Genomic DNA, 55,487 nt, shown 5'->3' with positions numbered 1-55,487 from the left:
GTGGATTCCGCCGGTGATCGCCGACAGCGGGGTGCACTACTACACCAGTGATGACGTGATGCGGATGGCCGAGTTGCCCGAGCACCTGGTGATCATCGGCGGTGGTTTCATCGCCGCCGAATTCGCGCACGTCTTCTCCGCCTTGGGTGTCCGGGTCACGGTGGTGATCCGCGGCTCGACGTTGCTGCGGCACTGCGATGAGACCGTCGCCGAGCGGTTCACCCGGATGGCCGCGGGCAAGTGGGAGGTGCGCTCGCAGCGCAACGTGGTCGCCGCCCGGCAGCAAACACCCGCCCACACCGGCGTCATTCTGGAACTCGATGACGGGTCGATCCTGCGGGCCGATGCGTTGCTGGTGGCCACCGGCCGGGTTCCCAACGGCGATCTGTTGGAGGCCGGGCAGGCCGGCATCGACATTGCCGGCGGCCGGGTGGTGGTTGACAAGTACCAACGAACCACGGCGCGCGGTGTTTTCGCGCTCGGCGATGTCTCCTCCCCGTATGAGCTCAAACACGTCGCCAACCACGAGGCCCGGGTGGTACAGCACAACCTGCTGTGCGACTGGGACGACGTCGACGCGATGCGGATCACTGATCATCGTTACGTGCCGTTCGCGGTGTTCACCGACCCGCAGATCGCCGCCGTCGGATTGACCGAGAGCCAAGCGCGGGCAAAGGGACTCGACATCTCGGTGAAGATCCAGGACTACGGCGACGTCGCCTACGGCTGGGCCATGGAGGACACCACCGGGTTCGTCAAACTGATCGCCGAACGCGGCACCGGGCGGCTACTCGGTGCGCACATCATGGGCCATCAGGCGTCGTCGATCGTCCAGCCGTTGATCCAGGCCATGAGCTTCGGGCTGACCGCGGCAGATATGGCCCGCGGCCAATACTGGATCCACCCGGCACTGCCGGAGGTCGTCGAGAACGCGCTGCTCGGCCTGGAATGAGGCCGGCGTGCCGATAGGAGAGAGCGATGAAGTCCACCCTGCTGTCCCGCCCCGACCTGGATTTTCTGCTCTTCGACTGGCTGCGGATCGAGGAACTGACCCGCCGTGGCCGGTTCGCCGAGCACTCCCGAGAGACCTTCTCCGACACGCTGGATCTGTGCCAACAGTTGGCAACACGCTATTTCGCCCCGCACAACAAGAAGAGCGACGCCCACGAACCCACCTTCGACGGGACGAAAGTCACCATCATCGGGGAGGTCAAGGAGGCACTGGCCGCCTGCGCCGACGCTGAGCTGATCGGCATGGCCATGGATTATGACCTCGGTGGTGCGCAACTGCCGGCGACGGTGGCCCAGGCCGGGTTCGCCTGGTTGTTCGCCGCCAACGTCAGCACCGCGGGCTACCCGATGCTGACCATGGCGAACGCAAACCTGCTCGCCAAGTTCGGCAGCGAAGAACAGCTCGCCGCCTTCGTCAAACCCATGCTCGCCGGCCGCTTTTTCGGGACCATGTGCTTGTCGGAGACCCAGGCCGGGTCGTCGCTGGCCGATATCACCACCCGCGCGGAACCGCGCGCCGACGGCACATTTCGGCTGTTCGGGTCGAAGATGTGGATCTCCGGTGGGGAGCACGAACTGACCGAAAACATCGTCCACCTGGTGTTGGCCAAGATTCCCGGCGGTCCGGCGGGCACCAAGGGGATCTCGCTGTTCATCGTGCCGAAGTATCTGGTGAATCCCGACGGCACGCTGGGTGAGCGCAACGATGTGGTGCTGGCCGGGCTCAACCACAAGATGGGCTATCGCGGAATCACCAACACCGTGCTCAACTTCGGCGAGGGCGGCCACCGGCCCGGCGGCGAATCGGGCGCGGTCGGCTACCTCGTCGGTGAGCAGCACCGCGGCCTGACCTACATGTTCCACATGATGAACGAAGCCCGCCTGGGTGTGGGCATGGGTGCGATCGCGCTCGGCTACACCGGCTACCTCAAGTCGCTCGACTACGCCCGGGACCGGCCGCAGGGCCGCCCGGTGACGGCGAAAGACCCGGCGGCGCCGCAGATTCCGATCGTCGAGCATGCCGACGTCAAACGGATGCTGCTGGCGCAGAAGTCCTATGTCGAGGGCGCGTTGGCGTTGGCGCTGTACTGCGCGCGGCTGGTCGACATCTCCCACACCGCAGAATCCGATCAGGAACTCGAGCAGGCCACCGCGCTGCTGGACATCCTCACCCCGATCGCCAAGAGCTGGCCGTCGCAGTGGTGTCTGGCCGCCAACGACCTGGCCATCCAGGTGCACGGCGGCTACGGCTACACCCGCGAGTACGACGTCGAACAGCACTACCGGGACAACCGGCTCAACCCGATCCACGAGGGCACCCACGGTATCCAGAGCCTGGACCTGTTGGGACGCAAGGTGGTTCAACGCGATGGAGCCAGTCTGGCCGCCCTGCACCGGGCCATGACCGACACCATCAGCGCCGCCCGCCGGGCCGGCGCCGAATCGGCTGACCTCGCGGATCGACTCGATGCGGCTATCCAGCGGCTGGTCGATGTCACCGCCGGCATGTTCGCCGCCGGCGACATCGACGCCGCGATGGCCAACAGTGCGATCTATCTGGAGGTGTTCGGCCATGTGGTGATCGCCTGGATGTGGCTGGAACAACTGCTGGCCGTCGCCGATCGCAGCGGGGACTTCTACGACGGCAAGCGCCAGGCCGCCCGGTACTTCTTCCGCTATGAACTACCGCGAACCGGACCGCAGCTCGACCTGCTGGAAAGCCTGGACCGCACCACGATTCAGATGCGTCCGGAGTGGTTCTGACGGGCGCGCCGCGGGGCTCCTACAGCGGAGTGACGTAGGCCGAGCTGATGCCGCCGTCGACCAGGAAGGTCGAACCGGTGATGAACGAGGCGTCGTCGCTGGCCAGGAACGCCACCGCGGCGGCGATCTCCTCCGGCTCGGCGAACCGGCCCACCGGAACGTGCACCAGCCGGCGCGCCGCGCGCTCCGGGTCGGCAGCGAACAACTCCTGCAGCAGTGGAGTGTTCACCGGTCCGGGGCACAGTGCGTTGACCCGGATGCCCTGGCGGGCGTACTGCACGCCGAGCTCCCGCGACATGGCCAGCACGCCGCCCTTGGAAGCCGTGTAGGAAATCTGCGAGGTCGCCGAACCCATCACCGCCACGAACGATGCGGTATTGATGATCGAGCCGCGCCTGGCCGGCGCCATGTGCCGCAGCGCAGCCCGGCAGCACAGGTAGACCGATTTCAGGTTCACGTCCTGAACACGTTGCCAGGCCGGCAATTCAGTGGTTTCGATCAGGTCGTCGTCCGGCGGCGAGATGCCGGCGTTGTTGAAGGCGATGTCGACCGCGCCGAAGGTCTGCGCCGCAGTGTCGAACAGCGCGTCGACCTGCTCCTGATCGGAGACGTCGACCGGGATGAACAGACCGTCCAGTTCTTCGGCGACCGCGGCACCCGCCGAGGGGTCGAGGTCACCGACCACGATGCGGGCACCCTCGGAGCGCATGCGCCGGGCGGCCGCCAGGCCGATTCCGCCGCCGGCACCGGTCACCACGGCGACGCGCCCAGCCAGGCGTTGGGTCAGGTCGGTCACTCACATCTCCTTCACTGCGATGAACACATTCTTGGTGTCGGTGAAGGCCAGCGGGGCATCCGGCCCCAGCTCCCGGCCCAATCCCGATTGTTTGAAACCCCCGAACGGGGTGTTGAACCGCACCGACGAGTGCGAATTCACCGACAGATTGCCGGCTTCCACCGCGCGCGACATCCGCAGCGCCCTCGACAGGTCGTCGGTCCAGATCGAACCCGACAGCCCGTAGACGGTGTCGTTGGCCAGCGCCACCGCGTCGGCCTCATCCTCGAACGGCAGTACCGTCACCACTGGGCCGAAGATCTCCTCGGTGACGCAGCGGTCATCACGTGCGGGGGTCAGCACCGTCGGCGGGAACCAGAATCCCGGGCCGTCGGGCGCCCGGCCGCGGAAGGCGACCGGCGCGTCGTCGGGAACGTAGGAGGCCACCTTCTCCCAGTGCGGTCGTGAGACCAGCGGGCCCATCTCGGTGTCACGCGAGGCGGGGTCGCCCACCACGACCCCGGCGACCGCGGGCTCGAGCAGCTCCATGAAACGGTCATAAACACTTGCCTGCACCAGGATCCGGCTGCGGGCGCAGCAGTCCTGCCCGGCGTTGTCGAACACCCCGTAGGGCGCGGTGGCCGCCGCCTGCTCCAGGTCGCAGTCGGCGAACACGATGTTGGCGCTCTTGCCGCCCAACTCCAGCGTGACCCGTTTGACGGCGGGCGCCGCAGCCGCCAGCACCCGGGTGCCGGTGATGGTCGAACCGGTGAACACGATCTTGGCCACACCCGGGTGGGTGACCAGCCGCTCCCCCACCTCGGCGCCGGGTCCGGGTAACACCTGCAGCAGATCAGGGTCCAAGCCGGCGTGAACGGCCAACTCCGCCAACCTCATCGTGGTCAGCGGGGTCCACTCGGCGGGCTTGATCAGCACCGCGTTGCCGGCCGCCAGCGCCGGGGCGAACCCCCACGCGGCGATCGGCATGGGGAAGTTCCAGGGGGTGATGATGCCGACCACGCCGAGCGGCTCGTGGAAGGTGACGTCCAGTCCGCCGGCCACCGGTATCTGCTGACCGGACAACCGTTCCGGGCTGGCCGCGTAGAACTGCAGCACGTCGCGGACATGCCCGGCCTCCCATTCGGCAGCCGACACCGGATGACCGGCGTTGCTCACCTCGAGGGCGGCCAGCTCGTCGACGTGGGCGTCGACTGCCGCGGCGAAGGCGCGCAGCGCTGCCGCGCGGTCGGCCGGCGCCAGTCGCGCCCACCGCCGCTGCGCTGCCTGCGCCCGGCGCACCGCCTCGTCGACGGCCGCGGCATCGACATGCTCGACGGTCGTGAACACCGCCCCGGTGGCCGGGTTGATGAGGTCGTGTGTCGTCATCGCCCCACCCGCGCCGCCGCATAGTTGCGCGCGGCGTCCACGATCGCGGTGAACAGCCGCAGATCGTCCAGCGACGCTTCCGGATGCCACTGGACCGCGAGCACGAAGTCCGCCCCGGGAAGCTCGATCGCCTCGATGACACCGTCGTCATCGCGGGCGCTGACCACCAGGTTGTCCCCCAGCTCGGCGATCGCCTGGTGGTGGTAGCACTGCACCTGGCAGGACTCGCCCAGCAAATCGGCCAGTCGGGTGCCCGTCACGGTGCGCGCCGGCATCGGGGTGAACACCCCGTTGCCGGCCCGGTGCCCGTTGTTGCCGAGCACGTCGGGCAGATGCTGGTGCAGCGTGCCGCCGAGCGCGACATTGAGCACCTGGGCGCCGCGGCAGATACCCAGCACCGGCAGCCCGCGCCGCAGCGCCTCGTCCAGCAGCGCAAACTCCCAGGCGTCCCGCATGGAGTCGGGCCGATCGGTCTCGGCGTGGGGCGGCTGGCCGTAACCGGCGGGGTCGAGATCCCTGCCGCCGGTGATCACCAGGCCGGAAAGACCGTCGAGCACCCGTGCGGCGATCTCGGGCGTCACCGGCTGCGGCGGCAGCAGCACCGCGATACCGCCGGCGGCGGTGATGCCCTCGAGGTAGTCGGCGGGCAGCAGCCCCGCCCGCACATCCCACACCCCGAACTGCGCCCGGTCGAGGTAGCTGGTCAGGCCGACCACCGGGCCGGCTGGTTCAGGCGGTTCAGAACCTCTCAAAGCCCCGAACCCTTTCCCAGTCGGTCACCGCGGTGCGGAAGGCGTCCAACTCCACCCGGGCGCCGTGCAGGTAATGCTCGACCACGTCGTCACCAAAGGCCTTGCGCGCCACTGCCGATTTGGCGAACCCCTCGGCGGCCTCGGCCAGCGTCGACGGCAGGTGCGGTAACCCGGCGTGGTAGGCGTCACCGTCGACCGGGTCGGGCAATTCCAGGTCGTTGTCGATCCCGTGCAGGCCGCCCGCGATCAGCGCCGCCACCGCCAGGTAGGGGTTCACGTCGCCGCCGGGGACCCGGCACTCCATCCGCAGCGAGTCGCCGCGGCCGATCACCCGCAATGCGCAGGTGCGGTTGTCCAGACCCCAGCCGATCACCGTGGGAGCGAAGCTGCCGCCGACGAATCGTTTGTAGGAGTTGATGTTCGGCGCGTAGCACAACGTCAGCTCGGACAAGGTGGCCAGCACACCGGCCAGGAAGCTGCCGAACAACCCCGACATGCCGTGCGGTGACGTCGGATCGGCGAACACCGCCTCGCCGTCGGCGCTGCGCAGCGACAGGTGCACATGGCAGCTGTTGCCTTCGCGTTCGTCGAATTTGGCCATGAACGTCAGGCTCTTGCCGTGCTGGTCGGCGATCTCCTTGGCGCCGCTCTTGTAGACGCTGTGGTTGTCGCAGGCGACCAGCGCCTCCTCGTATCGGAAAGTGATCTCCTGCTGGCCGGTGTGGCACTCTCCCTTGACGCCCTCGCAGCGCATTCCGGCGCCGGCCATGCCCAACCGGATGTCACGCAGCAGCGGTTCCAGCCGGGCACCGGCGACCAGGCCGTAGTCCGCGTTGTAGTCGGTCGCCGCTGTCAGGCCGCGATAGCCGGCGGCCCATGCCTGCCGGTAGCTGTCGTCGAAGACCAGGAACTCCAGTTCCGTTGCGGCGTAGGCGACCAGCTCGCGTTCGGCCAACCGGGCGAGCTGAGCGGCCAGGATCTGGCGGGGCGACACCGCGACCTGGCTGCCATCGGGCCAGTAGGCATCGGCGAGCACGTGGGCGGTGCCGGGCAGCCACGGGATGCGCCGCAGCGTCGCGAAGTCCGGTCGCAGCACCAGATCGCCGTAGCCGGTGCCCCAGTCGGCGATCGGGTAGCCGGGAACGGTGTTCATCTCGACGTCGACCGCCAGCAGGTAGCTGCAGCACTCCACGCCGTGGCCGGCGACCTCGTCGAGAAAGTGCTGCGCCGCGACCCGCTTGCCGACCAGCCGGCCCTGCATGTCGGTGAACGCCACCACAACGGTGTCGATGTCGCCGGACCCGACCAGTTGCTGCAGCTCGATCTGGGACAGCATCGCTGGCCGGGTCATAGTGCTCCTTCGCCGACGACGATCCCCCTGACAGTTGAGTGCTGTCAGGCTACCCGCCCACCGTCAGCCGATGGCCTCCAGCCGACGGAATTGCTGGGACCGGTAGCAGTCGGCACAGGTCGATCGGCGGATCTTGCCGCTGGTGGTGATCGGTAACGAGCCGGGTGCCACCAGCACCAGATCGGCCACCCGCACCCCGTGCAATCGCGACACTTCCGCCGCCACTTGCCGTTTCAAGGTCTGCATCCGCTGAGATTCCTCGCCGGGATTTCCCCGGCTTTTGATTTCGGCGATGACGACCAGCTGCTCGCGGCCGTCCCGGCTGACCGGGACGGCAGCCACCCGGCCGCCGGTGAGCTCCTGCACCGTCGCCTCGATGTCGTCGGGATAGTGGTTGCGGCCGTCGACGATCAACATGTCCTTGATGCGGCCGACGACCAGCAGTTCGTCCTCGTGAATGACGCCGAGGTCGCCGGTGCGCAACCAGGGTCCCGTCGGGGTGCCCGGGGTCGGAACGTCGAGCCGCCCCCCGAAGGTACGTTCGGTCGCCTCCGGGTTGTGCCAGTAGCCGCTGGCGACGTTGGGCCCGTGGATCCAGATCTCGCCCACCTTGCCCGCGGGGTTCTCGGTACGGGTGTCGGGGTCGACGATCCGCACCGTGCAGGCGCGTGGGGCACCGATGCTGACCAGGTCGGCGCCGGCGGGGCTGACTTGGGCGGTGCCGGCCACCAGTTTCTCGTAGTCGAGCCGGACCGTCACCGGCCGATTCGTGCGCGGCGCCGATGCCACGTAGACCATCGCCTCGGCCAGCCCGTAGGAGGGTGCCAGGGCGTTGGGCGGCAGGTTGAAGCGGGCGAATCGCTCGGTGAAGCGACGGATCGTCGCCGCGTGGATACGCTCGCTGCCGGACAGGATGGTGTGCACCCCGCCGAGGTCGAGTCCGGCCATGTCGTCGTCGGTCGTGCGTCGCGCGGCCAACTCGAACGCGAAGTTCGGCCCGGCGGTGAACGAACAGGGGTTGCCGGCGAGCTGCTGCATCCACCGGGCCGGCTTCTGCAGGAAGGCGATCGGGCTCATGATCACCGAGGGACGGCCCAACGTGACGGCGCCCATGACGCCGAGCAACAAGCCCATGTCGTGGTAGAACGGCAGCCACGAGACCAGGGTGGTGTCGAGCGGCGGGGCCCCGCCGTCGTCGCCGAAGTAGTCGGCCATCACCTGCTCGATGTTGGCGAACACGTTGCGGTGCGAGACCACCACGCCGCGCGGTGAGCCGGTCGAACCGGAGGTGTACTGCAGCAGCGCAGTCTTGGTGGTCAGCGCGCCGGCACCGTTCCAGCCGGCCGGCGAGTCGAGGTCGAGCAGATCCACCTCGATGATCGCCGGCGGGTTGCCCCCGACGGCGCTCACGCAGGTGTTGATGTCACCGGCCACGGCCGATGTGGTCAGCACCGCGGCCGGGGCGCAGTCCTTCAGCGCCGCGGTGACGCGTTCGTCGCGGCTGCCGAACGCCGGCACCGGTAGCGGGACCACGATGCAGCCGGCCTCCATCGCGCCGAAGAAGGCGGCGATGTATTCCAGGCCCTGCGGTGCCAGCAACGCGACGCGGTCGCCCGGCGAGGCCACCGCGGCCACCTCGACGGCGACCGACTCGGTGCGCTGCAGGATCTGCGGCCACGTCAGGGTCTCTGCGTAGCCCGCTTGATCGACGTCGTAGTCGATGTAGGTGAACGCCGACCGGTCCGGCCATTGCTGAGCCCGTTCGCGCAGCAGTGCCGGTATCGAATGCCCCCACGACAACACTTCTTACCCCCCGATTTGTGCTATTCGATTTTTCTGAACGCGGCGGCCCGCTATGCCGCACGGCGATGCCGAACTTACTCTTGTCGCCAGCCCCTACCAGGTACTGGCCCGCAACACGATCTCCATCGCGAGTTGCGCGGTGAACTCTTGGGCGCTGCGGCGCCCGGGAAGCATCACCAGCCGGTGTTCGCCGTAGACGAACCGCTGGCTGGCTTCGGCCACCGAAGCGGCGGCGCGGGAACTGACCAGCACGGTGGTGTTGATCTCGACCGGCGGGCAGCGTTCGTCGCGGATCGACCCGCCCAGATCAGGTGCCCGCGGATGTCCCCGGTCGAGTACCACCAAGCCGGTGAACCGGTCCGGGCGGGTGGCCGCGAGCTCCCAGGCGTTGTCACCGCCACTGCGGTCGCCCACCAGCACCCCGCATTGGACTCCCAGCGAATCCAGGATGCCCACCACGGCCTTGGGTGTCAGTCGCGAGTCGGCGCCGATCACGATGGTGCGCAACGACGCGGTATGCAGCCGTTGACAGACCGCCTCGTAGGCGGTCAGCGGGTGTTGGGCGGCCGCGAGCATGACCACGACCGGCCCGTTGTGCGGGCCGGCGACATCGATCGGGATCGGAAACCCGTCGATGGTCATCATCGTGCCCGGCATTTTCGCAACGCTACCGCCAGCGGGGCCACATGGGGCGATTTTGACAGGCCTTCAGCAGCTCAACAGAAACGGCGGTGACGTCACGGAAGTGTCAGGATCTCGGCCCCGTCATCGGTGACCACCAAGGTGTGCTCGAACTGCGCGGTCCACTGCCCGTCGCTGGTGACCACCGTCCAGTCGTCATCCCAGATCTCGTAGTCCAACGTCCCGAGATTGATCATCGGTTCGATGGTGAACGTCATGCCCGGTTCGATGACCGTGTCCACCTCGGGCTGGTCGTAATGCAGCACCACCAGTCCGTTGTGGAAGGTGGTTCCGATCCCATGACCGGTGAAGTCGCGGACCACGTTGTAACCGAACCGATTCGCGTACGCCTCGATGACCCGGCCGATCACCGACAACGCCCGGCCCGGTTTGACCGCCTTGATCGCGCGCATCGTGGCCTCCCGGGTGCGCTCGACCAGCAGGCGGTGCTCCTCGGAGACCTCCCCGGCCAGAAAGGTGGCGTTGGTGTCGCCGTGCACACCGTCGATGTAGGCGGTGACGTCGATGTTGACGATGTCCCCGTCGGCGATCACCGTCGAGTCCGGGATGCCGTGGCAGATGACCTCGTTGAGCGAGGTGCAACACGACTTGGGAAAGCCCTTGTAGCCCAGCGTGGAGGGGTAGGCGCCGTGGTCGATCATGAAGTCGTGGGCGATGCGGTCCAGCGCGTCGGTGGTCACTCCGGGGGCGACGGCGCTGCCGGCCGCGGCCAGCGCGCCCGCGGCGATGCGACCCGCGACCCGCATCTTCTCGATCACCTCGGGTGTCTGCACCCACGGCTCGCTGCCCTCGGCGACGGTGGATCTGCCGACGTATTCCGGCCGCGGGATCGACTTGGGCACCGGCAGCGTCGGGGACACCACACCGGGGGAAAGCGGGGTACGGACGGCCATCACGCCAGCTTAACGGAGCTGTTCAGCGCCGCCAGCGCAGCTTGCGCTGGGGGCCCTTGATGTCCACGGAGCCGCACACCACGCGTCCGGCCAGCACCACATGCGGCGTGCCCTCGGCGGGGGCGTCCCTGCGATGGTCCTTGGCGCTGCCGAAGTAGACCTCGACGTCGTCGATGGAGGCGCTCGCGCCGTCGGGCAGCCGGATCGCGACCGAACCGAACCGCATGTCGAGTTCGATGACGACCACCGGCCCGGCGAACCGCGCCCTGGTGAGATCGAGGTCCACCGAGCCCAGGCGGCGCACCAGGGCCAGCCGGGTCGGCACGATCCACTCCCCGTGCCGCTTGAGCGAGCCGGCCCAGCCACGCAGTTCGACCCGGTCGGCCGCCGAGCTGACTATCGCCCGCGGTCCCGGCAGGTCTCCGATCAGCGTGTCGAGTTCTGAGCGCATCCGCGCCTGCGACACCTGGGCGGCACGCTCCTCGAATTCGCCGATGTCGATCAGCCCGAGCGAGACGGCGTTGTGCAGGCGACGCAGCGTGCCGTTGCGGTCCGCATCGGAAATACGCAGGGCCACGTCATCGAGACCGGTCATGGCTTCTCAATTTACCGCCGCCGGCCGGCGCGTGCCCCAGAGTGCGGTCAGAGCAGGAAGTTGTCCGGCAGCGAGTCGAACATCACCTTGGTCATCCGCACCGCGTACTCCGAGCTCCCACCGCCGACGATCAGCGCCGCGAAAGCCATGTCGCCGCGGTAGCCGGCGAACCAGGAATGCGACCCGCCGGCGAACTCGGCCTCGCCGGTCTTACCGAATACCGGTCCGCATCCGGCCAGTGCCCGGGCGGTGCCGTCGGTGACCACCAGCCGCATCATCTGACGCAGGCCGTCGAGCATCTCGTCGCTCACCGGCGGGCCCACCGGGCCGTTGACGGTGGTCGGCCGGCCCTCGATCAGCCGGGGCACCGGCGTCTTGCCGGCGGCCACCGTCGCGGCGGCCAGCGCGACGCCGAACGGGCTGGCCAGCACCTTGCCTTGGCCGAATCCGTCCTCGGTCAGTTCGGCCAGATCCACCGTCGGCGGCACCGAACCGGTGACGGTGGTGATGCCGTCCACCAGGTAGTCGACCCCGATCCCGTACCGGCTGGCCGCCTGGGAGAGCGCCCGCGGCGGCATCCGGCTGGCCAGCTCGGCGAACGTGGTGTTGCACGAGTTGGCGAAGGCCCGCGACATAGACACCATGCCCAGGTCGAACCCGCCGTAGTTGGGGATGGTGCGCTGGCCGATGTCAAGGCTGCCGGGACAGCCCACCATCGAATTCGGCGAGACCATGTCCCGTTCGATCGCCGCGCCGGCGGTGACCATCTTGAACGTCGAGCCGGGCGGGTACAGACCGGTGGTCGCGACCAGGCCGTCGGCGTCGGCGGCGGCGTTCTGCGCGACCGCCAGCAGCTCGCCGGTCGACGGTTTGATCACCACCATCATCGCCTGGTTGCCGCGGGTGTTGACCGCGTTCTGGGCGGCACGCTGAACCGATCGGTCCAGGCTGATCGTCAGCGACGGTGCCGGTAACGGGTCGACTTCGTGCAGCACCGCCACGTCGACACCGTTCTGGTTGACGCTCACGACGCGCCAGCCCGCCTCGCCGTCGAGTCGGTTCGCAACGGCTTTCTTCACCTCACCGACGAGCACCGGCGCGAACCGGTCGTCGGTGGGCAGCAGCTCCGGACGCGGGGTGATCACCACCCCGGGCAGCGCGCCGATCGCCGCCTCGACGCGATCGTGGTCGTTCTTGCGCAGCGTGATCAGGCCCAGCGGAGTGACCGACGAACTGGCCTGCTCGGCGAGCCGTTGCGGGTCGCCCAGGGTGTCGTCGAACGGCCGCAGCGCCTCGATCACCGCACCCGCGGTGCGCATCAGGTTCCGCCCGGCCCGGCCGGCGTCGAGTTCGTAGTGGTAGACGTAGCCGGGCACCAACACGTCGGTACCGCCGGCCTCGTTGACCGAGGCGCGGCGCGGCGGATCGGCCCGCAGCGCGAAGGTCTGGTGTTCCCCGAGCTTGGGATGCAGGCCGGTCGCCGTCCAGCGGACCGCCCAGTGCCCTTCGTTGCGCACCATCTTGAGCTGGCCGTCATAGGACCAGGCGCGGTTCTTCGGCAGCTGCCAGGTGTAGCGGTAGGACACCGTGCCGGTGTCGTCGTTGTAGCGCGTACCGATGACCTGGGCGTCGAGGTGCTCGGCCTGCAATCCTGCCCAGGCCGCGTTGAGGGCGCTGCGGGCGGTGGCCGGGTCGTCGCTGAGCTCGGCGGCGGTCGCGGTGTCACCGGTGGCCAGCGCGGCGAAGAACCGCTCGGCGGTGGGCCCCGGGCCGTCCGGGCGGGGCGTGCACGCCGACAGGCCGGCCACGGTGAGCAGCACCGCGAACAGGCCTGTGACTCGTGTGGCTAGTGAGTTTGCAGTTGTCATTGAGGCAGATGTTACGAAATGGAAACGGTTGAGGCGCGGAGGCGCACCGAGGCTGTAGCTAGCGTGTCCGCTACTCGAACTTGTCCGCGCCAACTACAGCTTCGGCGAGAAGGTCGCGAGCTTCGGCGAGAAGTTCGCGGCAGCGCGCATCCGCTCAGTCCAGCAACACGGTCGCAAAGGTGCCGGCCTGGGTGAATCCGACCCGCTCGTAGGTGGCCCGAGCCACCTCGTTGAAATCGTTGACGTACAAGCTGGCGACGCGGCCGGTGCCGACGATCACCGCGGCCAGCATCGCGGTGCCCCCGGAGCCCAGCCCTTGGCCCCGTCGTTCGGGGTGCACCCAGACGCCCTGGATCTGCCCCACTGCCGGTGACTGCGAGCCCACCTCGGCCTTGAACACCACCTCGCCACGTTCGAACCGAGCCCACGCCCGGCCGGCCGCGATCAGGTTGGCCACCCGGCGGCGGTAGGCGCGGCCACCGTCACCGAGCCGCGGATCCACCCCGACCTCGCCGATGAACATGTCGACGGCCGCCACCAGGTAGGCGTCGAGTTCGTCCGGGCGCACCTGACGAACCTCCGGGTCCATCGGGCACTCGGGCATGGTGCGCAATGCCATCAGTGGCTGGCTCTCGCGCACGTCGCGGGCCGGACCCCAGACATCTACCAGGCGCTGCCACATCGGCAACACCAACTCGGCACGGCCGACCAGCGATGAACAGCGCCGGATGGCGCTCACCGCCTTGTCGGCGAAGGCGGTCAGGTCGGCCGGCGTCCCGCGCAGCGGTATCAGGTTCGCCCCGGCGTAGCACAGCGATTCGTCCACGCCGCCGCGCGTCCACAGTTCCCCGCCGATGGACCGGGGATCGACACCGTGGTCGGCGACGCGGGCCGCAACCATGCAGGAGCCGACCGGATCCGCGTCGAGCACTCGCCACACCGCGGCGACGTCGCGCGCGACGGACACCCGTCGCTGATCGAGGCGGAAATCCGGCGGAGCCGACATAGTGACTCTTTCTTGCGAACTGACGTGCCGCGCGCGGTCGGCGGATCGGCTCAGTTCAGCTTACGGTGACGGTGGGCGCGCCGCCGGGAGTTCCGTCCCCGGCGTCGGCTCCCATAGCGCCCATCTCCGAAGCCAGGCGCAACGCCTCCTCGATCAGGGTCTCGACGATCTGCGCCTCGGGGACGGTCTTGATCACCTGGCCCTTGACGAAGATCTGGCCCTTGCCGTTGCCGGAGGCCACGCCCAGATCCGCCTCGCGCGCCTCACCGGGTCCGTTGACCACGCATCCCATCACCGCGACCCGCAGCGGGATGTCGAGCCCCTCCAGCCCGGCGGTGACCTCGTTGGCCAGCTTGTAGACGTCGACCTGCGCGCGACCGCAGGACGGGCACGAGACGATCTCCAGGCCCCGCGGACGCAGGTTGAGCGATTCCAGGATCTGGTTGCCGACCTTGACCTCTTCGACCGGCGGCGCGGACAGCGACACCCGGATGGTGTCGCCGATGCCGCGGGACAGCAGCGCGCCGAACGCCACGGCCGACTTGATGGTGCCCTGGAACGCCGGTCCGGCCTCGGTGACGCCCAGGTGCAGCGGGTAGTCGCACTGCTCGGCCAGTTGCTCGTAGGCGGCCACCATCACGACCGGGTCATTGTGCTTGACGCTGATTTTGAGGTCGCCGAAGCCGTGCTCCTCGAACAGCGACGCCTCCCACAGCGCCGACTCGACCAGCGCCTCGGGGGTGGCCTTGCCGTACTTGGTCAAAAACCGCTTGTCCAGCGAGCCGGCGTTGACACCGATCCGGATCGGCACACCGGCCGCGCCGGCGGCCTTGGCGACGTCGGCCACCCGACCGTCGAACTCCTTGATGTTGCCAGGGTTCACCCGCACCGCGGCACAGCCGGCGTCGATCGCGGCGAAGATGTACTTCGGTTGGAAGTGGATGTCGGCGATCACCGGGATCTTGCTCTTCTTCGCGATGGTCGCCAGCGCGTCGGCGTCCTCCTGGCGCGGGCAGGCCACCCGCACGATGTTGCAGCCGGCCGTGGTCAGCGCGGCGATCTGCTGCAGCGTCGCGTCGACGTCGTGGGTCTTGGTGGTGCACATCGACTGCACCGAAATCGGGTGGTCGCTGCCCACCCCGACGCCGCCGACCATCAACTGGCGGGTCTTACGGCGTGGCGCCAGTGTCGGCGCCGGCAGCGCCGGCATACCTAGGCCGACGGACATGCGGGGTCTCCTGTCAAAACAGCCTGATCGGGTTGACCAAGTCGGCGGTCACGGTGAGCAGCATGTAACCGACCACCACCATCAACACTACGTACGTGGCCGGCATCAGCTTGAGATAGTTCACCGGCGCGGCCGCGACCTTCCCGCGTGCCGAGCGAACCATGTTGCGGAGCTTTTCGTACAACGCGATCGCGATGTGCCCGCCGTCGAACGGCAGCAGCGGCACCAGGTTGAGCACGCCCAGGATGAAGTTCAGCTGCGCCAGGAAGAACCAGAACGCCACCCACAGCCCGTGGTCGACGGTGTCGCCGCCGATGATCGAGGCACCCACCACGCTGATCGGGGTCTCCGGGTCACGCTCCCCGTTCGGGTTGCCGATGGCGTGCATCAGCGCGCCGACTTTCGACGGGATGTTGGCCAGCGACTTGCCCAGCAGCACCGCCAGGTCACCGCTGAAGGTGAACGTGGCCGGCACCGCGGTGATCGGGTTGTACTGGGTGGGCCCGAACTGGGCGGCCCCCACCCCGATGGCGCCCACGGTGCTGGGAACCGCCTCGCTGTCACGCCCGTCGGCGATCCAACGCTGCGTGGGCGTCACATCGACGTACTTGGTCAACTCGTGGCCGTCACGTTCGACGACGATGCCGACGGTGCCGTGCTGTTTGCGCACGGCGGCGGCCATCTCCTCGAAGGTCGCCACGGGCGTGTCACCGACTTTGACCACCACGTCGCCGGGCTGGATGCCGGCGCGTGCGGCCGGGCCGGGACCCGAGCAGCTCCCCAGTTCCCCCTTGACGACTTCCGGTGCCACGCAAGCTGTTTCGCCGATGACCGCGGTTGTGGGCGCGTGCAGGTTCGGCAGGCCCCAGATGGTGGCGATGGCATACACCAGCACCAGGCCGATGACGAAGTTCATGCCGGGGCCGGCGAACAGCACCGCCACCCGCTTCCAGGTCTGCTGCTTGTACATGGCGCGGTCGACCTCATCGGGCGCCAGTTCCTCCACCGCCGTCATGCCGGCGATGTCGCAGAAACCGCCGGCCGGGATCGCCTTGAGGCCGTATTCGGTGTCGCCACGGCGCGTCGACCACAACGTGGTGCCGAAGCCGACGAAGTAGCGGCGCACCTTCATCCCGGTGGCCCGGGCCACCCACATGTGGCCGCATTCGTGCAGGGCCACCGATACCAGGATGGCCAGCGCGAACAGCGCTATGCCGACCGCGAACATCATCGGGTGCTTCCGACCTTTCTCATAGCTACCGCCTCGACGGCGCGAGCCGCCCGTTGGCGGGCCCAGCGTTGCGCATCGAGTACCTCATCCACGGTAGCGGGTTGCGCGGCCCACTGGTCGGCGGCGCCCAGCACCTCGGCGATGGTGCCGACGATCGCGGGGAAACCGATCCGGCCCGCCAGGAACGCTTCGGCTGCCTCTTCGTTGGCGGCGTTGTAGACCGCGGTCATGCAGCCACCGGTCTGACCGGCGTGCCGCGCCAGCTGCACCGCCGGGAAAACCGCGTCGTCCAGCGGCTCGAACTCCCAGCTGGAGGCGCTGGTGAAGTCGCATGCCGCGGCCGCGCCGGGCACCCGGGCGGGCCAGCCCAGCGCCAACGCGATCGGCAGGCGCATGTCCGGCGGGCTGGCCTGGGCGATCGTCGAGCCGTCGGTGAAGGTGACCATGGAGTGCACGATCGACTGCGGGTGCACCACCACGTCGATGTGCTCGTAGGCGATGCCGAACAGCAGGTGGGTCTCGATCAGCTCGAGCCCCTTGTTCACCAGCGATGCCGAGTTCAGCGTGTTCATCGGGCCCATCGACCAGGTCGGATGCGCGCCCGCCTGCTCGGGTGTGACGTGCGCCAGCTCGGCGGCGCTGTAGCCGCGGAACGGCCCGCCCGAGGCGGTGAGCACGATCCTGGCGACCTCGTCGGCGGTGCCGGAGCGCAGACACTGAGCGATCGCCGAATGCTCGGAATCCACCGGCACGATCTGGCCGGGCGCGGCGGCTTGCAGCACCAGCGGCCCGCCGGCGATCAGTGATTCCTTGTTGGCCAGTGCCAGCCGGGCCCCGGTTTGCAGCGCGGCCAGCGTGGGTCGCAGCCCCAATGCGCCGACCAGGGCGTTGAGCACCACATCGGCCTCGGTTTCCTCGACCAGCCGGGTGACGCCGTCGGGCCCGCGGTAGGGGGCGTCCAGCGCCTCACCGACCTGCGCGTCGGCCACGGCGATATTGCTGACGCCGGTCTGGGCGCGCTGAGCGGCCAGCAGCTTCGGGTTGCCGCCGCCGGCCGCCAGCCCGACCACCTCGAAGCGGTCCGGGTTGGCGGCGATAACCTGCAGCGCCTGGGTCCCGATCGAGCCGGTCGAGCCCAGCAGCAGAACTCTGGTCCGGCTCGCCGCAGACACACTCACCTGCTCATTGTGCCCGAGATCAGTCGCGTGGTTCCCCGGTGTAGTCGCCGAAGCTCCACAGGTTGCCCTCCGGGTCGCGGACGACGAACTCGCGGGCGCCGTAGTCGGTGCCGGCCAGCGGACGCACCACATCGGCATTGCGGCTCACGACGCGCTGGTAGAGACCGTCGGGATCGGCGGTGACGACGTAGGCACCGGCCGTGCCGGGCTCGCGGCACCATTCGTTGCCGGGCTTGTGGCTGCCCAGCATGATGCCGCCGCAGCCTTCCGGCCAGATCAGTTCGGCGTGGGCGACGGTGTCGCCGTCCACGCCGTGGCGGGCTGTCTCGACGAAGCCGAAGGTGTCGACGTAATAGTCGATGAGTTTGATCGGGTCATGCGCTTGCAGGGTCACCCAGACGGTCGGATTGGAAGTGGTCTTGGAAGTGGTCATAGCACCACTGTGACCTGATGCCGTGGCCGCCGTCTTGAATGTTTTGGAACTCTTCGGCCAGCCAGACTCCCGGCGGGACACCGGCGAACCGGACGAAGTCGCGGGTCAGGTGCGCCTGATCGGCGTATCCGGCTGCGGCGGCGATGGCGGCCAGATCGACGCGGTGGTACCGGCGCGCAGCGTCGGCGATCAAGGCGGTCGCGTACTCGAACCGCATCAGCATGGCCACCGTTTTGGGTGTTCGGCCCACTTCGCGGCGAAAAAGCGTGATCAGGTGCCGCGTGCTCACCCCGACCTGCTCGGCGAGCGCGCCAACCGGCGCTGTACCGCGGCTGCGCTCCAGCTGGTGCCAGGCGTACGCCACTTCAGGGCGCACGGTGACGCCGTCACGGCGACGGTGCGCATCCAGCAGGTGATGCGCCACCAGCGCGAAGGCGTCGGGCCACCCGCGCGCTTCGGCGGCCCGTTCGTGAAGTTCGGCCGCTGCACGCCCCAGCACCGGTGCCGCATCGAAGTCGGTCACGCTGAGTTCAGCGGCGGGCACCCCGAACAGGGCGCGGGACGCCAGCGGGTGCACGGCCAACTGCACTCCGGCCTGCCCGCGACGCTGCCGTACCTGGCTGGCCTGCGTGTGCAGTCCGCCCAAGATGATCGGACTCGGTCTTGCGGCCGGCAACGCCTCGGCGGTGGCGGCTGCCTGCACCCCGTCGTCGAGGCTGACGATGAATACCAACGCCGACGACGGCATCCCCCGATGAACGGTGCCGGGGTCCTCCCGCACGCGGTAGCCCACCATCGACGTCACACCGGGCGCGCTGTGTGGCGGCGCCACGGCGAACTCTGAGAGCGGCTGGTCAGCCATGACGTCCACGGTAATGCCGGTAGCCGGCCCGTGACCGCGCATCGCCGGGGTCCGACGATCGAGATCGGCGGCTAAATCCCGGTATGCCAGAATGTTGCGCAGGTGACCGAACTGAAGGAGTCGAAGTGGCCAGTACCGAGGTGGAGCGCCGAAGTGTCGACACCGCCGAGGTGCCGTCGGCGGAGTGGGGTTGGAGCGCGATCAACTACCGCACCTGGCACATCTTCGGCCTGGTAATCGTCGGGTTCCTGCTGCTGATGCTGCACGGCAACCACATCGGTCACGTCGAGGACTACTTCCTGCTGGGGTTCGCGGCGCTGGCATTGTTCGTCGTGCTGCGCGACATCATCGGCCGTAAGCGCGGCTCGCTGCGCTAACTACTCGCTGTCCGCGGCCAGTTGCCCGCACGCGGCGGCGATCTCACGACCGCGGGTGTCCCGCACCGTGCATTCCACGCCCTGGGCCCGGACCCGGCGGACGAACTCCCGCTCCACCGGCTTCGGGCTGGCATCCCAGTCGCTGCCCGGCGTCGGGTTGAGCGGAATCACGTTGACGTGCACCAATTGTCCCAACGCCCGGTGCAGCTTGCGGCCCAGCAGATCGGCCCGCCACGGCTGGTCATTGACGTCGCGGATCAACGCGTACTCGATCGACACCCGGCGGCCGGTCACGTCGGCGTAGTAGCGCGCGGCATCGAGCGCCTCGTCGACCTTCCAGCGGTTGTTGACCGGGACCAGCGTGTCGCGTAGTTCGTCGTCGGGGGTGTGCAGCGATAGCGCCAGCGTCACTCCCAGCCCCTCATCGGCGAGCTTGCGGATCGCCGGCGCAAGTCCGACCGTCGACACCGTCACCGACCGCGCCGAGATGCCGAACCCGTTGGGTGGCGGCTCGGTGATCCGCCGCACGGCGGCCACCACCCGGGCGTAGTTGGCCAGCGGCTCCCCCATGCCCATGAACACGATGTTGGACAGCCGGTCCCCAGCAGATCGAACACTGCCTCGATCTCGTAATGTCACCGCCGCCGCACGCACCTGCTCGAGGATCTCGGCGGTGGACAGGTTGCGGGTGAGTCCGGCCTGGCCGGTCGCACAGAACGGGCAGGCCATACCGCAACCGGCCTGCGAGGAGATGCATACCGTGTTGCGCCGGGGGTAGCGCATCAGCACCGACTCGAACTTGGTGTGGTCGTGGGCCCGCCACAGCGTTTTGCGGGTCTCGCCGGCGTCGCATTCGATCTCGCCGGCGGCGGTCAGCAGGGCGGGGAACAGTGCCTCGGCCACCGAGGCGCGCACCGTGGCCGGCAGGTCGGTCATCTGCTGAGGATCGGCGACCAGCCTGCCGTAGTACTGGTGGGCCAGCTGGTTGGCCCGGAACGCGGGCAGCCCCAGTTCAGCAACGGCGGCGGCACGACCGGCGGCGTCGAGATCGGCCAAGTGCCGCGGCGGCAGGGCCCGTCGCGGTGCGCTGAACACCAACTGTTGCATCATGATCGGTACCAGTATGCCCGTGGCTCACGGCAAGACGGTCAACACGACCCAGGTCATCACGGCCGCCGGCAGCAGCGCGTCGAGCCGGTCCATGATCCCGCCGTGTCCGGGCAGCAGCCGACCCATGTCCTTGATGCCCAGGTCGCGTTTGACCTGCGACTCGATCAGGTCGCCGAAGACCCCGGTGAATACCAGCAGCAGCCCCAGCGGCAGGCCCACCCACCACGGCCGGTCGAGGAACATTGTCACCGCGAACACCGCCGCGGCGATACCGAGCACCAGCGATCCGGCAAAACCCTCCCAGGACTTCTTCGGGCTGATCGCCGGCGCCATCGGGCGCTTGCCGAACAGCACCCCGACGGCGTACCCGCCGATGTCGGAGAAGACCACCGGGAACAGCAGACACAGCACCCGGCCGGGGCCGTCGTCGCGAAAGACCAGCAGCGCCGCGAAGCTCATGCACAGCGGAACCCAGACCGCGATCAGCACCATCGCGGACATGTCCCGCAGGTAGTTGACCGGGGCGATGTGCAGCCCGCGGTGTACCAGCCGCCACATCATCGAGATGACCACGGTGGCGCCGAACGCGCCGAGCACCCCCCTGGCGCCGAACGGCAGCGACAGCCAGAGCATCGCCTGGCCGCCCAGGGCCAGTGGGATGAACGGGACGTCGTAGCCGACCTCCCGCAGCCTCCTGGTGATCTCGTGGGTCGCGACCGGGGTGGCCACCGCCAGGATCAGCACCCAGAACCGCGGGGCAAACAGCAACGTGTAGACCAGCATCCCGGCGAGGATCGCCCCCACCACGATCGCGGCGGGGAGATTGCGTCCCGCCCGCGACTGCCTCTTACCGGTGTCTGCACCGGTGTCGTTGTCTGCCACGGGGATTGGTTGCCGAAGTCGCTAGACCTCCAGCAACTCACCTTCTTTGTGTTTGACCAGCTCGTCGATCTGGCTCACATACTGCTGGGTGGAGCGGTCCAGGTCTTTCTCGGCACGGCCAACCTCGTCCTCACCGGCGTCACCGTCCTTGCGGATACGGTGCAGTTCCTCCATCGCCTTGCGACGAATGTTGCGCACCGCGACCTTGGCGTCCTCACCCTTGGACTTGGCCTGCTTGACCAGTTCCTTACGTCGCTCCTCGGTGAGCTGCGGCACCGCCACCCGAATCAGCGACCCGTCATTGCTGGGGTTCAGACCCAGATCCGAATTGCGGATCGCCGTCTCGATGGCGCCGAGCTGGGAGGCCTCGTAGGGCTTGATGACCACCAGCCGTGCCTCGGGCACGTTGATGCTGCACAGCTGGGTGATCGGGGTGGGCGACCCGTAGTAGTCGATGACGATCCGGGAGAACATGCCCGGGTTGGCCCGGCCGGTGCGAACGGTCGCCAGATCCTCGCGGGCCACCGCCACGGCCTTCTCCATTTTCTCTTCGGCATCGAAGAGAGCCTCGTCGATCATCTTTGCCGTTCCTCTCCCCCGCCAGGGGCGGGTGGTGCCCCACCGAACTCTCAGGTGGTGACCAGTGTTCCGATCTTCTCACCTGCGACCGCCCGCGCGATGTTTCCGTCCACCAGCAGGTTGAACACCAGGATCGGCATGCCATTGTCCATGCACAGGCTGAACGCGGTGGCGTCGGCCACCCGCAGCCCGCGGTCGATGACTTCGCGGTGAGTTATCGCGGTGAGCAGTTCGGCGTCGGGGTTGACCCGCGGGTCCTCGGTGAACACCCCGTCGACGGCCTTGGCCAGCAGCACCACCTCGGCACCGATCTCCAGCGCGCGCTGCGCGGCGGTGGTGTCGGTGGAGAAATACGGCAGCCCCATACCGGCGCCGAAGATCACCACCCGGCCCTTCTCCAGGTGCCGCTGGGCGCGCAGTGGGATATACGGCTCGGCGACCTGACCCATGGTGATCGCGGTCTGCACTCGGGTGTCGATACCTTCCTTTTCCAGGAAGTCTTGTAGCGCAAGGCTGTTCATCACGGTGCCGAGCATGCCCATGTAGTCCGAACGCATCCGCTCCATGCCGCGCTGCTGCAGCTGCGCACCGCGGAAGAAGTTGCCACCGCCGATCACGACCGCGACCTGCACACCGTCACGGACCACTTCGGCGATCTGGCGGGCGACCTGAGCGACGACGTCGGGGTCGAGCCCGACCTGCCCGCCGCCGAACATCTCTCCGCCGAGTTTGAGTAACACCCGGGAGTAATGGGGGCGGCCGGTCGGTGAGACGCGATCGGTACTCGTCGGCTCCGTCATCAGGCTCCTCGGGGGCTGGCGCGCATGACAGCGCCATCGCGGAGATACGTCCGCGACGGCAGTTGCCATCCTGCCCTACCGGGCCGGTCAGACGGTGCCCGGGGGTGCGGACGCAGACAATCGAACATCACAACAGGTGAAAATATTTTCAATTGATGATTTCGCTGCTAGGGTCGGGGCCGTGCCGAACTCGTTGCACCAACTGAAGGCCGAGTTCTTCAAGACGCTCGGTCACCCGGCGCGGATCCGGATACTGGAACTGTTGGCCGAACGCGACCGAAGCGTCGGCGAACTGCTGCCCGGGATCGGGCTGGAGGCGTCGAACCTCTCCCAGCAGCTGGGGGTGCTTCGGCGCGCCGGAGTCGTGACGGCGACCAAGGAGGGCAACACGGTGGTCTACTCGATCGCCTCACCGGTGATCACTGAACTGCTCGCGGTGGCCCGCAAGGCATTGACCGGGCTGCTCAGCGATCAGGTCGCGATCCTCGACGATCTACGAGCCCGTCGATGAGCTGGCTCAGCAGGATCCTTGCGCTCGGCCGCATCGCCGAACCGGCCGGCGACCGCCCGCCGCCGGCCTCCGATCGACCCAGCGGGCTGGCCGGCTCGGTGCAGGTCCGCCATGTCGACGCCGGATCCTGCAACGGTTGCGAGGTCGAGATCGCCAGCGCGTTCGGTCCGGTGTACGACGCCGAACGGTTCGGCGCGCGGCTCGTCGCCTCACCTCGGCACGCCGATGCCCTGCTGGTCACCGGGGTGGTCACCCGCAACATGGCCGAGCCGCTGCGCAATACCGTCGAGGCCACCCCGCAGCCTCGCCGGGTCATCGCTTGCGGCGACTGCGCGCTCAATCGCGGCGTCTTCGCGCAGGCCTACGGAACAGTGGGCGCGGTGGGCGACGTCGTGCCGGTCGACATCGCAATCCCCGGCTGCCCGCCCACCCCCGACCAGATCGTCACCGCGCTACGGTCGGTGACCGAACGGTGAGCACCGCTGCTCCGCAGTTGTCGCCCCGCGCTGCCTTCGGGCCGCTGATCAGCGGTGCGGCGACGGCCGGTCTGGGCGCCGCGGGACTCGGCGCCGGAGTGGCCGGGCTGTTCGGCGCCCTGCCCGCGGTTCGGATCGGCTGGCTGCTGCCGCTGCTGGGCGTACAGCTGCGGGTCGAGCCGCTCGGCGGCTTCTTCATGGTGCTGACCGGCGCGGTGGCGGTGGCTGCCGGCCTGTATTGGATCGGCTACAGCCGACACGAGGGCTTCGGCGCCGTCCCGCTGACGGCGCTGCCGGTGTTCGTCGTGACGCTGCTGGCCGTTCCGGCGGCGGGGTCGGTAACGACCTTCCTGTTCGCCTGGGAGCTGATGGCGCTGACCTCCCTGGTGCTGGTGCTCACCGATCAGCGACGCAGCGAAGTGCGTTCGGCCGCCCTGATCTACGCGGTGATGACGCAGCTGGGCTTCCTGACGCTGTTGCTGGGGATGGTGATACTGGCCGCGACCGCCGATGACGACTTCGCCCGGATCGGCGCGGTACCCGACGGCGTGCGCAACACGGTCTTCGTGTTGACCCTCATCGGTTTCGGATCCAAAGCCGGTCTGCTGCCGTTACACGCGTGGCTGCCCCGGGCCCATCCCGAAGCACCGAGTCCGGTGTCGGCACTGCTCAGTGCCGCCATGGTCAATCTCGGCGTCTACGGCATCATCCGCATCGACATGCAACTGTTGGGCCCCGGCCCACGATGGTGGGCGCTGACGCTGTTGGCCGTCGGCGGCGTGTCCGCGGTGTACGGGGTGTTGCAGGCCTCGGTCGCGACCGATCTCAAACGGCTGCTTGCCTATTCGACGACGGAGCACATCGGCCTGATCACCCTGGGGCTGGGCGCCGCGACGTTGTTGGCGGGCGCCGGATCGCAGCCGGCCGCCGCGGTGGCCCTCACCGCGGCGCTGCTGCACCTGATCGCCCACAGCGCGTTCAAGAGCCTCGGGTTCTTCGCCGCCGGATCGGTGCTGGCCGCGACCGGCCTGCGCGATCTGGATCGGCTCGGCGGCCTGGTTCGCAGAATGCCGCTCACCACAGCGCTGTTCGGGGTGGCCGCGCTCGGCGCCGCCGGGTTGCCGCTGGGGGCGGGCTTCGTCAGTGAGTGGCTGCTGATCCAGTCGCTGATCAACGCCCGTCCCGGGGACGACGTCACGATCGCGCTGGTGACACCTTTGGCGGTGGGCGCGGTGGCGTTGACGGCTGGGCTGGGGGTGGCCGCGATGGTCAAGGCGTTCGGGGTCGGCTTCCTGGCCCGCCCGCGCTCGGATGCCGCTGCGGCGGCACGGGAATCGCCCGACACGATGATCGCCGCGATGGCGTTGCCCGCTGCGGCGTGCGTGGTGCTGGCCGTCGCCCCCGGCGCAGTGGCCCCGATGCTCAACCGCGTGATCGCCACCGTGCCGGTCTTCGGGGACTCCCCGACGCTCGGGGCCTTCGTGCGCCTGCCCGGCCTGGATGCGTCCATGGCCCCGGGGCTGCTGGCCGTCGCGCTGGCCGCCGCCGTCCTGCTGGTGCTGATCGGCTCCCGGTGGCGTTCGCGGCGGCGGCCCGCGCCGGCCACGGTGCCGCTGTGGGCCTGCGGCGCCGACGAGCTGACCCCGCGCATGCAGTACACCGCGACGTCGTTCGCCCAACCGCTGCAGCAGGTGTTCGACGACGTGCTGCGGTTCGACACCGGTGTCGAGGTGAGCGGGCAGGCGCCGTCGACCTATGTGGTCGACCGGATCGCTTACCGGGCCCGCATCGCCGACGTCATCGAAGACCGGTGGTACACACCGGTGACGCGGGCTGTCGGCGCGGCCGCACAGCTGGTGCGGCGCGCCCACACCGGCAGCGTGCACCTGTATCTGGCCTACGGCGCCATCGGCGTGCTGATCGCCCTGCTGGTGGCGCGATGAACACCATGACCTATCTGGCCGGTTTCCTCCAGGTCGCCGGTGTCATCGCCGGGGCTCCGCTGGTGATCGGCCTGATGCGCCAGGTCCGGGCGCGCGCGGAAGGCCGCACCGGCGCGGGGATCCGGCAGCCGTGGCGGGATATGCGCAAGCTGCTGGGTAAGCAGCTGCTCAATCCGCGGGGAACCACCTGGGCGTTCGCCGCCGCCCCGGCTGCGCTGGCCGCCACCACGCTGGTCATCGTGGCCGCCGCACCCCTGGTGGCGACGGATTCGCCGCTGGACCCGGTCGCCGACCTGATCACCGTTGTCGGCCTGTTGTTCCTCGGTACCGTGGCGCTCGCGCTCGCCGGCATCGACACCGCGACGGCGTTCGGCGGTATGGGCGCCAGCCGGGAAATGACCATCGCCGCGCTGGTCGAACCGACCATCCTGGTGGCGGTGTTCGCGCTGTCGATTCCGGCGGGGTCGGCCAATCTGAGCGCCATCGTCGGTAACACCGTCGAGCACCCGGGTCACGTGGTCTCGTTGGCCAGCGCGCTGGCATTCGTCGCGCTGGTGATCGTCATCGTGGCCGAGACCGGCCGGCTGCCGGTGGACAACCCGGCCACCCATCTGGAGCTGACGATGGTGCACGAGGCCATGGTCCTGGAGTACGCCGGACCCAAGTTGGCGCTGGTCGAGTGGGCGAGCGGGATGCGGCTGACGGTGCTGCTGGCACTGTTGGCGAACCTGTTCTTCCCCTGGGGTATCGCCGGGGCGCACCCGAGCCTGCTCGACGTGGCGGTGGGCGCCGGCGCGATCGTGATCAAGGTGGCGCTACTCGCGACCGCCCTGGCCGCCGTGGAGGTGTTCATCGCCAGGTTGCGGCTGTTCCGGGTGCCCGAACTGCTGGCCGGGTCGTTTCTGCTGGCGTTGCTTGCGGTGACCGCGGCGAACTTCTTCAGCGGAGCCGGCGGATGACCTACAACAACATGCTGGACCTGGCCGCCGGCGGGGTGCTGTTGGCCGCGGTGCTGGCGGTCTGGCGCCGGGACCTGTCGGTGACCGTGCAGCGGTTGCTGGTCGCCCAGGGCGCCGCGCTGGCCGCCATCCCGCTGATTCGCGGGGTGCACGACCATGACCGGGCGCTGATCGCGGTGGCGATCGCGGTGTTGGCGATGCGCGCCGTCGCGCTGCCGTGGCTGCTGGCCCGCGCGCTCGGGGCCGAACGACGGGAACGCCGCGAGGCCACTCCCCTGGTCGGCACCGCCGCGTCACTGCTGGTGGTCACCGTCCTGGTGGCAGTCGCGTTCATGATCGCCCAGCCCGTCATCGACCTGCAGCGCAATTCGGCGACCACCGCCGCCGCGGCGGCCATCGCCACCGTGCTGATCGCGCTGTTCATGATGGCGACTCGCCGCCATGCCATCTCCCAGGCGGTCGGACTGCTGATGCTGGACAACGGGATCGCCGCCACCGCCTTCCTGCTGACGGCCGGTGTCCCGCTGATCGTCGAACTCGGCGCGTCACTGGACGTGTTGTTCGTGCTGATCGTGCTCGGCGTGCTGACCGGACGGCTGCGCAGCACCTTCGGCGGGGTGGATCTGGACCTGTTACGGGAGCTGCGCGACTGATGACACCGCTGATGCTGCTTCCGCTGCTGGCTCCCGTCGTGGCGTCACTGTTCTCGCTCGCCGTGGGTTGGCGCCGGCTCAGCGCTGTAGCGACCCTGGCGTCGGCACTGACAATTCTGGGATGTGGTGTGGCGCTGGGGTTCCGGGTGGGCGATCGGGCCCACCTGGCGCTCAACGGCCTGCTGCGCGCCGACGCGCTGTCGGCGACCATGCTGATCGTGATCGGCGTCGTCGGCAGCCTGGCCACCTGGGCGAGCATCGGCTACGTCGACGCCGAGTTGGCCCGCGGGGTGACCGATCGGCGTGGGGCACGCATGTACGGCGTCCTCACCCCGGCGTTTCTCGCGGCAATGGTTCTGGCGGTGTCGGCCAACAACATCGGCGTGGTGTGGGTCGCCGTGGAGGCCACCACGGTGGTGACCGCGTTTCTGGTCGGGCATCATCGCAGCCGTGCCGCGCTCGAGGCCACCTGGAAATACGTCATGGTGTGTTCGGTGGGGATCACCATCGCGTTCCTGGGCACCGTGTTACTGCACTTCGCCGCCCGCCACGCCGGCGCCGGCGGCGACGACGCGCTGCACCTCGATGTGCTGGCGGCCCACGCGGCGGCACTGGACCCGGCGGTGACCCGGCTGGCCGGTGCGCTGCTGCTGATCGGCTACGGGGCCAAGATGGGCCTGGCACCGTTTCACACCTGGCTGGCCGACGCCCACAGCCAGGCCCCGGCACCGGTCTCGGCGTTGATGAGCGGGGTGCTGCTGTCGGTCGCGTTCTCGGTGCTGATCCGCCTCAAGCCGATCATCGACGCCGCGACCGGCCCCGCTTTCCTGCGGGCCGCGCTGCTGGCCACCGGCCTGGCGACGTTGCTCATCGCCGCACTGCTGCTGACCGTCACCACCGATCTCAAACGGCTGCTCGCCTATTCGTCGATGGAGACGATGGGCCTGATGGCGGTAGCCGCAGCCGCGGGCACCCGGCTGGCGGTCGCGGCGCTGTTGTTGCACGTGCTGGCGCACGGTGTCGGCAAGACGGTGCTGTTCTTGGCCGGCGGTCAGTTGCAGGCCGCCCACGGCACCACCGCGATCGGCGAGATCACCGGGGTACTCGGCAGGTCACGGCTGGTCGGCGGCGCATTCGCGGTGGGGATGTTGGTGCTGCTCGGCCTGCCCCCGTTCGCGATGTTCGCCAGCGAGCTGGCGATCGCGACCGCACTGGCCGACGCCCGGCTGGCGTGGGCGTTGGGGCTGGCGCTGGTGGCGCTGCTGGTGGCCTTCGCCGCGCTGATGGCCAAGTCCGGCCGCATCCTGCTGGGCACGCCCAGTGCCGACGGCCCGACGATCCTGGTGCCGGCCACCGTCGCTGCCGCACTGGTGACAGGCGTGCTGGTCTCCCTTGCGCTGGGCGTGACAGCCGGTCCGCTGACCGGATTGTTCACCGCCGCGGCAACCCAACTGGGGGCGCTGTGATGGCTCCGATCAAGCACTGCCAACCGGTCTCCGCTGCCGAGCTGCCCGATGCGGCCGCGGCCCTGCTGGCCGACGGTTTCCGGCTCGCGCTGGTGGCCGCCCACGACGACGACGACAGCTTGCGGGTGGTGTATCTGTTCCTGGCGGGCCGACCCGACCGTCGTACCGAGCTGACCCTGACCATTCCGGCGCAGCGGCCGTCGATTCCCTCGCTGGCCCGGTTGTCGTTTCAGGCCGGCCGCTTCGAACGCGAGATGCAGGACCTGTACGGGATCACCCCGCTCGGCCATCCGCAACCCCGCCGGCTGGTCCGGCACGCGCACTGGCCACAGGATTGGCACCCGATGCGTAACGACGCCGGGCCGGCGCCGGACTTCGTTGCGGCGGGCGGTTTTCCGTTCCTCAACGTCGAAGGGGCCGGTGTCTATGAGATTCCGGTCGGCCCGGTGCACGCCGGCCTGATCGAACCGGGCCATTTCCGGTTCTCGGTGGTCGGCGAATCGGTGTTGCGCCTCAAAGCGAGGCTGTGGTTCGTGCACCGCGGAATCGAGCGACTTTTTGCCGGCCGGTCCGCGCTCGGCGCGGTCGAGCTGGCCGAGCGGATCAGCGGTGACACCTCCGCCGGTCACGCGCTGGCGCACAGCCTCGCCGTCGAGGAGGCCCTCGGCGTCGAACTGCCCGATCCGGCACACCGGCTGCGCGCCTTGCTCGTCGAGCTTGAGCGGCTTTACAACCATGTCGCCGACCTGGGCGCCCTGGCCAACGACGTCGGTTTCGGGCTGGCCAACGCTCACGCCCAACGCGCCCGTGAACAGCTGCTGCGCATCAACGCGCAAACGACCGGAGATCGGCTGCTGCGTAAGGCGATCCGGCCGGGAGGCGTGGTGCTGCAAGCACTGCCTGATCCGGATCGACTGCAGGCGCTCGCCGACGACGTCGCTGAGATCGCCGAGCTGACGCTCGGCCACTCGGTGATCTACGACCGGTTCGCCGGTACCTCGGTGTTGAGCCGCGCAGATGCGGAGGCGCTCGGAACGCTGGGGTATGTGGCGCGGGCCAGCGGGCTGGTCACCGATGCCCGCCTCGACCATCCGATCACCGATCTGCCGGTGACGGAGGTGACGGCGACAGCCGGCGATGTGCTGGCGCGTTACACCGTCCGCCGCGACGAATTCGCCGCCTCGGTGGCGTTGTGCCGCACTCTGATCGACGGTCACCACGGGCCGATCGATGTTCGGGCGGAGGTCCCCGGGCCGGCTGGGGCCGGCTACGGGGTCGGGATCGTCGAGGGGTGGCGCGGCAGCATCGTGCACCGGGTGGAGACCGGCGCCGACGGAGCCATCACCCGCGCCAAGATCGTCGACCCGTCCTGGTTCAACTGGCCCGCGCTGCCGCTCACCATGACCGACACCATCGTCCCGGACTTCCCGCTGACGAATAAAAGCTTCAACCTGTCTTACGCGGGAAACGACTTATAGCGGCTCGGCGCAGACCCGATATATGTCAATATGTTTGATATGGGTGACGTGAACGAGGCTCCGCTGGGTTATCTGCTCTACCGGGTCAGCTCGGCGCTGCGCCCACAGGTGTCCGCGGTGCTCGGACCGTTGGGGCTGACTCTGCCCGAATTCGTCTGCATGCGAGTGCTTTCCGTGCGCCCGGGACTCTCCAGCGCCGAATTGGCTCGTCACACCAGCGTCACACCGCAAGCCATGAACACCGTGCTGCACCGGCTGCAGAACCGGGGCGCGGTGAGCCGGCCGCAATCGGTGCCGTCTGGGCGGGCGCTGCCCGCGACACTGACTGCCGCCGGCCGGGAGTTGCTGACCCGAGCCGAGGACGCGGTGCGGGTCGCCGACGGCCGGGTGCTGGCCGCGCTGAGTCCGGGCGAACAACAGCGGTTCAGGCAGATGCTGGAGCGCATCGGCGACCAGTGACGCCAGGTTGATGGCGGCGGCCCGCTTCGCCGCGCTCGCGATCGCCGCTAGCCCCGGCCGGTGATGGTGGGCCAGGGCTTCGCCGCCTCCAGTTCGTAGGCCAATTCCAGCAACCGGGCGTCCTGGCCGAGGTGGGCGCTGAACATCATGCCCACCGGCAGTCCGGCCGCGGATTGGGCCAGCGGCAACGAGATTGCCGGATCACCGGTGACGTTCTGCAGTGGGGTGAAAGCCACCCAGTCCATCAGCCGGTCGATGACCTGCTCGTAGCCGGCGGTGGGATCCAGGTGGCCGACGCGCGGCGTCTCGTGGGCCAGTGTCGGGGTGAGCGCGACGTCATAGTCGCGGAACATCCGGGCGGTGTGCCGGCGCACGCTCGCCAACCGGGCGATCGCCAACGGCAGCTTGTGCAGGCGCCGGGTGGCGTGGCGATCCAGCCCCAGCGTCAGGCTGTCCAGCCGGCTGCGATCGAAGCTCGGCCCGAACATCCGCCGCCCGCCGCGCACCAGCGCCGTCGCCAAGAACGCCCAGTAGAGCAGGAAGTCGTCGGCGAAGTACGCCGGCACCGGCGGCCGGTCGAGGTAGTCGACGTGATGGCCGAGTTCCTCAAGCAATGCGGCGGTTTTCAGGGTCAACTCACGCATCTCGGTGGAGGTCTCTCGCGCGATCGACTGAGTGATGACCGCGATCCTGAGCCGCTCGGCGACCGGCGCCTTGACGTCACCGACCGGTGGGAGCTTGCTGTTGCGCCAGATCCGTTCGGCTTCGGCGTAGAAGGCCGCCGTATCACGCACCGAGCGGGTGACCACCCCGTTGTAGACGATGCGCAGCGGCATGGCGCGCATATCCCGGTCCAGCGGCAACCGGCCCCGCGATGGTTTGAGGCCGATCAGCCCGTTGCACGCTGCCGGGATCCGGATGGAGCCGCCGCCGTCGTTGGCGTGGGCGATCGGCACGACCCCGGCGGCGACGAATGCCGCCGACCCCGACGACGACGCCGCTGCGGTGTGATCGGTGTTCCACGGGTTGCGTACCGCACCCAGCCGCGGATGCTCGGCGGCCGCGCTGAACCCGAACTCGGACAGCTGGGTCTTACCCAGCGGAATGAGGCCGGTGGCCAGGTACAGCCGGGCGAAATCGCCGTCGGCGGTGGCGGCCCGCGGCTGCCATGCGTCGGTGCCCTGCATCGTCGGCATCCCGGCGACGTCGACGTTGTCCTTGACGAACGTCGGGACACCCGCGAAGTAGCCGCTGGCGCCGACGCGCGCCGTCTCGCGAGCCCGGTCGAACGCCTGGTAGGCCAGCCCGTTCAGCTGTGGGTTGACCGCCTCGGTCCGCGCGATCGCGGCGTCGACGAGCTCGGCGGGCGACACGTCGCCCGATCGGATCCGCTCAACCAGACCGACCGCGTCACAGTCGCCGAGCGCGTCGTCACCGAAAGCATGGACGTGTTGCATGCACAGACGCTAGCAAGAGCGCCGCAACCGCCCTAGGCTTGGCCGACCTCGAACCGCGCGAACCGGGTCACGGTCACGCCCGCCTCGTCGAGCAGCGCCTTCACGGTCTTCTTCGAATCCGACACCGACGCCTGCTCCAACAGCACGACGTCCTTGAAGAAACCGGTGACCCGGCCCTCGACGATCTTGGGCAGGGCGGCCTCCGGCTTGCCCTCCTCCTTGGCGGTCTCCTCGGCGATGCGCCGCTCGTTGGCCACCAGGTCGGCCGGCACGTCGTCGCGGGTCAGGTACTTGGCCTTGAGCGCTGCGATCTGCAGCGCCACCGCGTGGGCCGCCTCGGTGTTGTCGCCGCTGTACTCGACCAGGACACCTACGGCCGGCGGCAGGTCGGAGGCCCGCTTGTGCAGGTAGGTCTCCACGGCGCCATCGAAGTAGGCGACCCGGCGAAGCTCCAGCTTCTCGCCGATCTTGGCCGACAGCGCCTCGACGGCCTCCCCGACGGTGCGGTCCCCGATCTTGGCGGCCTTGAGCTCCTCGACGTCGGAGGTCTTGGCCGCCGCGGCGGCGCTGACGACCTCGTCGGCGAGCGCCTTGAACTCGTCGTTCTTGGCGACGAAGTCCGTCTCGGAGTTCAGCTCGATCAGCGCGCCGCCCTTGGCGGCGACCAGCCCTTCGGCGGTGGCGCGCTCGGCGCGCTTGCCGACGTCCTTGGCGCCCTTGATCCGCAGCAGTTCGACGGACTTGTCGAAGTCGCCGTCACTCTCGGCCAGCGCGTTCTTGCAGTCCATCATGCCTGCGCCGGTGAGTTCCCGAAGCCGCTTGACGTCGGCAGCGGTGTAGTTCGCCACTGTTGTGTGCCTTTCCTACGATGCGTCGGTGGTGGTGGTGCCGGTAGCGGCGGGCGCCTCGGGGGCCGCGGTGGTGGCTGTCGTCGTCGCCGAAGCCAGCAACTCCTGCTCCCACTCGGCCAGCGGCTCGACCGCTTCGGGCGCCTTGCCCTCGCCGTTGCCCTGACCGGCGCGGGCCTGCAGGCCCTCGGCAACCGCGGAGGCGATCACCTTGGTCAGCAGCGCCGCCGAGCGGATCGCGTCGTCATTGCCCGGGATCGGGTAGTCGACCAGGTCGGGGTCGCAGTTGGTGTCCAGGATCGCGATGACCGGGATGCCCAGCTTGCGGGCCTCGCCGACGGCGATGTGCTCCTTGTTGGTGTCGACGACCCAGATGGCCGACGGCACCTTGGCCATGTCGCGGATACCGCCGAGGCTGCGCTCCAGCTTGTTCTTCTCGCGGGTCAGCATCAAGATTTCCTTTTTGGTGCGTCCCTCGAAGCCGCCGGTCTGCTCCATGGCCTCGAGTTCCTTGAGGCGCTGCAGGCGCTTGTGCACGGTGGAGAAGTTGGTCAGCATGCCGCCCAGCCAGCGCTGGTTGACATACGGCATTCCGACCCGGGTGGCCTCGGCCGCGATCGACTCCTGCGCCTGCTTCTTGGTGCCGACGAACATGATCGACCCGCCGTGCGCGACGGTCTCCTTGACGAACTCGTACGCCTTGTCGATGAAGGTCAGCGTCTGCTGCAGGTCGATGATGTAGATGCCGTTGCGGTCGGTGAAGATGAACCGCTTCATCTTGGGATTCCAGCGACGGGTCTGATGCCCGAAGTGGGTGCCGCTGTCAAGCAGCTGCTTCATGGTTACAACAGCCATGGTTGGCCATATCCTTTTTTGTCGGTTGCCGCCCGGCGTCGGGTGAGGCCGGGCCCTGGTGCCTGCTGAGATGCCGAACCCCTCTCGGGGACCGTCGACATCCGGTTGTGACGCAGACACGCGAAGTCAGCTCGCCTACGCGAACTGCGTCAATGAGTTTACACGCTCCGAGCAGGTGCTTTGTCCACAGCGGTGACTGGTCGGTTTCGGCTCCGCCGGGGTGAACTGGCCCAGTGCGGTTCACGGCGTTGTTCCTGGTCGCAAGCGTGCTGGCGGCGGCTCCGGCGCACGCCGAGGGGTTCCGGCTGGACTGGCCGCTGCGCCCGCGCCCGGCGGTGGTGCGCGGATTCGACGCGCCGCGCCCCGATTGGCAGCGCGGGCATCGGGGGGTGGATCTGGCCGGCGCCGCGGGCCAGCCGGTGTATGCGGCGGGAGTGGCGACGGTGGTGTTCGCCGCGCCGGCCGGCGGCGCGCCGGTGGTCTCGCTGGCGCATCCGGGCGGGTTGCGCACCAGTTATCAGCCGGTGCGCGCCGCGGTACGGCCCGGTCAGCGGGTCACGGCCACGACGGTGATCGGCGTGCTGGAGCCCGGGCATCCGGGCTGCGGCGCCGCGGCATGCCTGCACTGGGGGGCGATGTGGGGGCCGGCTTCGCGCGCTGATTACGTCGACCCGCTGGGGCTGTTGGCTTCGACGCCGATCCGGCTCAAACCGATCGGCTAGGCCCGCGGATGGGCCAGATCGTGCACCGCGCGCAGCCGGGCGACCGTGACGTGGGTGTAAAGCTGCGTGGTGGCCAGGCTGGAGTGGCCGAGCAGTTCCTGCACGATGCGCAGATCCGCGCCGCCCTCCAACAGATGGGTGGCCGCGGTGTGGCGCAGCCCGTGCGGCCCCATGTCGGGGGTGCCCCCGACCGCGGCGACGGTCTGGTGCACCACGGTGCGGGCCTGCCGCGGGTCCAGCCGACCACCCCGGGCGCCGAGCAGCAGTGCCGGGCCGGACTCCGCCGTCGCCAGCAGTGGGCGGCCCTGGGTCAGCCAGGCCTGCAACGCCTCGGCGGCCGGGTCGCCGAACGGCACCGTCCGCTGCTTGTTGCCCTTGCCGAGCACCCGCAGCAGCCGGCGTGAGGCGTCCACGTCGTCGACGTCGAGCCCACACAGTTCGCTGACCCGCACCGCGGTGGCGTAGAGCATCTCGGCGATCAGCCGGTCGCGCAATGCAATCGGATCGTTCTGCTCTGCACCGGATTTCGCGGCGAGCATGACGTCGTGCGCCTGGTCTTCGCGCAGCACCGCGGGCAGGGCCCGGCGGGACTTGGGCAGGGCGAGACGCGCCCCGGGGTCCGATGCCAGCAGGCCACGGCGGGCCGCCCAGGCGGTGAACGTCTTGACCGTCGAGGTGCGCCGTGCCAACGTGCTGCGGGCTGCGCCGGCGCCGGCCTGTTCGGCCAGCCAGCTGCGCAACAGCGGCAGGCTCAGCCCGTCGATACCGCTGTGCCCGCGCTCGGCCAGAAACGCGAACAGCGACCGCAGGTCGCCCAGGTACGCCCGCCGGGTGTGTTCGGACCGCCCTCGTTCCAGCGCCAGATGCTCGTCGAACTCCTCGAGAATCGCGTCCACCGGCTTACGGTCGCAGAGGCCGGTCATCGGCTCAGGTGACGCGCCGCAGCGTATCCGGGGTGAGATCAAGCCGTGATGGATAGCCGTCGACCGCCATGATCAGGTCGGCTTCGGCCAGCAGCGAACGCAGGACGTGCACGATCCCGTCGACCCCGCCCAGCGCCAGCCCGTAGGCGTAGGGCCGGCCGATTCCCACCGCGGTCGCGCCCAGCGCCAGGGCCTTGATGATGTCGGCGCCGGTACGGACGCCCGAGTCGAACAGCACCGGCAGCCCGTCGGCGGCCGCCACCACATCGGGCAGGCAGTCCAGCGCCGGCAGCCCGCCGTTCGCCTGGCGCCCGCCGTGGGTGGAGCAATAGATGCCGTCGACCCCGCCGTCTTTGGCGCGCCGGACGTCATCGGGATGACAGATCCCCTTGACGATCAGGGGCAGGTCGGTCAACGACCGCAGCCAGGGCAGGTCGTCCCAGGTCAGCGGATTACCGAAGGTTTGCACCCAGGACAGCACGGCGGCCTGCGGGTTCTCCTCGGGCGGCTGGGCCAGCCCCGCTCGGAACACCGGGTCGGAGAAGTAGTTGGACAGGCAGTGCCCGCGCAGCTGGGGGAAGTTCGAGGTCGCCAGGTCCCGGGGCCGCCAGCCGGGAACCCAGGTGTCCAGCGTGACGACGATCCCCCGGTAGCCGGCCGCCTCGGCACGGCACACCAAGCTGGCGGCCAGTTCCCGGTTCTTGGGCGTGTAGAGCTGGAAGAACCCCGGCGTGTCACCGAACTCGGCGGCGACGTCCTCCAGCGGGTCGGCGGTGAGGGTGGAGACCATCAGCGGGACGCCGGTGGCCGCCGCGGCCCGGGCGCTCGCCAGGTCGCCGTGGCCGTCTTGGGCGCAGATCCCGATGACGCCGATCGGGGCCATGAAGACCGGTGAGGGCAGCCGCAACCCGAACAGCTCGATCGACAGGTCGCGGTCGGTGGCGCCGACGAACATCCGCGGGATCAGCCCCCAACCGTCGAAGGCCGTGACATTGGCCCGCTGGGTGCGTTCGTCGCCGGCTCCGCCGGCCACATAGGACCACACCGACGGGGAAAGCGCGGCAGCGGCTTTGGCCTCCAACTCGCTGTAGGTCATCGGCAGCGCGGGCACCACCCCGGCCAGACCCTGCAGGTAGATCTCGAACTGGTAGTCGCCGAATGCCATGCCGCTAGTCTGCCGCAGTCTCGGCTGCCTCGTTACGGGCGAGCTCTTTCTTCCACTGCCGGAACGTCTCTTCGGTGCGGCCACGCCGCCAGTAGCCCGAGATCGACGCCCACTTGGCCGCCACCCCGCGCTCTTTTCTGATGTAGGGCCGCAGGTTGTGCATGACGGCCTGGGCCTCGCCGTGGATGAACACCTGAACCTGGCCCGGCAGCCATAGCGTGGTGGTGACAGCCTCGACCAGCGGGGCGTTGTCGCCCGCCCGGTCCTCTCCGACCAGATCGGCGCGGCCACCGCGGTACAGCCAGTTCAGTTGCACCCCCGACGGCGCGGCGAGTGCGATTTCGTCCTCCGGGCCGGCGACCTCGATGAAGGCCTTGCCGACCGCGTCGGCCGGCAGCGCCTCCAGGGCCGCCGCGATCGCCGGCAGCGCGCTCTCGTCACCGGCCAACAGATGCCAGTCGGCCGAAGGGTCGGGCGCGTAGGCACCGTTGGGCCCCATCAGATAGACCGGCTGACCGGGCTGCGCTGCAGTGGCCCACGGCCCGACGACGCCGTGGTCGCCGTGCACCGAGACATCGATGGAGATCTCTCGGGCGACCGGATCGGCGCGGCGCACCGTCAGGGTGCGGATCACCGGGCGATCCTCGTCCGGCAGCGCGTCGAAGCTGTCCAGTGTCAACGGCTGTGGTAGCGCGGCGACGTCGAGGTCGTAGCGCACGAAGACGACTTTGACGTAGGAGTCGGTGAATTCGCTCGGGCGGAAGGTGTCGTATCCGGGACCACCCAAGACCACCCGCGTCATGTGCTCCGAGAGCTGCTCGGTGCGGACCACCGCGAAGGTGTGAACCGGTCGTCCTGCCACGTTGCCCTCCCGTCTTGGCCTGTCTTGGCCGACTATACGAGCTACCGCTTCGGCCGGACGATCGCCCAGCTGCCGTCGCGCCGCTCCACCAGGCCCGCCACCTCCAACATCGCCAGCGGCCCGAACACCTGGGCCGGCGCCAGCCCGGAGGCGACCGCGACTTGATCGACGGTGACCACACCGCGGCCCGGTAAGGCTTCGTAGACCTGACGTTCGGCGACGCTGAGCCCGTCCAGCGGCGAGCCGGGCCGTGGCGGGTCGGCCGCCAGCTCACCGACCCGGCCGACCAGCTCGATCACCTCCTCGGCGCGGGTGACCACTTCGGCGCCACCGCGCAGTAACTGATGACAGCCGGCCGAGGCCGCGCTGGTGACCGGCCCGGGAACCGCGGCCACCGGCCGACCCAGCAGCCGCGCCCACGCGGCGGTGTTCGCCGCGCCGCTGCGCAGTCCTGCCTCCACCACCACCGTCGCCCCGGCCAGCGCTGCCACCAGCCGGTTGCGGGTCAGAAACCGGTGGCGGGCCGGTCGAACACCCGGCGGGTATTCGGTGATCAGCAGCCCGTTCCCGCCGATGCGATGCAACAGCGCGGAATGCCCTGCCGGATAGCAGATGTCGATCCCACCGGCCAGCACCGCCACCGTGGTGCCTTCGGCGGCGAGAGTGGCGCGGTGGGCGGCGCCATCGATGCCGTAGGCGCCGCCGGACACCACGGCCACCTCGCGTTCGACCAGTCCCGCGGCCAGGTCCGCGGCCACCAACTCGCCATAGCCAGTCGCGGCCCGGGTCCCGACGATCGCGGCGGCGCGTTCGGCGGTCTCGTCCAGACGTGCCGGGCCCACCGCCCACAACACCAGCGGTGCGCGGCAGTCCGGTTTCCTGCCGGCCTCGGCGCCGTCGAAGGCGGCGAACGCCAGCAGCGGCCATTCCTCGTCATCGGCGGTGATCAGCCGACCGCCGCGGCGGGCCAGCAACTCCAGATCCCCGGCGGCGGAGTCGATCTCGCGTCTGGCCTCGGTGCAGTCGGCCAGTTCCGGATCGACGGCACCGCGCCGGATCCGCTCGGCCGCCTCCACCGGACCGACCCGCGCGACCAATGCGGCCAGCTCCGGGCGCGGCGGTTCGGCGACACGGGACAGGTAGGCCCAGGCCCGCAGCTGCTCGTGGCCGCTCATCGGGCCGTTCCCGGCTGACGAAAACTCAGCGCAGCGGCGACCTCGTCCGGCCCGGGTGAGCACCGTCCCGCCAGGTCGCTCAACGTCCAGGCCACCCGCAGCGTGCGGTTGGCGCCGCGGATCGACAACAGGCCGCGGTCCAGTGCGGCTCGCAGCGGCGCCATCGCGGCGGTGCCGAGCCGGAACCTGCGGCGTAGCAACGCGCCGCTCACCTCGGCGTTGGTGTGGAAGCCATGTGGGCCCCAGCGCTGTGTCGCTGCGGCGCGGGCGTCGGCGACCCGGGCGCGCACCGCGGCCGTCGATTCGCCGTCGGCAGCGGAGAACGCGCCGGCCCGCACCGGATGCATCTGCACCCGCAGGTCCACCCGGTCCAGCAGCGGCCCGGACAACCGGCCGAGGTAACGGCGCTTGTCGATGGCCTTACAGGTGCAGTCGCGCGGGTCGGCCGGTGCGCACGGACAGGGGTTGGCCGCCATCACGAGTTGGAAGCGCGCCGGATAGCGGGCCACGCCGTCGCGTCGGGCCAACCGGATCTCACCGTCTTCCAACGGTGTTCGCAACGCTTCCAGGGCGCTGACCCGGATCTCGGCACACTCGTCGAGGAAGAGCACACCGCGGTGGGCCCGGCTTACCGCCCCGGGCCGGGCCATTCCGGAGCCGCCTCCGACCAGTGCCGCGACACTTGAGCTGTGGTGCGGTGCGATGAACGGCGGCCGGGTGATCAGCGGTGCGCTGCCCGACAACAGTCCGGCGACCGAATGGATCGCGGTGACCTCCAGCGACTCGCTTTCGGTCAGTGGCGGCAGCAGTCCCGGAAGCCGTTGGGCCAGCATGGTTTTGCCGATTCCTGGCGGCCCGGTGAGCAGCAGGTGGTGCGAGCCGGCGGCAGCCACCTCCACGGCGAATCGGGCTTGGGCCTGACCCACCACCTCGGCGAGGTCGGCAGCCGGGAGCAACTCCGGCTCGGCCGCAGCGATCCGCTCCCGCAGCCGTGCCGAACCGTCCAGCCAGTCGTGCAGCTGCCGCAGGGTTGCCACACCGTAGACGTCGATGCCCTCCACCAGGCTGGCTTCGGCGAGATTGTCCACCGGGACCACCGCGCGCGCCCAGCCCTCGTTCCTGGCGGCCAGCACCGCCGGCAACACCCCGTGCACCGGCCGGACCCGGCCATCCAACGCAAGCTCCCCGAGCAGCACCGTCTTCTCCAGCCGCGGCCAGGGCGTGCCACGATCCGCTGAGAGCACCGCGGCGGCCAGTGCGATGTCGTACACCGACCCCATCTTGGGCAGCGTCGCCGGCGAAAGAGCCAGCGTCAGACGGGATTGCGGCCAATTCTGTTCGCTGTTGGTGATCGCCGCCCGCACCCGGTCCCGCGACTCCTGCAAGGCGGCATCGGGAAGGCCAACCAGATGCACCCCGGGCAGCCCGGAACTGATGTCGGCCTCGATCTCCACGATCAGGCCGTCCAGGCCGCGCACTGCGACCGAGAACGCCCGCCCGAGCGCCATCAGCACGCCCCCTTCAGGTGGGTGATCTCCGGGGTGCGGCACCGCCCGATCCGCACCCCGATCACGTCCAGGCGGACGTCGTCCCAGTGGGATTGCTGGCCGGCCAGCCACACTCCGGCCAGCCTGCGCAATCTGCGCATCTTCTGAGGCGGGACCGCGTAGGCCAGCCCGCCGAAACCGTCACCGGTGCGGGTTTTCACCTCGACGAACACCACGCAGCGTCCGGCCGGGTCCGCAGCGATCACGTCCAGTTCGCCGTAGCGACAGCGCCAGTTGCGTGCCAGGATCGACCACCCCTGCCCAACCAGGTGGTCGACGGCCAGCTGTTCCCCGAGCGCCCCCAACTCGGCGCGCGTCATGGATGTCATGCCGATCAGGCTCGGTTATTGCGCCGACAGCGTCGAGCCGCGCCGCAGCGAAACCGGCTGCATCACGGTCGGTTATGCACAGTCGCGGCTGCATCCACAGCGCGAGCCGGGCCCAAGACGTACCGGCCCCGTCGGAGCTCACGCGGCGCGGAAGGCGCTGCAGATGATTCGTCCGTAGAACTCGCGAGGTCATCAGCGGTCCAGTCGTTCTCCGGGTCAAGCAGTGACCGCGATGCGGCTTCGCTGGACGACATCAACAACTCGATGAGGACCGGAGGTTTGCGGCCCAATTTCGCTGTGCCCCACCAATTGTCCAGGGCGGGGTCGATCTAGCGCGTCGCACTGGCAGCCATTTCCTGACGCGCGGTGGCGATCACGCCGGCCACCGACGGATCGGGGTAACTCGGAAACGCATTCTCCGCGCTGGTCGGACTTGCAGCGATCAACGCGCTCAACTTTGTGGAGTTGTTCGACCCGAACGCACCGCAAGATCTGGCAGCCCTACTGGTCGACGTCCCCTGACGGCCCGGGCCGGCGCCGTACTGAACCGGTTAGCTAGCCGGAGTGTGCGCCAGGCGCCCGCACTACCAGCGGTACCCCGGGGAAGTAGGCCGCCATCTCGGTACGCGCACGGCGCAGCGCGGCGGTGCCGTAGCCCTTCTTGCGGTGCTCGGGTTGGATCCAGATCCGGACGTTCACCTCGCCGCGGTTGAGGTCGCCGAAGACCATGCCGACCTTCTGGGCACCGTCGATGGCGACGAACAACGCGGCATCCTCGTCGTCCACCCGGGACAGCGCAGAGCGGATCTCATCGTCGAGACCGCCGGCCGGAGCGCCGGATCCGTCACCGCTGGCGCCGACGTCGGCGGTACGCAGCTCGAAGATGTCACGATCCGGTTCGCCGGCGAACGGCCGGAGCAGCAGCGTCTCCCCGGAGCTGGCCGGCCGGTCACCGAGGGTGAAGGTCAGCTCGTTGTTGAGGTCGTCGAGTTCGGCGGCGATCCGGCTCCGGGACTCCTTGGTCAGCTGATCCAACGACATCCCGATCACCGCTTCGCAGCCTGCCGGTGAGGTGCCGAGCAGGTTCGCGATCGCCTGCACCGCGGCCGCGCGGTCATCCGAGTCGACGATCACGTCGAGCACCTCGTGGCGCCGTTCCATGGCTTTGAGCAGGGCATCGGTGATCTCCCGGCGGGAGACGGCACGATCGACAGCGGTCATGACGTCAGCCTAGACCCAACACATCGGTGACGCTGCGATGTTATTCGGGCAGCCGCAGCTCGGGTTTCTCAACCTCTTCGATGTTGACGTCTTTGAAGGTGACCACGCGTACCTGCTTGACGAACCGCGCCGGCCGGTACATGTCCCACACCCAGGCGTCGGCCAGCCGCAGCTCGAAATACACCTCGCCGTCGGCGTTGCGCGGCACCATCTCGACGCTGTTGGCCAGGTAGAACCGCCGCTCGGTCTCCACGACGTAACTGAACTGGCCCACGATGTCCTTGTATTCGCGGTACAGCGAGAGTTCCATCTCGGTTTCGTACTTCTCGAGATCTTCCGCACTCATCGGGCACTCATCTGCTCAGTCGTCCTTCTGCTCGGTTCGTCCCCCATTGTCCCTGTCGCGACGGCGGCCGGCGCCGCCACGTTGCGCACGTTGCTGAACGAGTAACGGTGGTGGCCGCAGGGCCCCAGCGCCGCCAGTGCCGCAGTGTGCGCAGCGGTGGAGTACCCCTTGTGGTCGGCGAAGCCGTAGCCGGGATCGTCCAGTGTCGCCATGTACCGGTCTCGGCTGACCTTTGCCAGCACGCTCGCCGCGGCGATGCAGGCGGCCGCGCCGTCACCGCCGATCACCGGCAGCGACGGCATCGGCAGCCCCGGCACCCGGAACCCGTCGCAGAGCACGTAACCGGGCCGCAGGGCCAGGCCGGCCACCGCGCGCCGCATGCCCTCGATATTGGCCACGTGCACGCCGCGCGCGTCCACGTCGGCCGGCGGGATGAACACCACGTGGTAGGCCAGTGCATGCCGGCGGATCAGCGGGAACAACTGCTCGCGGGCGTTGGCGGTGAGCCTCTTGGAATCGTCGAGCGCCGCCAGCGCGGCGGGCCGGCCCGGCCCGAGCACACAGGCGGCCACCACCAGTGGTCCGGCGCAGGCACCGCGGCCCACTTCGTCGACGCCGGCCACCGGCCCCAGGCCACTGCGGTACAGCGCCGACTCCAGGGTGCGCAATCCCGGTGAGCGGCGGATCACTGTGCGTGGCGGCCAGGCCGGGGCCATCGCTATGGGCCCTGCTGCGGGTTGATCGCTTTCACCGGCCCCCACCGCGACGGCGGCCAGGCGATGAACCGGGTCTTGCCGATCACGTTGCTCACCGGCACGGTGCCCGCGTCGAGGTCCTCGCCGGTGCACAGCACCCGGCGCCGCAGATCGGGCTGGACCGCCACGGTGTCGCAGTGCGACCGCGAGTCCGACGAGTGGGTGCGGTTGTCGCCCATCACCCACAGTCGGCCGTCCGGCACGGTCACCGGACCGAACTCATTGCCGAGGCAGGGGTAGACCATCGGGTCGACCATGAGGGTGGCCGGATTCAGGTAGGGCTCGTCGAGCGCTTTGCCGTCGACGGTCAGGCCGGTGTCGTTGCGGCACTGCACCGTCTGACCACCCACCGCGATGACCCGCTTGACCAGATCGTTCTCGTCCGGCGGGACGAATCCGATGAAGGACAGCGCGTTCTGCACCCAGCGGATCGCGGTGTTGTCCGATCGGATCGACTTGTATCCCACATTCCACGACGGCGGGCCCTTGAAGACGACGACGTCGCCCGGGCGCGGCGCGCTGAACCGGTAGGTGACCTTGTCGACCATGATCCGATCGCCGACGCAGCCGTGGCAGCCGTGCAGCGTCGGCTCCATCGACTCCGACGGGATGAGGTAGGGACGCGCCACGAACGTCAGCACGAGGTAGTACAACACCAGCGCGGTCGCCACCAGGAGGGCGGATTCGCGCAGCGTGGTGCGCTTGCGATCGTCGGGTGCCGCTGCCGCTGCCGCGTCGGCCTCGACGTGGTCGGCCTCGGGCTGGTCGGCCTCAGGAGTGTTCTCGGGTGACGAGCCCGCGGTTTCGGTCACGAGATCAGGGTAGTGACCGCGTCAGCGGTGCCGGAGACCGACCGCGGGCGGTAGCCCGACCGGAGGCACCGGCACGCACCCGCGGGTCAGCGCTTCTCCTTGATCTTGGCCTTCTTGCCGCGCAGTTCACGCAGGTAGTACAGCTTGGCCCGCCGAACGTCGCCGCGGACCACGACGTCGATGTGGTCGACGTTGGGCGAGTGCACCGGGAAGGTGCGCTCGACGCCGACGCCGTAGCTCTCCTTGCGGACGGTGAACGTCTCGCGGACGCCGCCACCCTGCCGCCGCAGCACCACGCCCTTGAACACCTGGATGCGCTCCTTGGTGCCCTCGATCACCTTCACATGCACGTTGACCGTGTCGCCGGGGCCGAAGGCCGGGATGTCGTCGCGCAGCGACGCCTTGTCGACGATGTCCAGCGTGTTCATTGCGGAAACACTTCCTCGCGGGTCGCGGCTGCCGACCGGCTGCGCGCACGGTGCGCGTGCAGACGGTAGCCGAGCCGATGGGTTCGGGCCTGTTGTCGCATCGTGCGGTGACCGGGACGCCGGGCCCCACTGCAGTATCAACTGCCGGGCGACAACTGCTCAATTGTGCCAGACGCGGCGCAACCAGCGAAATCGCGCAAATCGCCGCTGGTAGTTACCGCGCGGGCCATCGGAGGCGTGATAAGTCTGGTGAGAGGCGGACTGCACGATCCCGTTGCGCACGCGGTAATCTATCCGGCGGGCCGATGGCTGCAGTGTGGCGAGCCCGGAGATGTCGATTACCCGACTGATGCCTGTTGAGGAGGCCTACCCGCCGTGCGGCCATCGATGCTTCTGCTGACTGTCGTCATGGTGATCTCAACGGTGGTATTCGGCTGCGACGAGAAGGTCTACGGTGCCGCCGCGACACGCCCCCCGCAGTCCCGGGCGCCTGAGGTGGCACCGGTGGCCACCGCGATCGAAGCACCCCGAGCGCCCGCGATCCCGCCGGTCGCCGTGGTCGACGGCCTGGCGGCCCGCATGCAGGATGCGACGGAGGAAGCGGCCAAGGCCGGTGCCAACATCTCGGTGGCCGTGCTGGACCGGATCTCACATCAATTGGTCACCAACGGCAACACCCACTCCATCGCCACCGCGTCGGTGGCCAAGCTGTTCATCGCCGACGATCTGCTCCACGACGCCGACGGCGCGTTGTCGGCGGACGACCAGGCGGCCCTGGACATCATGCTGCGGTCATCCGACGACGGCGCCGCCGAGACGTTCTGGAACGGGCGCGGCGGCAACGCGATCATCACCCGGGTGGCCGGCCGCTACGGCCTGGCCGGAACCGGACCGCCGTCCAACGGCGCCTGGTGGAACACCATCAGCACCGCACCGGACCTGGCCCGCTACTACGACATGCTGCTCAACGGCTCTGGCGGCCTGCCCGCCGACCGGGCCAACATGATCATCAGTGAGCTGGCACAGTCCACCCCGACCGGCATCGACGGCTATCCGCAGCGGTTCGGGATCCCCGAGGGCCTGTACAACGAACCGGTGGCGGTCAAACAGGGCTGGATGTGCTGCATCGGCAATAACTGGATGCACCTGTCAACCGGCGTGGTCGGTGCGGACCGGCGCTACGTGGTGGTGATCGAGTCGCTGCAGCCCAGCGACGATGCCACGGCGCGGGACACCATCACTCAGGCCATCAAGACCATCTTCCCCGGCGGCCGGATCTAGTCGAGCAGGTCGGGCCGGCGTTCCCTGGTGCGCTGTAGCGCGGCCTCACGGCGCCAGGCCTCGATCCGCGCGTGATCGCCCGAGAGCAGCACCTCGGGCACCTGCAGGCCACGCCATTCCGGCGGCCGGGTGTAGCTGGGCCCCTCCAGGAGTCCATCGCGATCCGGCGAATGCGAATCATCGTGCTGCGAAGCAGGATTCCCCAATACGCCAGGCATCAGCCGAAGCACCGCCTCGAGCATCACCAGCACCGCCGACTCGCCGCCGGCCAGCACGTAGTCGCCGATCGAGACCTCTTCGACCCGCATCCGACGAGCGGCGTCGTCGACGACCCGCTGGTCGATGCCCTCGTAGCGCCCGCAGGCGAACACCAGATGCTGTTCCCGGCTCCACCGCTGCGCGGTGGCCTGGTCGAACAGTGTCCCGGCCGGCGTCGGTATTACGAGAACCGTTTGCTCCGAACAGATCTCGTCGAGCGCATCTCCCCAGACCGGGGCCTTCATCACCATCCCCGGCCCGCCGCCATACGGCGTGTCGTCGACCGAGCGGTGCACATCGTGGGTCCAGCGCCGCAGATCGTGAACGGCCAACTCGACCATTCCGGACTCGATCGCCTTGCCCGGCAACGATTGCCGGATCGGGTCCAGATAAGCCGGGAAGATCGTGACGACGTCGACCCTCACGACGACAGCTCCAACAGCCCGTCGGGCGGATCGATGTACACCAGCTGCTCGGTCAGCGACACCGAGGTGACGATCGCCGAGACGAACGGCACCAACAGCTCTGCGCCATCGGGGCGGCGGACCGCCAGCAGCTCGCCGGCCCCGGTGTGCAGCACCTCGCTCACCGTGCCGATCTCCTCCCCCGCCTCGGTACGTACCCGCAGACCCTCAAGCTGGTGGTCGTAATAGGTGTCGTCCTCATCGATCGGCGGCAGATCCGCCGAGTCGATCACCAGCAGGCTGCCCCGCAGCGCGTCGGCCGCATCGCGGTCCGACACCCCGGCCAGCCGCACCAGCAGCCGCGAGCCGTGCGGGCGCACCGCGTCGATCACCACATCGCGCGGCTGCTCACCACGCTTCTTGGCGCACAGCACAGCGCCGGGAGTGAATCGCTCGTCCGGGTCGTCGGTACGGACATCGACCACGACCTCGCCGGTGATGCCGTGGGCCTTGACGACGCGGCCGACCGTCAGCTCCATGAGCCGGTCGGCTATCGGTCGGTGTCGACCACGTCCACGCGGATGCCGCGTCCACCGATACCGGCGACGAGGGTGCGCAACGCAGTGGCGGTGCGACCGCCGCGACCGATCACCTTGCCCAGGTCGTCGGGGTGAACGTGAACCTCGACGGTTCGGCCGCGCCGGTTGGTCACCATGTCCACCCGGACGTCGTCGGGGTTGTCGACGATGCCGCGCACCAAGTGCTCGACGGCATCAGCCACCACTGCACTCATCGTCGCGCTCAGCTCTCGGTGGCCGGCTCGGCGGCCTCGGCAGCGGCGGCCTCAGCAGTGGTGTCCTCCGCTGGGGTCTCGGCCTTGGCGTCGTCCTTGGCCTCGCCGGCGTCATCCTTGGCCTTCTTGCCCTCTGCCGCCTTGGGAGCCTTCTTCTTCTTGGCGGTCGTCGCCTCGGTGGTCGGGCCGCCCTCGGCCTCGGCCAGCGCGGCGTTGAACAGCTCCAGCTTGGACGGCTTGGCCGGCTTGACCTTCAGCTTGCCCTCGGCGCCGGGCAGCCCCTTGAACTTCTGCCAGTCACCGGTGATCTTCAGCAGCTTGAGCACCGGCTCGGTGGGCTGAGCGCCGACCGACAGCCAGTACTGGGCACGCTCCGAGTCGATCTCGATCAGGCTCGGCTCTTCCTTGGGGTGGTAACGGCCGATGACCTCGATGGAACGGCCGTCCCGGCGGGTGCGCGCGTCGGCGACCGAGATGCGGTACTGCGGATTGCGGATCTTGCCGAGCCGGGTGAGCTTGATCTTGACAGCCATGAGTTAACTCCTTGGTAGCACGCTGCAATTCAGCGACGGGGGCGGACTTGCCCTCATCCGGTTTTGCCTCGCGTGTGCGCCGCGTGACCGCACGCCCCTCTCGGGGCACAGCCGCGCGGCGGACAGCCGCCCATTGTGCCAGAACGGGCCCGGTCAGCAGAAATCGGCTCAGGGCAGCTTCTCGAAGCACTTGGTCTCGACCCGGCGGGTCATCCGCCAACCCTCGGGGCTGCGGACGAACTCGTCGTCGTACCACAGCCCCAGCAGCATGGTGGCCGGTGTTTCGCCGCCGAAGACCATCGGGTTGAAGCAGAAGGTGCGCGCGGTGGCCGTGTCGCCGTCGACCCGGATCGACGGCAGCCCCAACATGTGGGCGTAACCGGCGAAATTCGGCAACACCTCCGCCAGCCACGCCTTGACCTGCGGGTAGTTCCCGTCGATCCCGCCCATCGCGCGGTAGTCGATGTAGGCGTCGGCGGTGAACACCGCGTCGAGGTCATCGAAGCTGCGGGTGTCGATGGCGGTGGAGTAGTCGACCAGCAGCTGCTGGATCTGCCACCGGTCCGACATTTCGGCCTGGCTCAGCATTCCTCGATTCAACACTGCTGCGATGGCGGGCGGTAAGGTAACCGGCCATGCGGAAAATACTGGCCGCAATCGCGGCTGTGCTGGCCGTACTCGCCACCACCGCGGCGCCCGCCTCCGCCGATATCGCCCAGCCGCTGGGCTCCGCACCGATTCCGGCGGGGCCGGCGCCGAACTGGCTGATCGCCGACCTGGATTCCGGTCAGGTGCTCGCCGAGCAGAACGGCTACGCCGTCACCCCGCCGGCCAGCACGATCAAGGTGCTGCTCGCGCTGGTGGCCCTCGACGAGCTGAACCTCGACGACACCGTGATGGCCAGCCCGGCCGACACCGCGGTGGAGTGCAACTGCGCCGGGATCAAACCCGGCCGCAGCTACACCACACGCCAGTTGCTCGACGGCCTGCTGCTGGTATCGGGCAATGACGCCGCCAATGCACTGGCGGACATGCTCGGCGGGCCGGAAGCGGCGGTGGCGAAAATGAACGCCAAGGCCGCCGCGGTCGGAGCCACCGCCACCCACGCCAGCACGCCGTCCGGGCTGGACGGCCCCGGCGGTTCCGGCGCGAGCACGCCGCACGACCTGGCGGCCATCTTCCGGGCGGCGATGGCCAACCCGGTGTTCGCCGAGATCACCGCGCAGCACGCGGCGATGTTCCCCACCGAGTCCGGCGAGCGCCCGATCGTCAACATGAACGAGTTGCTGACCCGCTATCCCGGGGCATTCGGCGGCAAGACCGGATTCACCGACGCGGCCCGCAAGACCTACGTCGGCGCGGCCGCCCGCGACGGCCGACGGCTGGTGGTGGCGATGATGTACGGGCTGATCCGCGAGGGCGGCCCGACCTACTGGGATCAGGCCGCCGCGCTGCTGGATTGGGGCTTCGCGCAGGGCCCGATGTCGGGCGTCGGGAGCCTGTAGCTCTCGTTCACCCCGCCGCCGCGGTCGAACGTGTAATCAGTGCGAAAAATCTCGACGGAATTCGCAGCCAGTGCACGTTCGGCGCAGGTATCCCGGCGCGGTCAGTACACCCGGCCGCGCAGCATCACCAGATCGGGCTGTCCCAGCACCTCCGGACCGGTGCGCGGGTCGGCGGCGAAGCACAGCAGGTCGGCCGGGGCGCCATGCTCCAGCAGCGGCGCACCCAGCCAGCGCCGGGCGTCCCAGCAGGCCGACCCCAGCGCCTCGGTGGGGCTCAACCCGATCCCGGTCAGGGCGTTCACCTCGTCGCTGATGCGGCCGTGGGCGACCATGCCGCCGGCATCGCTGCCGGCGTAGATCGGGATTCCCGCTTCCCGGGCGGCACCGAGCCGCTCGCGGGAGGAGGCATGCAGCGCGCGCATGTGCGCCGCATATTTCGGGTACTTGGCCGCCGAATCGGCGATGCCGGGGAAATTGTCGACGTTGATCAGCGTCGGCACCAAGGCGGTGCCGTGGGCCAGCATCAAGGTGATGATGTCAGCGGTGATGCCGGTGCCGTGCTCGATGCAGTCGATGCCGGCGTTGATGAGACCGGGCAGGGCGTCCTCACCGAACACGTGGGCAGTGACCCGGGCGCCGTTCGCGTGCGCGGCCGCGATCGCCTCGACGAGCACATCGTCGGACCACAGCGGCGCCAGATCCCCCACCGACCGGTCGATCCAGTCCCCGACCAGTTTCACCCAGCCATCGCCGGCGCGGGCCTGCTCGGCCACCGCCTCGGGCAGCCCGGCCTCGTCGTCCACATCGATTGCCAGGCCGGGGATGTAGCGCTTGGATTTCGCCAGGTGCCGGCCGGCACGGATGATGCGCGGCAGGTCGTCGCGGTCGTCGAGGCTACGGGTGTCGATCGGAACCCCGGGATCACGCAGCAGCAGCACTCCGGCGCGGCGTTCGGTCTCGGCGTAGCCGACCGCCTCGTCGATTCCGACCGGCCCGCTCGTGCCGATGCCCAGGTGGCAGTGCGCGTCGACCAGGCCGGGGATGATCCAGCCCTGGAAACCGGACGAGCCGAAGACGGTTTCGGCGCCGTCGACCGGCTCGACGCTGAGGCGGCCATCGACGATCCAGTACTCGACCGGTTGTTCATCGGGCAGCCCGCGGCCGCGAACGTGGAGGACCAATTACTTCTGCCCCGGGAAGTTCAGCTTGGACAGGTCGAAATCGGCCAGCCCCGGCGGTAACTCGTTGAGCCCCTCGGGCATTTGCGACAGGTCTGGGAACCCGGCCGGCATACCCGGCCCGAACGGCCCGCGCACCTTCGGCGGCGTCGGACCCCGCTTCTTGCCCTTCTTGCCTTTGCCCTTCGCTTTACGGGTGGCGCTCTTGCGGCCCATCCCGGGCAGGCCCATGCCGCCCATCATCGACGACATCATCTTGCGGGCCTCGAAGAACCGGTCAACGAGCTGGTTGACCTCCGAGACGCTCACACCGGAGCCGTTGGCGATGCGCAGCCGCCGCGAGGCGTTGATGATCTTGGGGTCGGCGCGCTCGGCCGGGGTCATGCCGCGGATGATGGCCTGCAGCCGGTCCAGCTGGCTGTCGTCGACGGCGGCCAGCGCGTCCTTCATCTGGCCGGCGCCGGGCAGCATGCCCAGCAGGTTGCCGATCGGGCCCATCTTGCGGATGGCCAGCATCTGCTCGAGGAAGTCCTCCAGGGTGAGCTCACCGCTGCCGATCTTGGCGGCGGCCTCCTCCGCCTTCTGCGCGTCGAAGACCTGCTCGGCCTGCTCGATCAGGCTCAGCACGTCGCCCATGCCCAGGATGCGGCTGGCCATCCGGTCCGGGTGGAAGACGTCGAAGTCCTCCAGCTTCTCGCCGGTGGAGGCGAACAGGATCGGGACACCGGTGACTTCCCGCACCGACAGCGCCGCACCGCCGCGCGCGTCGCCGTCGAGCTTGGTCAGCACGACACCGGTGAAACCCACCCCTTCACGGAAGGCGTCCGCGGTGGTCACCGCGTCCTGGCCGATCATCGCGTCCAGCACGAAGAGCACTTCGTCGGGCTGCACGGCGGCACGGATGGCAGCGGCCTGGGCCATCATCTCCTCGTCGATGCCCAGCCGGCCGGCGGTGTCGACGACGACGACGTCGAAGTGCTTGGCCTTGGCTTCGGCCAGACCGGCGGCGGCGACGGCGACCGGGTTCCCCGGTCCGGCGCCCGCGTCACCGGCGGCCGAGGTCCCCGGATGGGGCGCGAACACCGCGACACCGGCCCGTTCGCCGACGACCTGCAACTGGCTGACCGCCCCGGGACGTTGCAGGTCGCAGGCCACCAGCAACGGCGTGTGGCCTTGAGCCCGCAGCCAGCTGGCCAGCTTGCCGGCCAGCGTGGTCTTGCCGGCGCCCTGCAAGCCGGCCAGCATGATGACCGTCGGCGGGGTCTTGGCGAACGTGAGCGTGCGGGTCTGCCCGCCGAGGATGCCGATGAGCTCCTCGTTGACGATCTTGACGACCTGCTGGGCGGGGTTGAGCGCACCGGAGACCTCGGCGCCCTTGGCGCGGTCCTTGATCCGGCCGATGAACTCCCGCACCACCGGCAGCGATACGTCGGCCTCCAGCAGCGCCAGCCGGATCTCACGCGCGGTGGCGTCGATGTCGGCGTCGGTGAGACGGCCCTTGCTGCGCAGCCCTTGCAGCGCCCCGGTCAACCGGTCGGAGAGCGATTCGAACACGTCGCCAGCCTAGCCGCGGCTCGGTGTCAATACCGGCGAGGGCTGCTACCGCGCCAACTCCAGGTGACGCAGCGCCAGGCGCGCGGCATTGGCTCCGCACATGCCGTGCGCCCCCGGCCCCGGCGGGGTGGCCGCCGAGCAGATGTAGGTCCCGCGGATTCCGGTGTGGTAGGGCGAGAGCGTGACGCGCGGACCGAACGTCAACTGGCGGAGGTCTTTTGCGCCGGTCATGATGTCGCCGCCGACGAAGTTGGCGTTGTGCAGCGCAAGGTCGGTGGTGTTGCGCACGGTATGGCCGACGACACGATCGCGAAACCCCGGTGCGAACCGCTCGATCTGGGCGATGATCGCGGCGGTGGCGTCGCCGGTGTAGCCGTTGGGCACATGGGCATAGCTCCACACCGGGTGCACGTTGCCGACGGACCGTTGCGGGTCGGCCAGATACTGCTGACCCACCAGGACGAACGGCCGCTCGGGCATCCGCCCGGCGTGGACGTCGCGTTCGGTGGCGGCCAGCTCGCGGTGCGTGCCGGCCACGTGCACGGTGCCGGCCAGCCGGGCATCGGCGTTGGTCCACGGCACCCCGCCCTCGACGGCGAAATCGACCTTGAAGGCACCGGGACCCCGCCGGAACCGCCGGTAGGCCCGCGCCACCCGGCGGGGCAACCGGTCGCCGAGGATGCGTGCCACCGCCTCGGGGGCCAGATCGAACAGCGTCACATCAGCGGGCGGCAGTTGCGATGCCGACTCGACCGCAACCCCGGTCTCGACGGTGCCGCCCAGATCGGTCAGGGCCGCCACCATGGCGTCGGCGATGGCCTGGGATCCACCGGCGGCAATCGCCCAACCATGCCGGTGTCCGGCGGTGAGAATCCCCAGTCCGATGGCCGAGGTCATCGGGTAGTGCAGCGGCCGGAAGGCATGGGCGGCAACGCCGATGAACAACGCCCGCGCCTGCGGTGTGCGAAACCAGTGCGCCAATGCCGAGGCGGGCAGCACGGTGGGTGCGCCGAACCGGGCCAGCGTCAGGGGATGGTGCGGCAGCCGTAACAGCGGCCCCATGATGTCGTCGTTGAGCGCATCGAACCGGGCGACCGGGCGGGCGAACAGCGTTCGCCAGCGGCCGCCGTCGCTGCCCAGGCCGGCTGCGGTCTGCTCGACCGAGCGGTACAGCACTCCGGCGCTGCCGTCGTCGAGCGGGTGCGCGCAATCGATCTGCGGCCAGCGCCACTCCAAGCCGTATCGGGCCGCGTCCAGGCCGGTCAGAAACGGCGATCCGACCGCCATCGGGTGGATCGCCGAACAATGGTCGTGCAGCAGGCCCGGCAGGATCGCGTCGCCGCTGCGGGTACCGCCGCCGATCTCATCGGCGGCTTCGAGGACGGTGACCGCTACGCCGTGCTGCGCCAGGGTGACGGCGGCGGCCAGTCCGTTGGGCCCGCCGCCCACCACGACTGCCGTGCTCACGCCGAGGCCGCCGACTTCATCACGGTGGCCAACCAGGGTGCGGACATGGTTCTCGGAGCGTACCCAGCGGCGTGCGCCGGAGACCAGAAACGACGGCCCGCCGAGAGCTACCGAGTATTCCTCGGTTTGACTAGAGTGTTTCTCGTGACAGCGTCGGATGCGCGGGGCAAGCTGCTGGCGGCGGCGCGGCGGCGGTTCGCCGCAACCGGGACACTGGCCGCCACGCTGGAGGAAATCCGGCGGGAGGCCGGCGTCAGCGTCGGCGCGCTGTATCACCACTTCGCCGATAAGCCCGCGCTGGCGGCTGCGGTGTACGCCCAGGTGATGGCCGAGTACCAGGACGGTTTCGTCACCATGCTGCGCGGGCACGCGACCGCCGAGGGCGGCATTCGCGGGGGCGTCGACCACCACCTGCGATGGGTGGCGGCGCATCGCGGCGAAGCCGCGCTGTTGTTGGGCGATCGACTCGACAGCCCGTCGCTGCGGCAGTCCAATGCGCTGTTCATCACCGCTGTTCACGATTGGTGGCGCCCACATCAGGGCTACGGCGCACTACGGCCCATCCAGACACCGATCACGGCCGCATTGTGGTTCGGGCCCGCGCAGGAGTTCAGCCGGTACTGGCTCGCCGGCGGAGCCGCGAAGCTGCCGCGGGGTGCCATCAAGACCTTCGCCGATGCGGCGTGGGCAGCGTTGCGCGCCAGCGGCACTGAGCATGAGGAGGAGGGATGACCGAATCGCTGTACCAACGCTTGGTTGCTGAAGGAGATGATCCGGACGCACCCGAACGGGTCCGCGTCGAACACCGCGGCGACCGGGCGGTGGTCACGCTGCACGAGCCCGACCGGCTCAACGTGCTGTCCGCGCCGCTGGTGCGACAGTTGCGGCGCGCACTGACCACACTCGACGACGACTCACAGGTACGCGCCGTGGTGGTGACAGGAGCGGATCCCGGCTTCAGCGCCGGCGGCGACCTGAAGATGATGTCCGCCATCACCGAACGGCGAGCTGATCCGGCCCCGGAGGGAGTCGCCGACGTATGGCGCTGGATTCGCCGCGAATTCGGTGGTGTCGCCCGGCTCATCGCCACCTCGGACACGATCTTCATCGCCGCGCTCAACGGCGCCGCCGCGGGTGTCGGCCTGGCGTGGGCGCTGACCTGCGATCTGGTCATCGCCGGCGACCGAGCGGTGATCGTGCCCGCTTTCGGTCGACTTGGGTTGCTGCCGGAGGTGGGGACCAGTTGGGCGCTGACGCGCCGGCTCGGCTACCAGGGCGCGTTGGCCTATTACCTGCGGGGCGAGCCCATTGACGCGCACACCGCGCAACGGTTGGGTTTGGTGCACGAGGTCGTCGCTCACGATCAGCTGCTGACCGTGGCCGACGACTGGTGCTCACGGGTGGCGGCGATGCCCGCACACGCCACAGCGATGGCCAAGCCGCTGCTGCGCGCGGCGGCCGATGCCAGCTGGCACGAGGCGATAGCGCTCGAGGAGTTCGCCGAACCGGTCTGTTTCAGCACCGCCGCGTTCGCCGACAACGTGCACACCATGTTGGCCGGCCACCGAGACCATCCGCGTCGACCCGACTAGTTCAGCGTGCCGGGCGCCCCGCCGGCACCGCCGGCGCCGCCGGTCCCGCCGTCGTTGCGCTCACCGGGGAGGCCCGGGGCGCCGGGCGCGCCGCCGGTGGAGCCGCCGTTGCCGCCGTGGCCGCCGTCACCGCCGCCACCGATCGAACCGTTGCCGCCGGCCCCGCCGGCACCACCCCGCCCACCGGAGCTGTCCACCTGGTCGGCCGCTGCCCCACCGTTTCCACCGTTTCCACCATCGGCGCCGATCCGCCCGCTGCCGCCGGCCCCGCCGACTCCGCCGGCGCCACCGTTCCCGCCGGTCGAGCCGACGCCACCGGCCCCGCCCGAGCCACCGTTGCCGCCGAGGCCCCCGATGCCCATCGGATTGTTCAGGCCGGCACCGCCCGCGCCGCCTGCGCCACCGTCGCCGTCGTCCCCGGACTGGCCGGCCACACCGATCCAGGCGTTGCTGACACCCGCCCGCCCGGCCTGCCCGCCCTCACCGCCGTCGCCACCGTGGCCGCCGTTGGGCTGGGACGCGGTCCCGGTGGCACCTGCCGCACCGGTGCCGCCCGAACCGCCGGAACCGCCGTCGCCGCTGTTGCCCAGGAACCACCCGGCGCTCCCACCGACTCCGCCGTTACCGCCGTTGCCGCCGTTCAACGCCGTTATCACGGTGTTGTTGACCCCGGCCCAACCGGACCCGCCGACACCGCCGGCCCCGCCGAAGCCCCAGGCGGCCAGCGCGTCACCGCCCTCACCGCCGTTGCCACCGTCGTGCGTCACCAGCTTGTTGCCGTCGAAGGTGTCGTAGAAGCCGGTGCCGCCCCGGCCGCCGACGCCGCCGTCGCCGAGCCACCAGCCACCGGAGCCGCCCTGACCACCGTCGCCGGCCTCGATGACAGTGCCGTTGACGCCGAGGAAGGCGGCCGCACCCTGGCCGCCCGCGCCGCCGTTACCGAACA

Annotated in this window: 57 protein-coding genes and 1 pseudogene (2 of these 58 running past the window's edge); 16 read left to right on the top strand and 42 right to left on the bottom strand. The window is 69.4% G+C overall.

Going from position 1 to position 55,487, the window contains the following annotated elements; genetic code table 11:
- Positions 1–952 carry the 3' portion of a mycothione reductase gene (gene mtr, locus ACAG20_RS19350; protein WP_370493735.1) on the top strand. 437 nt of this gene lie to the left of the window's left edge, so only the last 952 of its 1,389 coding nucleotides appear in the window; its start codon lies beyond the left edge, outside the window; the stop codon is at positions 950–952.
- Between the two features lie 26 nt (positions 953–978).
- Positions 979–2,775 (top strand): acyl-CoA dehydrogenase, encoded by a 1,797-nt coding sequence (locus ACAG20_RS19345; RefSeq protein ID WP_370493734.1) that lies wholly within the window; start codon positions 979–981, stop codon positions 2,773–2,775.
- A gap of 19 nt (positions 2,776–2,794) precedes the next feature.
- On the opposite strand, the gene ACAG20_RS19340 is transcribed toward ACAG20_RS19345, so the two are convergent.
- From ACAG20_RS19340 to ACAG20_RS19270, 15 genes are all read right to left on the bottom strand, one after another.
- The gene (locus ACAG20_RS19340; RefSeq protein ID WP_370493733.1) at positions 2,795–3,571 is read right to left on the bottom strand and encodes a 3-oxoacyl-ACP reductase; all 777 of its coding nucleotides are present in this window, start codon (positions 3,569–3,571) and stop codon (positions 2,795–2,797) included.
- Positions 3,572–4,936: an aldehyde dehydrogenase gene (locus ACAG20_RS19335; RefSeq protein ID WP_370493732.1), complete on the bottom strand. Its 1,365-nt coding sequence runs from the start codon at positions 4,934–4,936 to the stop codon at positions 3,572–3,574.
- The gene (locus ACAG20_RS19330; protein ID WP_370493731.1) at positions 4,933–5,688 is read right to left on the bottom strand and encodes a gamma-glutamyl-gamma-aminobutyrate hydrolase family protein; all 756 of its coding nucleotides are present in this window, start codon (positions 5,686–5,688) and stop codon (positions 4,933–4,935) included. The genes ACAG20_RS19335 and ACAG20_RS19330 overlap by 4 nt, the downstream gene beginning before the upstream one ends.
- Positions 5,675–7,039, bottom strand: a complete 1,365-nt coding sequence (locus ACAG20_RS19325; protein WP_112684574.1) for a glutamine synthetase family protein — start codon at positions 7,037–7,039, stop codon at positions 5,675–5,677. The genes ACAG20_RS19330 and ACAG20_RS19325 overlap by 14 nt, the downstream gene beginning before the upstream one ends.
- 63 nt (positions 7,040–7,102) lie before the next feature.
- Positions 7,103–8,842 (bottom strand): AMP-binding protein, encoded by a 1,740-nt coding sequence (locus ACAG20_RS19320; RefSeq protein WP_370493730.1) that lies wholly within the window; start codon positions 8,840–8,842, stop codon positions 7,103–7,105.
- A gap of 93 nt (positions 8,843–8,935) precedes the next feature.
- On the bottom strand, positions 8,936–9,499 hold the full coding sequence (locus ACAG20_RS19315; protein WP_112684572.1) for an alpha/beta fold hydrolase: 564 nt from the start codon (positions 9,497–9,499) through the stop codon (positions 8,936–8,938).
- An 80-nt stretch (positions 9,500–9,579) separates the two neighbouring features.
- Entirely contained in the window at positions 9,580–10,437 is an 858-nt protein-coding gene (map, locus tag ACAG20_RS19310) for a type I methionyl aminopeptidase (RefSeq protein ID WP_370493729.1), read from the bottom strand.
- Between the two features lie 22 nt (positions 10,438–10,459).
- Positions 10,460–11,032, bottom strand: coding sequence for a DUF1707 domain-containing protein (locus ACAG20_RS19305; protein ID WP_112684570.1), 573 nt, complete (start codon positions 11,030–11,032; stop codon positions 10,460–10,462).
- Between the two features lie 47 nt (positions 11,033–11,079).
- Positions 11,080–12,900, bottom strand: a complete 1,821-nt coding sequence (locus ACAG20_RS19300) for a penicillin-binding transpeptidase domain-containing protein (RefSeq protein WP_370493728.1) — start codon at positions 12,898–12,900, stop codon at positions 11,080–11,082.
- Positions 12,901–13,054: 154 nt separating this feature from the next.
- The gene (locus ACAG20_RS19295) at positions 13,055–13,906 is read right to left on the bottom strand and encodes a GNAT family N-acetyltransferase (protein ID WP_112684568.1); all 852 of its coding nucleotides are present in this window, start codon (positions 13,904–13,906) and stop codon (positions 13,055–13,057) included.
- A gap of 55 nt (positions 13,907–13,961) precedes the next feature.
- Positions 13,962–15,134 (bottom strand): flavodoxin-dependent (E)-4-hydroxy-3-methylbut-2-enyl-diphosphate synthase, encoded by a 1,173-nt coding sequence (gene ispG / locus ACAG20_RS19290; protein WP_112684567.1) that lies wholly within the window; start codon positions 15,132–15,134, stop codon positions 13,962–13,964.
- A gap of 13 nt (positions 15,135–15,147) precedes the next feature.
- Positions 15,148–16,365, bottom strand: a complete 1,218-nt coding sequence (locus ACAG20_RS19285; protein ID WP_370493727.1) for an RIP metalloprotease — start codon at positions 16,363–16,365, stop codon at positions 15,148–15,150.
- On the bottom strand, positions 16,362–17,543 hold the full coding sequence (gene dxr / locus ACAG20_RS19280) for a 1-deoxy-D-xylulose-5-phosphate reductoisomerase (protein ID WP_370493726.1): 1,182 nt from the start codon (positions 17,541–17,543) through the stop codon (positions 16,362–16,364). The genes ACAG20_RS19285 and dxr overlap by 4 nt, the downstream gene beginning before the upstream one ends.
- A 19-nt stretch (positions 17,544–17,562) precedes the next feature.
- Complete coding sequence (locus ACAG20_RS19275) at positions 17,563–17,976, bottom strand: VOC family protein (protein ID WP_370493725.1); 414 nt, start codon at positions 17,974–17,976, stop codon at positions 17,563–17,565.
- Positions 17,918–18,772, bottom strand: coding sequence for a helix-turn-helix domain-containing protein (locus ACAG20_RS19270; RefSeq protein ID WP_370493752.1), 855 nt, complete (start codon positions 18,770–18,772; stop codon positions 17,918–17,920). The genes ACAG20_RS19275 and ACAG20_RS19270 overlap by 59 nt, the downstream gene beginning before the upstream one ends.
- A 191-nt stretch (positions 18,773–18,963) precedes the next feature.
- On the opposite strand from ACAG20_RS19270, the gene ACAG20_RS19265 reads away from it, so the two are divergent.
- Complete coding sequence (locus ACAG20_RS19265; RefSeq protein WP_370493724.1) at positions 18,964–19,215, top strand: DUF2631 domain-containing protein; 252 nt, start codon at positions 18,964–18,966, stop codon at positions 19,213–19,215.
- Here ACAG20_RS19265 and rlmN read toward each other — a convergent pair whose 3' ends face one another.
- The 4 genes from rlmN to pyrH are packed head-to-tail and all read right to left on the bottom strand — an operon-like array spanning position 19,216 to position 22,586.
- Positions 19,216–20,325, bottom strand: coding sequence for a 23S rRNA (adenine(2503)-C(2))-methyltransferase RlmN (gene rlmN, locus ACAG20_RS19260; RefSeq protein WP_112684563.1), 1,110 nt, complete (start codon positions 20,323–20,325; stop codon positions 19,216–19,218).
- A gap of 24 nt (positions 20,326–20,349) precedes the next feature.
- Positions 20,350–21,207 (bottom strand): phosphatidate cytidylyltransferase, encoded by an 858-nt coding sequence (locus ACAG20_RS19255; protein WP_112684562.1) that lies wholly within the window; start codon positions 21,205–21,207, stop codon positions 20,350–20,352.
- 21 nt (positions 21,208–21,228) lie between these two features.
- Positions 21,229–21,786, bottom strand: a complete 558-nt coding sequence (frr, locus tag ACAG20_RS19250) for a ribosome recycling factor (protein WP_112684561.1) — start codon at positions 21,784–21,786, stop codon at positions 21,229–21,231.
- Positions 21,787–21,836: 50 nt separating this feature from the next.
- Positions 21,837–22,586 carry a UMP kinase gene (gene pyrH, locus ACAG20_RS19245; protein WP_112684560.1) on the bottom strand — a complete coding sequence of 250 codons (750 nt, stop codon included), beginning with the start codon at positions 22,584–22,586 and terminating at the stop codon, positions 21,837–21,839.
- Between the two features lie 181 nt (positions 22,587–22,767).
- Here pyrH and ACAG20_RS19240 point away from each other — a divergent pair, with 181 nt between their 5' ends.
- From ACAG20_RS19240 to ACAG20_RS19205, 8 genes are read left to right on the top strand one after another with little or no spacing between them, the layout of a single operon-like run.
- Positions 22,768–23,097: a helix-turn-helix transcriptional regulator gene (locus tag ACAG20_RS19240; RefSeq protein ID WP_112684559.1), complete on the top strand. Its 330-nt coding sequence runs from the start codon at positions 22,768–22,770 to the stop codon at positions 23,095–23,097.
- The gene (locus ACAG20_RS19235; RefSeq protein WP_112684558.1) at positions 23,094–23,573 is read left to right on the top strand and encodes an NADH-quinone oxidoreductase subunit B family protein; all 480 of its coding nucleotides are present in this window, start codon (positions 23,094–23,096) and stop codon (positions 23,571–23,573) included. The genes ACAG20_RS19240 and ACAG20_RS19235 overlap by 4 nt, the downstream gene beginning before the upstream one ends.
- Entirely contained in the window at positions 23,570–25,516 is a 1,947-nt protein-coding gene (locus tag ACAG20_RS19230) for a proton-conducting transporter membrane subunit (protein WP_370493723.1), read from the top strand. The genes ACAG20_RS19235 and ACAG20_RS19230 overlap by 4 nt, the downstream gene beginning before the upstream one ends.
- 5 nt (positions 25,517–25,521) lie before the next feature.
- A complete protein-coding gene (locus ACAG20_RS19225; protein WP_370493751.1) occupies positions 25,522–26,475 on the top strand; it encodes a respiratory chain complex I subunit 1 family protein in 954 nt (317 codons plus the stop codon).
- Entirely contained in the window at positions 26,472–27,128 is a 657-nt protein-coding gene (locus ACAG20_RS19220; protein ID WP_370493722.1) for a hypothetical protein, read from the top strand. Before ACAG20_RS19225 ends, ACAG20_RS19220 begins: the two co-directional genes overlap by 4 nt.
- The gene (locus ACAG20_RS19215) at positions 27,128–28,594 is read left to right on the top strand and encodes a proton-conducting transporter membrane subunit (protein WP_112684555.1); all 1,467 of its coding nucleotides are present in this window, start codon (positions 27,128–27,130) and stop codon (positions 28,592–28,594) included. Before ACAG20_RS19220 ends, ACAG20_RS19215 begins: the two co-directional genes overlap by 1 nt.
- The gene (locus tag ACAG20_RS19210; protein ID WP_370493721.1) at positions 28,594–30,072 is read left to right on the top strand and encodes an NADH-quinone oxidoreductase subunit C; all 1,479 of its coding nucleotides are present in this window, start codon (positions 28,594–28,596) and stop codon (positions 30,070–30,072) included. The genes ACAG20_RS19215 and ACAG20_RS19210 overlap by 1 nt, the downstream gene beginning before the upstream one ends.
- Before the next feature lie 39 nt (positions 30,073–30,111).
- The gene (locus ACAG20_RS19205) at positions 30,112–30,531 is read left to right on the top strand and encodes a MarR family winged helix-turn-helix transcriptional regulator (protein ID WP_370493720.1); all 420 of its coding nucleotides are present in this window, start codon (positions 30,112–30,114) and stop codon (positions 30,529–30,531) included.
- A 47-nt stretch (positions 30,532–30,578) separates the two neighbouring features.
- On the opposite strand, the gene ACAG20_RS19200 is transcribed toward ACAG20_RS19205, so the two are convergent.
- From ACAG20_RS19200 to rpsB, 3 genes are read right to left on the bottom strand one after another with little or no spacing between them, the layout of a single operon-like run.
- Entirely contained in the window at positions 30,579–31,988 is a 1,410-nt protein-coding gene (locus ACAG20_RS19200) for an amidase (protein WP_370493719.1), read from the bottom strand.
- A 32-nt stretch (positions 31,989–32,020) separates the two neighbouring features.
- Positions 32,021–32,836, bottom strand: a complete 816-nt coding sequence (tsf, locus tag ACAG20_RS19195; protein WP_112684551.1) for a translation elongation factor Ts — start codon at positions 32,834–32,836, stop codon at positions 32,021–32,023.
- 15 nt (positions 32,837–32,851) lie between these two features.
- A complete protein-coding gene (rpsB, locus tag ACAG20_RS19190; protein WP_112684550.1) occupies positions 32,852–33,691 on the bottom strand; it encodes a 30S ribosomal protein S2 in 840 nt (279 codons plus the stop codon).
- 254 nt (positions 33,692–33,945) lie between these two features.
- Here rpsB and ACAG20_RS19185 point away from each other — a divergent pair.
- Positions 33,946–34,407: pseudogene (locus tag ACAG20_RS19185) on the top strand (M23 family metallopeptidase); the annotation flags it as partial.
- Between the two features lie 2 nt (positions 34,408–34,409).
- Here the strand turns inward: ACAG20_RS19185 and ACAG20_RS19180 are convergent.
- The 11 genes from ACAG20_RS19180 to rplS form a co-directional block, all read right to left on the bottom strand.
- Positions 34,410–35,309 carry a tyrosine recombinase XerC gene (locus ACAG20_RS19180; RefSeq protein ID WP_370493750.1) on the bottom strand — a complete coding sequence of 300 codons (900 nt, stop codon included), beginning with the start codon at positions 35,307–35,309 and terminating at the stop codon, positions 34,410–34,412.
- 31 nt (positions 35,310–35,340) lie between these two features.
- Complete coding sequence (locus ACAG20_RS19175; RefSeq protein ID WP_370493718.1) at positions 35,341–36,501, bottom strand: alpha-hydroxy-acid oxidizing protein; 1,161 nt, start codon at positions 36,499–36,501, stop codon at positions 35,341–35,343.
- A gap of 4 nt (positions 36,502–36,505) precedes the next feature.
- Positions 36,506–37,363 (bottom strand): siderophore-interacting protein, encoded by an 858-nt coding sequence (locus tag ACAG20_RS19170; RefSeq protein ID WP_370493717.1) that lies wholly within the window; start codon positions 37,361–37,363, stop codon positions 36,506–36,508.
- 41 nt (positions 37,364–37,404) lie between these two features.
- On the bottom strand, positions 37,405–38,538 hold the full coding sequence (gene dprA / locus ACAG20_RS19165; protein ID WP_370493716.1) for a DNA-processing protein DprA: 1,134 nt from the start codon (positions 38,536–38,538) through the stop codon (positions 37,405–37,407).
- On the bottom strand, positions 38,535–40,046 hold the full coding sequence (locus ACAG20_RS19160) for a YifB family Mg chelatase-like AAA ATPase (protein ID WP_112686692.1): 1,512 nt from the start codon (positions 40,044–40,046) through the stop codon (positions 38,535–38,537). Before ACAG20_RS19160 ends, dprA begins: the two co-directional genes overlap by 4 nt.
- Positions 40,046–40,414, bottom strand: coding sequence for a YraN family protein (locus ACAG20_RS19155; RefSeq protein WP_112686684.1), 369 nt, complete (start codon positions 40,412–40,414; stop codon positions 40,046–40,048). Before ACAG20_RS19155 ends, ACAG20_RS19160 begins: the two co-directional genes overlap by 1 nt.
- Before the next feature lie 555 nt (positions 40,415–40,969).
- Positions 40,970–41,635, bottom strand: a complete 666-nt coding sequence (locus ACAG20_RS19150) for a GNAT family N-acetyltransferase (protein WP_370493715.1) — start codon at positions 41,633–41,635, stop codon at positions 40,970–40,972.
- Positions 41,636–41,675: 40 nt separating this feature from the next.
- Positions 41,676–41,981, bottom strand: coding sequence for a DUF2469 domain-containing protein (locus ACAG20_RS19145; RefSeq protein ID WP_012393608.1), 306 nt, complete (start codon positions 41,979–41,981; stop codon positions 41,676–41,678).
- Complete coding sequence (locus tag ACAG20_RS19140; RefSeq protein ID WP_370493714.1) at positions 41,978–42,697, bottom strand: ribonuclease HII; 720 nt, start codon at positions 42,695–42,697, stop codon at positions 41,978–41,980. Before ACAG20_RS19140 ends, ACAG20_RS19145 begins: the two co-directional genes overlap by 4 nt.
- 2 nt (positions 42,698–42,699) lie before the next feature.
- Entirely contained in the window at positions 42,700–43,548 is an 849-nt protein-coding gene (lepB, locus tag ACAG20_RS19135) for a signal peptidase I (RefSeq protein WP_370493713.1), read from the bottom strand.
- A gap of 86 nt (positions 43,549–43,634) precedes the next feature.
- Positions 43,635–43,976: a 50S ribosomal protein L19 gene (gene rplS, locus ACAG20_RS19130; RefSeq protein ID WP_083040048.1), complete on the bottom strand. Its 342-nt coding sequence runs from the start codon at positions 43,974–43,976 to the stop codon at positions 43,635–43,637.
- A gap of 387 nt (positions 43,977–44,363) precedes the next feature.
- On the opposite strand from rplS, the gene ACAG20_RS19125 reads away from it, so the two are divergent.
- Positions 44,364–45,257 (top strand): hypothetical protein, encoded by an 894-nt coding sequence (locus ACAG20_RS19125; RefSeq protein ID WP_370493712.1) that lies wholly within the window; start codon positions 44,364–44,366, stop codon positions 45,255–45,257.
- On the opposite strand, the gene trmD is transcribed toward ACAG20_RS19125, so the two are convergent.
- The 5 genes from trmD to ACAG20_RS19100 all read right to left on the bottom strand — a co-directional run bounded on the left by trmD (position 45,254) and on the right by ACAG20_RS19100 (position 47,833).
- Complete coding sequence (gene trmD, locus ACAG20_RS19120) at positions 45,254–45,940, bottom strand: tRNA (guanosine(37)-N1)-methyltransferase TrmD (RefSeq protein ID WP_112686676.1); 687 nt, start codon at positions 45,938–45,940, stop codon at positions 45,254–45,256. The two genes, ACAG20_RS19125 and trmD, sit on opposite strands and share 4 nt — an antisense overlap.
- Entirely contained in the window at positions 45,937–46,458 is a 522-nt protein-coding gene (gene rimM, locus ACAG20_RS19115; RefSeq protein ID WP_112686674.1) for a ribosome maturation factor RimM, read from the bottom strand. Before rimM ends, trmD begins: the two co-directional genes overlap by 4 nt.
- A gap of 11 nt (positions 46,459–46,469) precedes the next feature.
- A complete protein-coding gene (locus ACAG20_RS19110) occupies positions 46,470–46,712 on the bottom strand; it encodes an RNA-binding protein (protein ID WP_019736217.1) in 243 nt (80 codons plus the stop codon).
- Between the two features lie 8 nt (positions 46,713–46,720).
- Entirely contained in the window at positions 46,721–47,245 is a 525-nt protein-coding gene (gene rpsP, locus ACAG20_RS19105; protein WP_083040051.1) for a 30S ribosomal protein S16, read from the bottom strand.
- A 168-nt stretch (positions 47,246–47,413) separates the two neighbouring features.
- Positions 47,414–47,833, bottom strand: coding sequence for a nuclear transport factor 2 family protein (locus tag ACAG20_RS19100; protein ID WP_112686670.1), 420 nt, complete (start codon positions 47,831–47,833; stop codon positions 47,414–47,416).
- A gap of 47 nt (positions 47,834–47,880) precedes the next feature.
- On the opposite strand from ACAG20_RS19100, the gene ACAG20_RS19095 reads away from it, so the two are divergent.
- Positions 47,881–48,750, top strand: coding sequence for a D-alanyl-D-alanine carboxypeptidase family protein (locus tag ACAG20_RS19095; protein ID WP_370493711.1), 870 nt, complete (start codon positions 47,881–47,883; stop codon positions 48,748–48,750).
- 101 nt (positions 48,751–48,851) lie between these two features.
- Here the strand turns inward: ACAG20_RS19095 and ACAG20_RS19090 are convergent, their stop codons facing one another.
- The 3 genes from ACAG20_RS19090 to ACAG20_RS19080 are packed head-to-tail and all read right to left on the bottom strand — an operon-like array spanning position 48,852 to position 52,949.
- The gene (locus tag ACAG20_RS19090) at positions 48,852–49,931 is read right to left on the bottom strand and encodes an amidohydrolase family protein (RefSeq protein WP_370493710.1); all 1,080 of its coding nucleotides are present in this window, start codon (positions 49,929–49,931) and stop codon (positions 48,852–48,854) included.
- Complete coding sequence (ffh, locus tag ACAG20_RS19085) at positions 49,932–51,482, bottom strand: signal recognition particle protein (protein WP_370493709.1); 1,551 nt, start codon at positions 51,480–51,482, stop codon at positions 49,932–49,934.
- Positions 51,483–51,527: 45 nt separating this feature from the next.
- Positions 51,528–52,949, bottom strand: a complete 1,422-nt coding sequence (locus ACAG20_RS19080; RefSeq protein ID WP_370493708.1) for a phytoene desaturase family protein — start codon at positions 52,947–52,949, stop codon at positions 51,528–51,530.
- A 144-nt stretch (positions 52,950–53,093) separates the two neighbouring features.
- On the opposite strand from ACAG20_RS19080, the gene ACAG20_RS19075 reads away from it, so the two are divergent.
- Positions 53,094–53,681 (top strand): TetR/AcrR family transcriptional regulator, encoded by a 588-nt coding sequence (locus ACAG20_RS19075; RefSeq protein ID WP_370493707.1) that lies wholly within the window; start codon positions 53,094–53,096, stop codon positions 53,679–53,681.
- Complete coding sequence (locus ACAG20_RS19070) at positions 53,678–54,541, top strand: enoyl-CoA hydratase/isomerase family protein (protein ID WP_370493706.1); 864 nt, start codon at positions 53,678–53,680, stop codon at positions 54,539–54,541. The genes ACAG20_RS19075 and ACAG20_RS19070 overlap by 4 nt, the downstream gene beginning before the upstream one ends.
- On the opposite strand, the gene ACAG20_RS19065 is transcribed toward ACAG20_RS19070, so the two are convergent.
- A protein-coding gene (locus ACAG20_RS19065; protein ID WP_370493705.1) for a hypothetical protein crosses the window boundary here: on the bottom strand, positions 54,538–55,487 show its 3' portion. It continues 571 nt past the right edge of the window; 950 of the gene's 1,521 nt are visible here — the last part of the coding sequence; the start codon falls outside the window, past its right edge; the stop codon is at positions 54,538–54,540. The genes ACAG20_RS19070 and ACAG20_RS19065 overlap by 4 nt on opposite strands.

Origin of the sequence: Mycobacterium sp. pW045, from assembly GCF_041287085.1 — a bacterium.
Classification (GTDB): Bacteria; Actinomycetota; Actinomycetes; order Mycobacteriales; family Mycobacteriaceae; genus Mycobacterium; species Mycobacterium algericum_A.
Note: the sequence above shows the minus strand (reverse complement) of the source record. Positions and strands in the feature narration are given on the sequence as shown.

What these genes read in the sequence shown, in the direction of transcription:
- ACAG20_RS19325 (WP_112684574.1), bottom strand. Translation starts at nt 7,039, where the DNA reads ATGACCCGGCCAGCGATGCTGTCCCAGATCGAGCTGCAGCAACTGGTC.
- dprA (WP_370493716.1), bottom strand. Translation starts at nt 38,538, where the DNA reads ATGAGCGGCCACGAGCAGCTGCGGGCCTGGGCCTACCTGTCCCGTGTC.
- rlmN (WP_112684563.1), bottom strand. Translation starts at nt 20,325, where the DNA reads ATGATGCAACAGTTGGTGTTCAGCGCACCGCGACGGGCCCTGCCGCCG.
- ACAG20_RS19285 (WP_370493727.1), bottom strand. Translation starts at nt 16,365, where the DNA reads ATGATGTTCGCGGTCGGCATAGCGCTGTTCGCGCTGGCCATCCTGGTA.
- ACAG20_RS19070 (WP_370493706.1), top strand. Translation starts at nt 53,678, where the DNA reads ATGACCGAATCGCTGTACCAACGCTTGGTTGCTGAAGGAGATGATCCG.
- ACAG20_RS19335 (WP_370493732.1), bottom strand. Translation starts at nt 4,936, where the DNA reads ATGACGACACACGACCTCATCAACCCGGCCACCGGGGCGGTGTTCACG.
- ACAG20_RS19215 (WP_112684555.1), top strand. Translation starts at nt 27,128, where the DNA reads ATGACACCGCTGATGCTGCTTCCGCTGCTGGCTCCCGTCGTGGCGTCA.
- ACAG20_RS19125 (WP_370493712.1), top strand. Translation starts at nt 44,364, where the DNA reads ATGCTTCTGCTGACTGTCGTCATGGTGATCTCAACGGTGGTATTCGGC.
- ACAG20_RS19345 (WP_370493734.1), top strand. Translation starts at nt 979, where the DNA reads ATGAAGTCCACCCTGCTGTCCCGCCCCGACCTGGATTTTCTGCTCTTC.
- ACAG20_RS19205 (WP_370493720.1), top strand. Translation starts at nt 30,112, where the DNA reads ATGGGTGACGTGAACGAGGCTCCGCTGGGTTATCTGCTCTACCGGGTC.
- ACAG20_RS19150 (WP_370493715.1), bottom strand. Translation starts at nt 41,635, where the DNA reads ATGACCGCTGTCGATCGTGCCGTCTCCCGCCGGGAGATCACCGATGCC.
- rpsB (WP_112684550.1), bottom strand. Translation starts at nt 33,691, where the DNA reads ATGGCTGTTGTAACCATGAAGCAGCTGCTTGACAGCGGCACCCACTTC.
- ACAG20_RS19140 (WP_370493714.1), bottom strand. Translation starts at nt 42,697, where the DNA reads ATGGCCCCGGCCTGGCCGCCACGCACAGTGATCCGCCGCTCACCGGGA.
- rplS (WP_083040048.1), bottom strand. Translation starts at nt 43,976, where the DNA reads ATGAACACGCTGGACATCGTCGACAAGGCGTCGCTGCGCGACGACATC.
- ACAG20_RS19220 (WP_370493722.1), top strand. Translation starts at nt 26,472, where the DNA reads ATGACCTACAACAACATGCTGGACCTGGCCGCCGGCGGGGTGCTGTTG.
- ACAG20_RS19100 (WP_112686670.1), bottom strand. Translation starts at nt 47,833, where the DNA reads ATGCTGAGCCAGGCCGAAATGTCGGACCGGTGGCAGATCCAGCAGCTG.
- ACAG20_RS19305 (WP_112684570.1), bottom strand. Translation starts at nt 11,032, where the DNA reads ATGACCGGTCTCGATGACGTGGCCCTGCGTATTTCCGATGCGGACCGC.
- ACAG20_RS19155 (WP_112686684.1), bottom strand. Translation starts at nt 40,414, where the DNA reads ATGACATCCATGACGCGCGCCGAGTTGGGGGCGCTCGGGGAACAGCTG.
- ACAG20_RS19295 (WP_112684568.1), bottom strand. Translation starts at nt 13,906, where the DNA reads ATGTCGGCTCCGCCGGATTTCCGCCTCGATCAGCGACGGGTGTCCGTC.
- map (WP_370493729.1), bottom strand. Translation starts at nt 10,437, where the DNA reads ATGGCCGTCCGTACCCCGCTTTCCCCCGGTGTGGTGTCCCCGACGCTG.
- ACAG20_RS19275 (WP_370493725.1), bottom strand. Translation starts at nt 17,976, where the DNA reads ATGACCACTTCCAAGACCACTTCCAATCCGACCGTCTGGGTGACCCTG.
- pyrH (WP_112684560.1), bottom strand. Translation starts at nt 22,586, where the DNA reads ATGACGGAGCCGACGAGTACCGATCGCGTCTCACCGACCGGCCGCCCC.
- ACAG20_RS19145 (WP_012393608.1), bottom strand. Translation starts at nt 41,981, where the DNA reads ATGAGTGCGGAAGATCTCGAGAAGTACGAAACCGAGATGGAACTCTCG.
- ACAG20_RS19175 (WP_370493718.1), bottom strand. Translation starts at nt 36,501, where the DNA reads ATGGCATTCGGCGACTACCAGTTCGAGATCTACCTGCAGGGTCTGGCC.
- ispG (WP_112684567.1), bottom strand. Translation starts at nt 15,134, where the DNA reads ATGTCCGTCGGCCTAGGTATGCCGGCGCTGCCGGCGCCGACACTGGCG.
- ACAG20_RS19235 (WP_112684558.1), top strand. Translation starts at nt 23,094, where the DNA reads ATGAGCTGGCTCAGCAGGATCCTTGCGCTCGGCCGCATCGCCGAACCG.
- ACAG20_RS19110 (WP_019736217.1), bottom strand. Translation starts at nt 46,712, where the DNA reads ATGAGTGCAGTGGTGGCTGATGCCGTCGAGCACTTGGTGCGCGGCATC.
- ACAG20_RS19095 (WP_370493711.1), top strand. Translation starts at nt 47,881, where the DNA reads ATGCGGAAAATACTGGCCGCAATCGCGGCTGTGCTGGCCGTACTCGCC.
- rimM (WP_112686674.1), bottom strand. Translation starts at nt 46,458, where the DNA reads ATGGAGCTGACGGTCGGCCGCGTCGTCAAGGCCCACGGCATCACCGGC.
- rpsP (WP_083040051.1), bottom strand. Translation starts at nt 47,245, where the DNA reads ATGGCTGTCAAGATCAAGCTCACCCGGCTCGGCAAGATCCGCAATCCG.
- ACAG20_RS19300 (WP_370493728.1), bottom strand. Translation starts at nt 12,900, where the DNA reads ATGACAACTGCAAACTCACTAGCCACACGAGTCACAGGCCTGTTCGCG.
- ACAG20_RS19315 (WP_112684572.1), bottom strand. Translation starts at nt 9,499, where the DNA reads ATGCCGGGCACGATGATGACCATCGACGGGTTTCCGATCCCGATCGAT.
- ACAG20_RS19160 (WP_112686692.1), bottom strand. Translation starts at nt 40,046, where the DNA reads ATGGCGCTCGGGCGGGCGTTCTCGGTCGCAGTGCGCGGCCTGGACGGC.
- ACAG20_RS19225 (WP_370493751.1), top strand. Translation starts at nt 25,522, where the DNA reads ATGACCTATCTGGCCGGTTTCCTCCAGGTCGCCGGTGTCATCGCCGGG.
- ACAG20_RS19200 (WP_370493719.1), bottom strand. Translation starts at nt 31,988, where the DNA reads ATGCAACACGTCCATGCTTTCGGTGACGACGCGCTCGGCGACTGTGAC.
- frr (WP_112684561.1), bottom strand. Translation starts at nt 21,786, where the DNA reads ATGATCGACGAGGCTCTCTTCGATGCCGAAGAGAAAATGGAGAAGGCC.
- ACAG20_RS19270 (WP_370493752.1), bottom strand. Translation starts at nt 18,772, where the DNA reads ATGGTGGGCTACCGCGTGCGGGAGGACCCCGGCACCGTTCATCGGGGG.
- ACAG20_RS19210 (WP_370493721.1), top strand. Translation starts at nt 28,594, where the DNA reads ATGGCTCCGATCAAGCACTGCCAACCGGTCTCCGCTGCCGAGCTGCCC.